The 53,976-nt window shown below is 64.7% G+C and carries 53 protein-coding genes (1 of these 53 running past the window's edge); 8 read left to right on the top strand and 45 right to left on the bottom strand.

Translation table 11 applies throughout. From position 1 onward, the window contains the following. The 8 genes from BLV07_RS28050 to BLV07_RS28015 form a co-directional block, all read right to left on the bottom strand. Positions 1–239 (bottom strand): transposase (locus BLV07_RS28050; protein ID WP_143035505.1); only part of this gene is annotated, 239 nt, incomplete at its 3' end. 187 nt (positions 240–426) lie between these two features. Then, complete coding sequence (locus BLV07_RS28045; protein ID WP_091892414.1) at positions 427–2,070, bottom strand: amidase family protein; 1,644 nt, start codon at positions 2,068–2,070, stop codon at positions 427–429. Positions 2,071–2,335: 265 nt separating this feature from the next. Beyond that, positions 2,336–3,832 (bottom strand): ABC transporter substrate-binding protein, encoded by a 1,497-nt coding sequence (locus BLV07_RS28040; RefSeq protein WP_091892412.1) that lies wholly within the window; start codon positions 3,830–3,832, stop codon positions 2,336–2,338. A gap of 54 nt (positions 3,833–3,886) precedes the next feature. Further along, complete coding sequence (locus BLV07_RS28035; protein WP_091892410.1) at positions 3,887–4,897, bottom strand: ABC transporter ATP-binding protein; 1,011 nt, start codon at positions 4,895–4,897, stop codon at positions 3,887–3,889. Continuing rightward, positions 4,894–5,907, bottom strand: coding sequence for an ABC transporter ATP-binding protein (locus tag BLV07_RS28030; protein WP_176945801.1), 1,014 nt, complete (start codon positions 5,905–5,907; stop codon positions 4,894–4,896). Before BLV07_RS28030 ends, BLV07_RS28035 begins: the two co-directional genes overlap by 4 nt. A 2-nt stretch (positions 5,908–5,909) precedes the next feature. Continuing rightward, the gene (locus BLV07_RS28025) at positions 5,910–6,797 is read right to left on the bottom strand and encodes an ABC transporter permease (protein WP_091892406.1); all 888 of its coding nucleotides are present in this window, start codon (positions 6,795–6,797) and stop codon (positions 5,910–5,912) included. Next, positions 6,794–7,744, bottom strand: coding sequence for an ABC transporter permease (locus tag BLV07_RS28020; protein WP_091892404.1), 951 nt, complete (start codon positions 7,742–7,744; stop codon positions 6,794–6,796). The genes BLV07_RS28025 and BLV07_RS28020 overlap by 4 nt, the downstream gene beginning before the upstream one ends. 84 nt (positions 7,745–7,828) lie before the next feature. Further along, positions 7,829–9,250, bottom strand: coding sequence for an amidase (locus BLV07_RS28015; protein WP_176945806.1), 1,422 nt, complete (start codon positions 9,248–9,250; stop codon positions 7,829–7,831). 126 nt (positions 9,251–9,376) lie between these two features. Here BLV07_RS28015 and BLV07_RS28010 point away from each other — a divergent pair, with 126 nt between their 5' ends. Next, positions 9,377–10,264 (top strand): LysR family transcriptional regulator, encoded by an 888-nt coding sequence (locus tag BLV07_RS28010; protein WP_091892400.1) that lies wholly within the window; start codon positions 9,377–9,379, stop codon positions 10,262–10,264. A 7-nt stretch (positions 10,265–10,271) separates the two neighbouring features. On the opposite strand, the gene BLV07_RS28005 is transcribed toward BLV07_RS28010, so the two are convergent. The 15 genes from BLV07_RS28005 to BLV07_RS27935 form a co-directional block, all read right to left on the bottom strand. Beyond that, on the bottom strand, positions 10,272–11,207 hold the full coding sequence (locus BLV07_RS28005; RefSeq protein WP_091892398.1) for a carbohydrate kinase family protein: 936 nt from the start codon (positions 11,205–11,207) through the stop codon (positions 10,272–10,274). A gap of 5 nt (positions 11,208–11,212) precedes the next feature. Next, a complete protein-coding gene (locus tag BLV07_RS28000) occupies positions 11,213–12,856 on the bottom strand; it encodes an FGGY-family carbohydrate kinase (RefSeq protein WP_091892396.1) in 1,644 nt (547 codons plus the stop codon). Positions 12,857–12,893: 37 nt separating this feature from the next. Next, positions 12,894–13,667, bottom strand: coding sequence for an SDR family NAD(P)-dependent oxidoreductase (locus BLV07_RS27995; RefSeq protein WP_091892394.1), 774 nt, complete (start codon positions 13,665–13,667; stop codon positions 12,894–12,896). 31 nt (positions 13,668–13,698) lie between these two features. Next, on the bottom strand, positions 13,699–14,706 hold the full coding sequence (locus BLV07_RS27990; protein WP_091892392.1) for an ABC transporter ATP-binding protein: 1,008 nt from the start codon (positions 14,704–14,706) through the stop codon (positions 13,699–13,701). Positions 14,707–14,721: 15 nt separating this feature from the next. Next, entirely contained in the window at positions 14,722–15,552 is an 831-nt protein-coding gene (locus tag BLV07_RS27985; protein ID WP_091892390.1) for a carbohydrate ABC transporter permease, read from the bottom strand. A 1-nt stretch (position 15,553) separates the two neighbouring features. Next, on the bottom strand, positions 15,554–16,426 hold the full coding sequence (locus BLV07_RS27980; protein ID WP_091892388.1) for a carbohydrate ABC transporter permease: 873 nt from the start codon (positions 16,424–16,426) through the stop codon (positions 15,554–15,556). 90 nt (positions 16,427–16,516) lie between these two features. Beyond that, entirely contained in the window at positions 16,517–17,830 is a 1,314-nt protein-coding gene (locus BLV07_RS27975; RefSeq protein ID WP_091892386.1) for an ABC transporter substrate-binding protein, read from the bottom strand. A 325-nt stretch (positions 17,831–18,155) separates the two neighbouring features. Further along, positions 18,156–19,106 (bottom strand): sugar-binding transcriptional regulator, encoded by a 951-nt coding sequence (locus tag BLV07_RS27970; protein WP_091892384.1) that lies wholly within the window; start codon positions 19,104–19,106, stop codon positions 18,156–18,158. Between the two features lie 7 nt (positions 19,107–19,113). Continuing rightward, the gene (locus BLV07_RS27965; RefSeq protein WP_091892382.1) at positions 19,114–19,779 is read right to left on the bottom strand and encodes an HAD family hydrolase; all 666 of its coding nucleotides are present in this window, start codon (positions 19,777–19,779) and stop codon (positions 19,114–19,116) included. 75 nt (positions 19,780–19,854) lie between these two features. After that, a complete protein-coding gene (locus tag BLV07_RS27960; protein ID WP_091892380.1) occupies positions 19,855–21,771 on the bottom strand; it encodes a nitric oxide reductase activation protein NorD in 1,917 nt (638 codons plus the stop codon). Between the two features lie 10 nt (positions 21,772–21,781). Further along, complete coding sequence (locus BLV07_RS27955; protein WP_091892378.1) at positions 21,782–22,591, bottom strand: CbbQ/NirQ/NorQ/GpvN family protein; 810 nt, start codon at positions 22,589–22,591, stop codon at positions 21,782–21,784. A 62-nt stretch (positions 22,592–22,653) separates the two neighbouring features. Then, positions 22,654–24,000: a cbb3-type cytochrome c oxidase subunit I gene (locus BLV07_RS27950; protein WP_091892376.1), complete on the bottom strand. Its 1,347-nt coding sequence runs from the start codon at positions 23,998–24,000 to the stop codon at positions 22,654–22,656. A gap of 41 nt (positions 24,001–24,041) precedes the next feature. After that, complete coding sequence (locus BLV07_RS27945) at positions 24,042–24,494, bottom strand: c-type cytochrome (RefSeq protein WP_091892374.1); 453 nt, start codon at positions 24,492–24,494, stop codon at positions 24,042–24,044. A 115-nt stretch (positions 24,495–24,609) separates the two neighbouring features. Then, the gene (locus tag BLV07_RS27940; RefSeq protein ID WP_176945805.1) at positions 24,610–24,870 is read right to left on the bottom strand and encodes a cytochrome C oxidase subunit IV family protein; all 261 of its coding nucleotides are present in this window, start codon (positions 24,868–24,870) and stop codon (positions 24,610–24,612) included. Further along, positions 24,870–25,448 carry a cytochrome c oxidase subunit 3 family protein gene (locus BLV07_RS27935; RefSeq protein WP_091892369.1) on the bottom strand — a complete coding sequence of 193 codons (579 nt, stop codon included), beginning with the start codon at positions 25,446–25,448 and terminating at the stop codon, positions 24,870–24,872. Before BLV07_RS27935 ends, BLV07_RS27940 begins: the two co-directional genes overlap by 1 nt. A gap of 171 nt (positions 25,449–25,619) precedes the next feature. Between BLV07_RS27935 and BLV07_RS47785 the strand changes: the two genes are divergently transcribed. Both BLV07_RS47785 and BLV07_RS27925 read left to right on the top strand, forming a co-directional pair. Further along, on the top strand, positions 25,620–25,775 hold the full coding sequence (locus tag BLV07_RS47785) for a hypothetical protein (protein ID WP_091892367.1): 156 nt from the start codon (positions 25,620–25,622) through the stop codon (positions 25,773–25,775). Between the two features lie 145 nt (positions 25,776–25,920). Continuing rightward, positions 25,921–26,346 (top strand): cupin domain-containing protein, encoded by a 426-nt coding sequence (locus BLV07_RS27925; protein ID WP_091892363.1) that lies wholly within the window; start codon positions 25,921–25,923, stop codon positions 26,344–26,346. A gap of 157 nt (positions 26,347–26,503) precedes the next feature. Here BLV07_RS27925 and mmsB read toward each other — a convergent pair whose 3' ends face one another. From mmsB to BLV07_RS27845, 16 genes are all read right to left on the bottom strand, one after another. Continuing rightward, positions 26,504–27,694 (bottom strand): multiple monosaccharide ABC transporter permease, encoded by a 1,191-nt coding sequence (gene mmsB / locus BLV07_RS27920; RefSeq protein ID WP_091892361.1) that lies wholly within the window; start codon positions 27,692–27,694, stop codon positions 26,504–26,506. Beyond that, positions 27,691–29,268 carry a multiple monosaccharide ABC transporter ATP-binding protein gene (gene mmsA, locus BLV07_RS27915; RefSeq protein ID WP_091892359.1) on the bottom strand — a complete coding sequence of 526 codons (1,578 nt, stop codon included), beginning with the start codon at positions 29,266–29,268 and terminating at the stop codon, positions 27,691–27,693. The genes mmsB and mmsA overlap by 4 nt, the downstream gene beginning before the upstream one ends. Positions 29,269–29,444: 176 nt before the next feature. Continuing rightward, positions 29,445–30,515 (bottom strand): multiple monosaccharide ABC transporter substrate-binding protein, encoded by a 1,071-nt coding sequence (gene chvE / locus BLV07_RS27910; protein ID WP_091892357.1) that lies wholly within the window; start codon positions 30,513–30,515, stop codon positions 29,445–29,447. A gap of 71 nt (positions 30,516–30,586) precedes the next feature. Continuing rightward, positions 30,587–31,465 carry an SMP-30/gluconolactonase/LRE family protein gene (locus BLV07_RS27905; RefSeq protein WP_176945804.1) on the bottom strand — a complete coding sequence of 293 codons (879 nt, stop codon included), beginning with the start codon at positions 31,463–31,465 and terminating at the stop codon, positions 30,587–30,589. Beyond that, the gene (locus BLV07_RS27900) at positions 31,465–32,541 is read right to left on the bottom strand and encodes an aldose epimerase family protein (RefSeq protein ID WP_091892352.1); all 1,077 of its coding nucleotides are present in this window, start codon (positions 32,539–32,541) and stop codon (positions 31,465–31,467) included. Before BLV07_RS27900 ends, BLV07_RS27905 begins: the two co-directional genes overlap by 1 nt. Positions 32,542–32,543: 2 nt before the next feature. Continuing rightward, a complete protein-coding gene (locus tag BLV07_RS27895; protein WP_091892350.1) occupies positions 32,544–33,470 on the bottom strand; it encodes a Gfo/Idh/MocA family protein in 927 nt (308 codons plus the stop codon). Next, the gene (locus BLV07_RS27890; protein WP_091892349.1) at positions 33,467–34,243 is read right to left on the bottom strand and encodes a FadR/GntR family transcriptional regulator; all 777 of its coding nucleotides are present in this window, start codon (positions 34,241–34,243) and stop codon (positions 33,467–33,469) included. The genes BLV07_RS27895 and BLV07_RS27890 overlap by 4 nt, the downstream gene beginning before the upstream one ends. Further along, positions 34,240–35,220 (bottom strand): galactofuranose ABC transporter, permease protein YjfF, encoded by a 981-nt coding sequence (gene yjfF / locus BLV07_RS27885; RefSeq protein ID WP_091892347.1) that lies wholly within the window; start codon positions 35,218–35,220, stop codon positions 34,240–34,242. The genes BLV07_RS27890 and yjfF overlap by 4 nt, the downstream gene beginning before the upstream one ends. Further along, the gene (locus BLV07_RS27880) at positions 35,217–36,209 is read right to left on the bottom strand and encodes an ABC transporter permease (RefSeq protein ID WP_091892345.1); all 993 of its coding nucleotides are present in this window, start codon (positions 36,207–36,209) and stop codon (positions 35,217–35,219) included. The genes yjfF and BLV07_RS27880 overlap by 4 nt, the downstream gene beginning before the upstream one ends. Further along, on the bottom strand, positions 36,206–37,750 hold the full coding sequence (locus tag BLV07_RS27875) for a sugar ABC transporter ATP-binding protein (protein ID WP_176945800.1): 1,545 nt from the start codon (positions 37,748–37,750) through the stop codon (positions 36,206–36,208). The genes BLV07_RS27880 and BLV07_RS27875 overlap by 4 nt, the downstream gene beginning before the upstream one ends. A gap of 123 nt (positions 37,751–37,873) precedes the next feature. Further along, positions 37,874–38,839: a galactofuranose ABC transporter, galactofuranose-binding protein YtfQ gene (gene ytfQ, locus BLV07_RS27870; RefSeq protein ID WP_091892341.1), complete on the bottom strand. Its 966-nt coding sequence runs from the start codon at positions 38,837–38,839 to the stop codon at positions 37,874–37,876. 550 nt (positions 38,840–39,389) lie between these two features. Next, positions 39,390–40,562: a fumarylacetoacetate hydrolase family protein gene (locus BLV07_RS27865; protein WP_091892425.1), complete on the bottom strand. Its 1,173-nt coding sequence runs from the start codon at positions 40,560–40,562 to the stop codon at positions 39,390–39,392. 99 nt (positions 40,563–40,661) lie between these two features. Next, complete coding sequence (locus tag BLV07_RS27860; RefSeq protein WP_091892339.1) at positions 40,662–41,639, bottom strand: HEAT repeat domain-containing protein; 978 nt, start codon at positions 41,637–41,639, stop codon at positions 40,662–40,664. Positions 41,640–41,641: 2 nt separating this feature from the next. After that, positions 41,642–41,875 carry a 4Fe-4S dicluster domain-containing protein gene (locus tag BLV07_RS27855; RefSeq protein ID WP_007593252.1) on the bottom strand — a complete coding sequence of 78 codons (234 nt, stop codon included), beginning with the start codon at positions 41,873–41,875 and terminating at the stop codon, positions 41,642–41,644. Positions 41,876–41,907: 32 nt separating this feature from the next. After that, complete coding sequence (locus BLV07_RS27850; RefSeq protein ID WP_091892337.1) at positions 41,908–43,650, bottom strand: fumarate reductase/succinate dehydrogenase flavoprotein subunit; 1,743 nt, start codon at positions 43,648–43,650, stop codon at positions 41,908–41,910. Positions 43,651–43,752: 102 nt separating this feature from the next. Further along, entirely contained in the window at positions 43,753–44,526 is a 774-nt protein-coding gene (locus BLV07_RS27845; RefSeq protein WP_091892335.1) for a ferredoxin--NADP reductase, read from the bottom strand. A gap of 216 nt (positions 44,527–44,742) precedes the next feature. On the opposite strand from BLV07_RS27845, the gene BLV07_RS27840 reads away from it, so the two are divergent. The 5 genes from BLV07_RS27840 (at position 44,743) to BLV07_RS27820 (ending at position 49,404) form a co-directional block, all read left to right on the top strand. Continuing rightward, positions 44,743–45,039 (top strand): gamma-butyrobetaine hydroxylase-like domain-containing protein, encoded by a 297-nt coding sequence (locus BLV07_RS27840; RefSeq protein ID WP_176945803.1) that lies wholly within the window; start codon positions 44,743–44,745, stop codon positions 45,037–45,039. Positions 45,040–45,250: 211 nt separating this feature from the next. Continuing rightward, the gene (locus BLV07_RS27835; protein ID WP_091892334.1) at positions 45,251–46,027 is read left to right on the top strand and encodes a Crp/Fnr family transcriptional regulator; all 777 of its coding nucleotides are present in this window, start codon (positions 45,251–45,253) and stop codon (positions 46,025–46,027) included. Positions 46,028–46,208: 181 nt separating this feature from the next. Continuing rightward, positions 46,209–47,630, top strand: a complete 1,422-nt coding sequence (locus tag BLV07_RS27830; RefSeq protein WP_176945799.1) for an ABC transporter substrate-binding protein — start codon at positions 46,209–46,211, stop codon at positions 47,628–47,630. Beyond that, positions 47,627–48,535, top strand: a complete 909-nt coding sequence (locus BLV07_RS27825) for an ABC transporter permease (protein WP_091892329.1) — start codon at positions 47,627–47,629, stop codon at positions 48,533–48,535. The genes BLV07_RS27830 and BLV07_RS27825 overlap by 4 nt, the downstream gene beginning before the upstream one ends. After that, positions 48,532–49,404, top strand: coding sequence for an ABC transporter ATP-binding protein (locus tag BLV07_RS27820; protein ID WP_176945797.1), 873 nt, complete (start codon positions 48,532–48,534; stop codon positions 49,402–49,404). The genes BLV07_RS27825 and BLV07_RS27820 overlap by 4 nt, the downstream gene beginning before the upstream one ends. Positions 49,405–49,572: 168 nt before the next feature. Here BLV07_RS27820 and BLV07_RS27815 read toward each other — a convergent pair whose 3' ends face one another. The 6 genes from BLV07_RS27815 to BLV07_RS27790 form a co-directional block, all read right to left on the bottom strand. Next, positions 49,573–50,631 carry a YeiH family protein gene (locus BLV07_RS27815; protein ID WP_091892326.1) on the bottom strand — a complete coding sequence of 353 codons (1,059 nt, stop codon included), beginning with the start codon at positions 50,629–50,631 and terminating at the stop codon, positions 49,573–49,575. A gap of 111 nt (positions 50,632–50,742) precedes the next feature. Next, positions 50,743–50,961, bottom strand: a complete 219-nt coding sequence (locus BLV07_RS27810; protein ID WP_091892324.1) for a hypothetical protein — start codon at positions 50,959–50,961, stop codon at positions 50,743–50,745. Positions 50,962–51,128: 167 nt separating this feature from the next. After that, entirely contained in the window at positions 51,129–51,842 is a 714-nt protein-coding gene (locus tag BLV07_RS27805; RefSeq protein ID WP_091892322.1) for an ABC transporter ATP-binding protein, read from the bottom strand. After that, positions 51,839–52,594 (bottom strand): ABC transporter ATP-binding protein, encoded by a 756-nt coding sequence (locus BLV07_RS27800; protein ID WP_091892320.1) that lies wholly within the window; start codon positions 52,592–52,594, stop codon positions 51,839–51,841. The genes BLV07_RS27805 and BLV07_RS27800 overlap by 4 nt, the downstream gene beginning before the upstream one ends. Before the next feature lie 2 nt (positions 52,595–52,596). Further along, complete coding sequence (locus BLV07_RS27795; RefSeq protein ID WP_091892318.1) at positions 52,597–53,616, bottom strand: branched-chain amino acid ABC transporter permease; 1,020 nt, start codon at positions 53,614–53,616, stop codon at positions 52,597–52,599. After that, positions 53,613–53,976: the 3' end of a branched-chain amino acid ABC transporter permease gene (locus BLV07_RS27790; RefSeq protein WP_091892316.1), read on the bottom strand. It continues 539 nt past the right edge of the window; 364 of the gene's 903 nt are visible here — the last part of the coding sequence; its start codon lies beyond the right edge, outside the window; its stop codon occupies positions 53,613–53,615. Before BLV07_RS27790 ends, BLV07_RS27795 begins: the two co-directional genes overlap by 4 nt.

Raw genomic sequence — 53,976 nt, 5'->3', positions numbered from 1 at the left:
CTGGATTGCACCCGATTGAGATAACCGTAAATGTAAAGCTTCAGAAGGACTGCCGGATGATAGGAGGGCCGGCCCGTCTCCTTGGCGATCACACGCTCAAACCCCATTCCATGCAGATCGAGCGCCTCGACGAACACGTCGATCACATGGACCGCGTTGTCTTCGCTTACCCAATCCTCCAAACATTCCGGCAAGAGCGTCAGCTGGGATCTGTCCGCACCTTCAACGAAGCGTCCCATCCGTATCCCCCATCAGGAAACGGAGGAATCGTAGCTGACTCGTGGCTTTTCACACAGCCAGGGTCACAAGATGACCTTCCGCGGGCGGGACCGCGTGTCCGCATTGTCTGCAAAAGCAGACATCCGATTTTGTCAGTGCATGCCGTCCGGAGCACCTGCGCGCTAACAAGCGCGCAAGGAATGAAGTCTAAAGCGCACTCAACCCTGGCGGCGGCTTGCGCATGTTGGAGGCCTGCTCATAGGCGTAGGCCAGACGCAGCAGCTTGTGCTCGCTCCAGGCACGGCCTGCCAGGGTGACGCCGAGCGGATAGTCGGGCGTGTCCTTGCCGTCGGTCGTCCCCGAGATGAAGCCTCCGGGCACCATGACGCTGGGATAGCCTGCCCTAGCGGCGATCGCGGCGCCTCCGCTGCCGGGGAACAGCACGGCATCGAGCTTGTGCTGGTTCATGTAGGCATCCATGCCGCGGGTCCTGGCGCTGAGCAGGTCCATGGCAAGTGCCGACTTGTACTCGCGTTCGCGTAAGTCGCCTCTGGTGAGGTCGGCGGCGAGGAACAGGTCTTGGCCGAAACGCAGCGCCTTGCCTGCATTCGCTTCGTTAAAGGCCACGATGTCGGTGATGGTCTTGATGGCGGTATTGGTCACCCAATCCCTCAGGTAGAGGTTGAGATCTCGCTTCAGTTCGTAGAGGAAGACGATCCGCTGCGTGACTGGATTGCCCTTGTTAGGGCTCAGCGGATTGCGGTTGAGCACGGCCATGATCGTACCTGGTCCGCTCATCCAGCCGGCCGTCGGCATGCTGGCGCGCACGATCACGGCGCCGAGATCCTCCAGCAGCTTGATCGCCTCCGCCATCACCTTCGCCCCTTTGGGTGGCAGCTTGCCGTAGAAGGGATCGTTCAGCGGGTCGGCGGGGTCGCTCGGCACGCCGATACGCGCGCCCTTCATCGCATCCTGCGTGAGGTCGGCGGTGTAATCGGCTGGCCGCCGTTGCAGCTCTGTCGCCGCATCGCGCGGGTCGTTCGCCGCCAGCACGTTAAGGAGCAGCGCCGCATCGCGTATCGTGCGCGTCATCGGCCCTGCGGTGTCCAGGCTATGCGCGATCGGCACGATGCCGGCACGGCTGATCAGCCCGACCGTCGGCTTCACGGTGACGAGGCCATTCTGGCTGGCGGGAAACAGCAGCGAGCCCGAGGTCTCGGTGCCGATCGAAGCCGCACACAGCCCGGCCGCCACGGCGACTGCCGAACCCGAGCTCGATCCCCCCGGGGACACGACCGGGATGCCGCGATCGTCCACCAGCGCGGGCGCGTAAGGATTCTTCACCTGCCCGCCCAGCGATGAATAGCCCGCGGGCATGTCGATCGCGAGCATGTTGGAAAACTCGGTCAGGTTCGCCTTGCCCAGGATCACCGCGCCCGCGTCCCGCAGCAGCTTGACGATTGTGGCATCGTCCCGGGCACGCGCGCCTTCCAGCGCCAGCGAGCCCGCCGTCGTCGGCTGTTCGTCGCCGGTCGCAATGTTGTCCTTCACCAGGATCGGGATGCCAGCCAGCGGCCGCTTGGCCGATGGCTTGGTGCCGTCGAGCTTGCCCGCGATCGCGAGCGCATCGGGATTGAGCGCGCGCACGGCGTTGAGCGCGGGCCCGTTGCGGTCGTAGGCCTCGATGCGCGCGAGGTAAACCTTGGTCAGCGCCGTCGCAGTGACCTGCTCACTGGCCAAGGCCTGAGCGATATCGCTCAGCGGTGCATTGTCGAGCTTCAGAGGGATCGGCGCCTCGGCGCCAGAGGCAGCCGCGGCGATGCCAGCATCGCGGCAGGATGGCTTGTTCATGGCGTGCCTCGCCTGACGGCGCGTCCCGAACCATGAGGCCGCGATGATGGCATAATGCCGGTGTTTTGCCCGACGGGTCAATGTCTCAGCGCATCGCGTCGACCTTTGAGCCGCGCAAGGCGTAAACCATTGAAATGACTACCCCTGGCTACTGTGCATGGGGTTGTTTTTCAGGTTTTTGTTTTGGACCTGCCAAACGATTGGCCTCTCCCCGATGGGGAGAGGCCAAAAATTGAAGCGACAGGCTCGACTTGATCGAGCGATCCTACTCCCAGGCCCAGGTCGAGAAATCGTTCTCGTATTGCGGCACGTCCTTCCAGACACCCTTCAGCTTCTTGTTGGTGATGGTGATCAGCTGGGGCTGGTAGAGGTAGGCGGAGACGGCGTCGGTGGCCAGCATGCGCTGGGCGTCGCCGAGCAGTTTTGCGCGACCAGCCTCGTCGGGTGTCGCGACGATCTGCTTGTAGAGCGCGTTGAACTTCTCGTTGTTGTAGCCGAGGTAGTAGTCCGGCTCGGTGATCTTGACGAGATCGAACGGCTCGACATGGCTGACGATGGTGAGGTCGAAATTATGCGGACCGTTGCCGGCGAACACCTGCGACAGCCACTGCGCCCATTCGACGTTCTCGATCTTGGCGACGATGCCGACCTTGGCGAGCTGGGCTGCGACGATCTCGCCGCCCTGCCGCGCATAGGATGGCGGCGGCAGCTTGAGCGACAATTCGAGCGGCGTGGTGACGCCGGCCTCGCTGAGCAGCTTCTTGGCCTTCTCGGGATCGTAGGGGTTGATACCGGTGGTGTCGACATAGCCGAGCGCGCCCGGCACGTAGAAGCTGCCGATCGGCGTACCGAAGCCATCGACGGCACCGTCGATCATCGCCTTGCGGTCGATCGCAGCGAGGATGGCGCGGCGAACGCGGACGTCATCGAGCGGCTTCTTGCGGTGGTTGATCGCGACGATGGTCTTGGCCCTGGAGCCGCCGACCAGCACCGTGAAACGCGGGTCGGCCTTGAACTGGGCGATGGTGCGCTGGGCCGAGACGCGTGGGAACGCATCGACGTCGCCCGAGAGCAGCGCGGCGGTCTGCGCCGCCGGATCGGAGATGAAGCGGATCGTCACCTTCGACAGCTTGACCGCAGCGGCGTTGCGGTAGTCGACCCATTTGGTCAGGGTGATCGAGGAGCCTTTGGCCCAGCCCCCTAACTGATAGGGCCCGGTGCCGACCGGCTGCGTGACATTGGTGGCCGCACTCTTCGGCTCGACGATCGAGCCGCTCGCCTGTCCCAGCAGGAATGGCAGGTTCGGCTCCGAATTCTTCAAGGTGATGACGACCGTCTCGGCGTCGGGCGCAGCAACGGATTCGAAGCTCTGATACAGGCTCTTGTCCTTGTTGGTGCTGGTGGGCACCGCGTTGCGCTCGAACGAGAACTTCACCGCGGCCGAATTGAACGGCTCGCCGTTGTGGAATTTGACGCCCTTGCGCAGCTTGAACGTATAGGTCTTCAGGTCGGGCGAAGCGGTCCAGCTCTCGGCCAGCAGGGGCGAGGTGGTGCCATCCTCGTTGATCTTGGTCAGGGTCTCGTAGATGTTGTAGAGCGTGACCTCGGCGATCGCAGCGGCGGCGGCATTGGTGGGATCGAGCCCCGGCGGCTCCAGCGCCATCGCCATGACGACGCTGTCCTTCTTGCTCTGCGCCAGCACCGGCAGCGGCGCAGCGACGAGCGCGGCGGCAAAGGCGACGATCGATAGTTTCCTCAACATGCGTAACTCCCCGGCCATCTCTGTTTCCAGCCTACGCCAATCCTGCCCCGGACACTAACCTTCCATGGCCGCCCGCGGCAACGCCATCACGGCTTCGGCCTTGTGGCAGGCGGCAAGGTGCCCCTCGCCCACCTTGCGTAGCTCAGGCGCCACCTCGCGGCAATGCTGGTCGGCAAGCGGGCAGCGCGCCACATAGGGGCATCCGGCCGCGGCCGCCGCTTGCGAGGCGATCGCCTGGGCTCCGCGCCGCCGCCGGCCGCCGCCGGCGCGCGCCCGCGGCACGGCATCGAGCAGCGCCCGCGTGTAGGGATGGGCGCAGCGCTCGAACAGATCCTCCGGCCGCCCCTGCTCGACGATCCGGCCGAGATACATCACCGCGACCTCGTCGCAGAGATAGTCGACGACGGCGAGGTCATGGCTGATCAGGATGTAGCTGAGGCCGAACTGCTCCTGGAGGTCCTGCATCAGGTTCAGCACCTGCGCCTGCACGGAGACGTCGAGCGCGGAGACCGGCTCGTCCGCCACGATGAGCTTCGGCTGCGTGATCAGCGCACGCGCAATCGCGATGCGCTGGCGCTGGCCGCCGGAGAATTCGTGCGGATATTTCTCCATGTCCGCATCGCGCAAGCCGACCTGGCGCAGCACCGCGGCGACGCGTTCGCGGAATTTGGTGCGATCTGCCTCCTCCAGCACGGTGAGCGGCTCGGCGACGATGCGGGCGATGGTCTGGCGCGGATCGAGCGAGCCGTAAGGGTCCTGGAACACCATCTGGAAATCACGCCTGGCACGGCGCAGTTCGTCGGCAGAGATGCGGTTGAGATCGCGGCCGAGCAGCGCGACCTGGCCCGAGGTGGGCCGCTCCAATGCCATCACCAGCCGTGCGAAGGTCGACTTGCCCGATCCGGACTCGCCGACCACACCGAGGCTCTTGCCGGCGGCGACCCGCACGTTCACGCCATTGAGCGCGCGCACCTGCCCCGGCGGCCGGAACAGGCTTTCACGCGGCAGCGTGTAACGCTGCACCAGATCCTTCACGTCGAGAAGCGGCTCGGCTGCGGTGGTCATGCGGTCAGCGCTCCGACGCGTTCAGCCATCGACACGTCCGTCCTGATGCAGCGCACGAAATGGCCGGGTCCGACGTCCACCATCGGCGGCAGCGCGGCGCGACACCGATCGATCACCAGCGGACACCGATCGGAGAAGGTGCAGCCGGACGGCAGATCGGCGAGCTCCGGCACCGTGCCCGAGATCGTCTTCAGCCGCGTCCCCTTGCGCGCACCGAGCTTCGGCCGGGCGCGGAACAGGCCCTGCGTATAGGGATGCCCCATGCGCCGGAACACCTCGTCGGTCGGCCCGCTCTCGACGACGGTGCCGCCATACATCACCATCATGCGCTGCACGTTCTCGGCGATGACACCGAGATCGTGCGAGATCAGGATCATCGACATGCCGCGCTCCTCGACGAGATCGGCGATGAGGTCGAGGATCTGGCCCTGGATGGTGACGTCGAGCGCGGTGGTCGGCTCGTCCGCGATCAACAGGTCCGGCTCGCAGGCGAGTGCCATGGCGATGGTGATGCGCTGGCGCTGGCCGCCGGAGAACTGGTGCGGATAGGCGTCAACGCGCCGTGCGGGATCCGGCAGCCCGACGCGGTCGAGCAAGGCGATCGTCTCGCGGCGCGCCTGCGACGCCGAGTATCTCTTGTGACGCCGCAGCGGCTCGGCGACCTGATGGCCGATCGTGTGCATCGGATTGAGCGCGGTCATCGGCTCCTGGAAGATCATGCTGATGCGGTTGCCGCGCAGGCGGCAATAATCGGCATCCGAAAGCCCGACGAGCTCGTTGCCATCCAGCTTGATGCTGCCACTGACGACCGCGCTGTCAGGCAGCAGCCCCATCAGGGAGAGTGCCGTGACCGACTTGCCGCAGCCGGATTCCCCGACGAGCCCGAGCGTCTCGCCGCGCTTGAGGGCAAAGCTGACGCCACGCACGGCCTGCGCCGGCCCGCGGCTGGTGTTGAGGCGCACGCCGAGATTGGCGACATCGATCAGCGGCATGGTTGCGGGATCAGCCATCGTCACCGCTCCCGCGCCAGTCTGGGATCGAGCAGGTCGCGCAGTCCGTCGCCAAGCAGGTTGAGACCGAGCACCGCGATGGCGATCGCAGCGCCCGGATAGACCGCGAGCATCGGCGACTGGAACAGCAGCGTCTGCGCATCGTTCAGCATGCGGCCCCATGACGGCTGCGGCGGCTGCGTGCCGAGGCCGAGATAGGATAAAGCGGCTTCGGCGAGAATGGCGAGCGCGAACTGGATGGTGACCTGCACGATCAGGATCGACAAGATGTTGGGCAGGACGTGCTCGATGGTGATGCGGAAGCGCCCCTTGCCCGCGGCGCGCGCGGCCAGCACGAATTCGCGCGCCCAGATCGCGTTGGCCGAACCGCGGGTCAGCCGCGTCAGTGTCGGAATCTGGAAGATCCCGATCGCGACGATCGAGGTCACCATGCCCGGCCCGACCACCGCGGCGAGCATGATCGCAGAGAGCACGGCCGGAAAGGCGAAGCTGAAATCGGCGAAGCGCATGATGATCTCTTCGGTCCAGCCGCGCCTGGCCGAGGCGATCAAGCCGAGGCAGACGCCGAAACTGAGACCGATGCTCACCGCGATGATGCCGACCATGATGGTCGAACGCGCGCCGGCGAGCAGCAGCGAGACGATGTCGCGGCCGAAGGAATCGGTGCCGAGCCAGTGCGCCGAAGACGGCGGCCGGAGTTTCGAAGCGATGTCGATCTCATAGGGCGACCACGGCGTCCACACCAGCGACAGCAGCGCCGAGGCCAGCACCAGCAGGCTCAGTGCACCGCCGAGCACGAAGCTGCGATGGCGCAGTGCGCGGCGCCAAAACGTCCGGGCCGGCAGCGGCCGCGTTGCAACCGGCGCGTCAATGGTCAGGGGCGCGCTCACAGGTCGTGCACCTTGATACGGGGATCGATGAAGGCATAGAGCACATCGACCACGAAATTGACGACGACGACCATGGCCGCGAGCAGCATCACGCAGTTGCGCACCACGATCAGGTCGCGGTTGGCGATCGACTGGAAGATCAGGCGGCCGAGGCCCGGCAGGTAGAACACGTTCTCGATCACGATGGTGCCGGCGAGCAGATTGGCGAATTGCAGCCCCATCACGGTCATCACGGGGATCATGGCGTTGCGCAGCACGTGGCGCCACAGCACCTCGCGCTTGCCGAGCCCTATCGCACGTGCCGTGCGGACGAAGTCCTCACGCAGCACCTCGAGCACGGCCGAGCGGGTGACCCGCGCGAGGATCGCGGCCTGTACCACCGCAAGCGAGATCGCCGGCAGCAGCAGCGACTTGATGCCGGGCCAGACGCCATCGTCCCAGCCGGCAAAGCCGCCCGCCGAGAGCCATTGCAGCCGCACCGAGAACAACAGCACCAGAAGGATTGCGAACCAGAAGTTCGGCAGCGCGATGCCCACCTGCGTCAGCGACATCACGCCGACGTCGCCGAGCTTGTTGTGGTTGGCGGCGGTGTAGATGCCGGCGGAGAGCGCCAGCGTCACCGTGACTGTCATGGCCATGATCGCGAGCGGAATGGTCAGCACCAGCCGCTCCGCGATCAGGCTCGCGACCGGCGTGCCGTAGACATAGGAGTTGCCGAGATCGCCGACGAGGAGGCCTTTGATCCATTGCAGATAGCGAACCGCCAGCGGCTGGTCGAGCCCGAGCTTGACGGTGAGCGCGCGGACGGCGTCCGGCGAGGCATCGGCGCCCATCAGCATCTGCGCGGCGTTGCCGGGCAGCGCGTCGAGCACCAGGAAGATGATCAGCGAGGCGCCGACCAGCGTCGCCAGCAAGGTCAACAGACGTCGGAGGACAAAGACGCTCATGCGTGCTCAGCTTCAGGGCTCACCCGCGGCACGATCAACATGTCTGGCCGCCGGAGGCAAGCTCTTTGCTGCATGCCCATCTCCTCAGGCCGGCCAGCGGGACAGAAGGTCGCTTGAAGCCTCGAACAGCGCGCTCACGCGCAGCAATTCGGCGTCGCCGCGGAAGCGGCCGACGAGCTGAAGCCCGATCGGCAGGCCGTCGCGGCCGAAACCGCAGGGCAGGCTGACGGCGGGATGCCCGGTCATGTTGAACGGCATGGTCCAGGGGAACCAATGCGGCCGGACGCTGTCGAAACGCTTACCGTCGATCTCGATGGTGCCAAACAGGTCCTGGTCGATCGGCAGCGCGGTGCGCGTCAGGGTCGGCATCGCCAGCAGGTGCCCGCGCGCAAGCAACGATTGCACCCGGCGGAACAGCGCGGTGCGCGCGAACATCGCCTCCTGATAGTCGACGCCGCTGACCTCGGTTGCGAGCGCAAGCTGCTTGAGCAAGGCCTCGCTCAGCTCGTCCTTGTGCTCGGCCGCGAGCTTTGCAAAGCGCGTGCGCCAGACCGTGTGGTTGATGGCGCGCCAGATCGGCTCGATGTCGAAGCCGTCGCCGGAGAACTCTTCGAGCTCGGCACCGAGCTCCGCCAGCCGATCAAGGCTCGCCTTGAAGCTGGCCGCGACGTCCGACGACACCGGGCGCCCGGGCGGGGAAGCACAGAACAGGATCTTCTGCCCGCGCAGATCGCCGCGCGGGGCGGCGGTGCCGATGAAATCAGGCACCGGGACGCCGATCGACCAGGGATCGCAAGCATCCTCACCGGCCATCGCCTGCATCATCAACGCGGTGTCGGCGACGGTACGGGTGGTGGGCGTGACATAGGTTTGGTTGCCGAACACGTCCAGCGCCTGGCTGTGCGGGACGACGCCGTTGCTCTGCTTCAGCCCGACCACGCCATTGCAGGCGGCCGGAATCCGCGTCGAGCCGCCGCCGTCGGTCGCGATCGCGAGCGGCGCAATACCGCTCGCCACCGCCACCGCCGCGCCGCCGCTGGAGCCGCCGGAGGAACGGCGCGCGTCCCACGCATTGCGGGTGCGGCCGAACAAGGGCGAGTCCGTCAGGCACTTGCTGCCGAATTCCGGCGTCGTGGTCTTGCCGATCAGGATCGCGCCCTCGCTGCGCAGCCGCGCAACGGCGACGGCATCCTCGTTCGGCACATTGTCCTTGTAGGGAACGGCGCCGAAGGTGGTCTTCACACCCTTGGTATTGACGATGTCCTTGACGCTGACGGGGATGCCGTGCAGCAGGCCGAGGGGCTCGCCGGCCATCACCTTGCGCTCGGCTTCGCGCGCAGCTGCGATCGCCTCATCACCGCACAGCGTGATGAAGCAGTTCAATGCGGGCTGAAGCGCCTCGGCGCGCGCAAGAACCGCGCGGACGATCTCGACCGGCGAAATCCGCTTTTCGGCGACGAGGCCGCGCAGCTCGGTTGCGGACAAGAGACAAGGATCGCCGTTCATCGTCACGTTGCGCTCCGAAGCGGGGGCCGCCGTTGGCCCAAAGACATTGACAGCGAGAATGACAGTTTTGTTAACTCGCCGTCCAATACGATTTTTGTCGCCAACCCATACGCTTTCGGTATGCCAATGGATCTTCGCCGGCTCCGCTATTTCGTCGCCGTCGCCGAGGCACGCAGCATCGGCAAGGCGGCTGAGCGGCTCCGGATGGCGCAGCCGCCGCTCTCGGTCCAGATCCGCAAGCTCGAGGCCGAGATTGGCGCACCGCTGTTCCGCCGCGGCACCCGCGGCATGGACCTGACCGAGGCGGGTCAGGCGCTGCTGGCGCGCGCCAGCGAAGCGCTCGCCCTTGCGGCCGACGGGGCCGAAGCCGCGCGCGCGGTTGCTTCGGGACGGCGCGGGCGGCTGTCGGTGGGCTACATGTTCGTGTTGGCGAATGCGATGCTGCCGCGGCTCATCCCCGAGCTGCGCCGCGCAGTTCCCGGCGTCGACCTCGGCTTCGCCGAGCTCAGCGCCTCGACGCGGGAGGCCCGCGTGCTCGACCGCAGCGTCACGGTCGCGCTATGCATGCCGGCAATCAATCATCCTGAGATCCAGGTCGCACGGATCGGTGCGCAGCCCTTCATGCTGGCCATGCCGATCCGCTCGCCACTCGCCCGTCTGAGCTCCGTGCCAATGGCCCGTCTGCAGGGCCGTCCGCTGATCGCGCTCCCGCATCCGGACCATGGGCCCGCCTCCTCTGCCGTTGTCCCCTTGTTGCGTCGGCACCAAGTCGTGATGCCGATCACCAGCCGGGTGGAGACGGTGCATTCGGCGATGAGCCTGGTTCTGGCCGGCGAAGGTCTCGCCATCCTGCCGGCCTGCGCGCAGCTCGGCGCGCCACGTGGCATCGTGTTCAGACCACTGCGTGACGTCACCGACTCCCTCGACATCGCAGTCTGTTGGCGGCGGGATTCCCAGAGTCCGCTGATCGGAACCTTCCTCAAATGCGCCGAGAAGGCTGTCGCGCGGATGTGAGGCCGCGCTACAAGCTCCAACTCACCTCAAAGCTCCAGGGCGGATCGGCGCCCGGACGGGTGCAAGTGAGGCCGGCGCAATTGGCGGCGAAGGACAGCGCGCGGCGGAGCTCGTCGGCCCTGATGTCCTTTAGGGTTTGCCGGGCAATGCGACCCTGCTTGTGCAAGGCGAACAGCAGCGCAGCCTGAAAGCTGTCGCCGGCCCCGATCGTGTCGGCCACCTCGACCTTGGGCGCGGCGACCTCGATCTGTCCTGCGCCCGCGTGCCAGGCGACCGCGCCGTCGTTGCCGCGGGTGATGACGACGAGGCTCGTACCCTGCCCCAGCAGCGCGCTCGCGCGTTGTTGATATGGCTCGTCCCCGAAAAGATAGGCGAAGTCGACGTCGGACATCTTGATGAGATCGGCGCTGGCAGCGAAGCCAGCCATGCGCGCGAGATAGGCCGGCTTGTCCTTGACCAGATTGGGGCGGCAGTTCGGATCGAAGGAGATGGTCGATGACGCCCGCGCGTCCGCGATCAGGGCCTTCGTCTCGGCCGCGCCCTGGTCGTTGACCAGCGTGGTCGAACCGACATGAAGGGCTTCGACCTTATCGAACGGAATCGATCCGCGCCGATAGCTCCAATTCCGCGTCGCAGTCCCGGCATCATAGAACGCATAATGCGACTCGCCCGCGACGATGCGGACAAAGGCGAGCGTGGTCTGGTGATCGCTGCGGGTGGCGAAACTGAGCTCCACATGCGAGGCCGCGGCGTGATCGGCAATCATCCGTCCGAACAGGTCGGTCGAGATGCCGCCGACGAAGCCGGTGGGTGCGCCCAGCCGGGCCATGCCGATCGCGACGTTGAGGCAGGAGCCGCCAACCGCCGGCATCACCGCCTCGCGCCCGTCCGCGTTCCGCGTCGGCACGAAATCGATCAGCGCATCGCCGCAGGCAATCAGCATGTCTTTCAGCCTCTCGCGATGTCGCGCATCGCCGCGCGGCTGGCGCGATCGACCTCGCGCAGCAGCTTGTAGACCTCGCGCTTGCGGGCATGAAACGCCGCCATGTCGGGCGCGGTCGGCTCGCTCTTGCGTCCCAGCGCCGACATCTTTGCCATGGTCTCGCTGATCGAGGCATAGGCGCCGCCGGCCACCGCGCCGAGCATCGCGGCGCCCAGCAGCACCGGCTCCTTCGTCTGCGGCAGCGCGACCGTGAGACCGGTGGTGTCGGCCATGATCTGCCGCACCAGCGGGCTGCGGCTGGCGCCGCCGCCCATGATCATGATGCTGGAGCGCACGCCGTGCGCGGCAAAGGCCTCGATCACCTCGGCAAGGCCATAGGCGAGACCGCACAAGCCGGCGACGAACAGCCGCTCCATCGAACCGAGGTCGGTGTCGAGATCGAGGCCCGCGATCACCGCGCGCGTGTCAGGATCGGCGTGAGGCGAGCGGTTGCCGATGAATTCAGGCAGCACATGCACGTCACGGGCGAGCAGCGCGGCGCGGCTGGCATCGCCTGCGCGCGCGATGATGCGGCGCTCGAGGAAGTCGATGAGGTCGAGGCCGTCGCTGCGCGCCGCCGCGCTGGCCTCGCCGAACCCCGGATACGATTTGAGGAGGTGATCGATCGCCGCGCCTGCGGCCGACTGGCCGCCCTCGTTGAGCCAGAAGTCCGGCACCATGCCGGAGTAATAAGGCCCCCACACGCCGGGCACGAAGCAAGGTTCCTTCGTGGTCGCCATGATGCAGGCCGAAGTCCCCATGATATAGGCGAGACGATCGCACGCGTCGGTCGCCCCGCCCGAGCCGTCGCGGCCGCCGATCGCGCCGATGCCACCGGCGTGGGCATCGATCAGCGACGCGCCGACCGGTATGCCCGGCGGCAGACCGAGATCAGCCGCAGCAGTCGGGGCAAGACCTGCACCGAGCCGCGTGCCGGGGGCGACGATCTCGGTGCCGATGCGGGCATATGTCTCGGCCACGAAATCTGACAGGCCAATGCGCTTGAAGAACGGCGCGCTCCAGCCGCCGTCATGCGCGAGGTAGTTCCACTTGCAGGTGACCGTGCAAGTCGAGCGCTGGAGCGAGCCGGTCGCGCGCCAGGTCAGGTAATCGGCCAGATCGAAGAAGTGACCAGCGGCGTCGAAACTCGCGCGAAGATGCCGCTTCAGCCACAGCAGCTTAGGCATCTCCATCTCGGGCGAGATCGAACCGCCGACATAACGCAGCACGGCATCCTCGGTCTCGTTGATCAGCCGCGCCTCGGCAGTGGCGCGATGGTCCATCCAGACGATGACGTTGCGCTGCTTGTCGCCGGAGCCGCTGACCGTGAGTGGCTCGCCTTGCCTATCGAGGACGACCAGCGAACAGGTGGCGTCGAAGCCGATACCGCCGACGCTGTCGGGCGTGATGCCAGCTTCCGTCATCGCCGCGCGTATCGATGTCGCGCAGGCGTCCCAGATGTCCTGGGACGACTGCTCGACGATATCGCCGGCCTCGTGCCAGATCCGGATCGGGTGCCGCGCCATCGCGAGCAGCGTGCCCGCCTCATCAAATACCCCTGCCCGCGTGCTCGTGGTCCCTACATCGACGCCGATATACGCTCGCGGCATTGTCGCTCCCGGTCGCTTCGTCAGTCTTGACGCAAGCCTACCAGCAAGTGTAGCCGCCATCTACCAGCACGATGCTGCCGGTCATCAGGCTTGCGGCCTCGGACGAGAGGAACAGCACGACGGAGGCGATCTCTTCGACCTGCCCCATCCGGGCCATCGGGGTTCCACCGATCCAGGCGTCGTACATTTTCGGGTTGCTCTTCACGAAGGCGTTCAGCGGCGTCTCGATATAGGTCGGCGCCACCGCGTTGACGCGGATGCCGCGCGCGCCCCATTCGGCGGCGAGCGACTTGGTGAGGTGGTGCACGCCGGCCTTGGAGGCGTTGTAGAAGCACTGCTCCTGCGGCTTGTTGACGATGAAGCCGGACATCGAGCCGACATTGACGATGGCACCGCTCTTGGCCTTCAGCATATGCTTGCCGAACTCGCGGCAGCACCAGAAGGTGCCGTTGAGATTGACGTCGATGACGTTGAGCCAGTGCTCGTCGGTCACGGTCTCCGCCGGCGTCTCGCTGCGCGCGATACCGGCATTGTTGACGAGGATATCGACACGGCCGTGGCGGGCGACGAGGTCGTTCGCGACGTCCGCCACACGCTTGGTATCGGTGACGTCCATGATCGCGGTCTCGATGTCGTAGCCCTTGGCCTTCAGGCTGGCCTTTGCGCTGTCGGCGACCTTGCTGTCGCGATCACCGATGACGACCTTGGCGCCGGCCTCAGCCAGCGCCTCGGCGCAGGCGAGCCCAATGCCCTGCCCGCCGCCGGTGATGAACGCGGTCTTGCCGTTCAGCTTGAATTTTTCCAGGTACATGGTGGTCTTTCCGTTTTCTTGCCGTTTCTTGTCAGCCTCGAAGCGCGTTGCCGCCCTGGTCGAAGCGATGGATGCGCGCAGGGTCCGGCACCAGCGACACGCGATCGCCGGCGTGCAGGCTCAATTCGCCGATGTAGCGCGCCGTCAGCATGCCGAGCGGGCCGGCATCGACATAAAGAAAGGTGTCGCTACCGAGATGCTCGGCCACCGCGATCGTGCCCTGCCAGCCACCGGCACCGTCGCGCTCGATCTTGAGGTGCTCCGGCCGCACACCGATCGTCACGGCCCCCTTCTGCAAGGCCGGCTCGCCGGTGACGAAATTCATCTTGGGCGAGCCGATGAAGCCGGCGACGAAGAGATTGGCCGGCCGCTCGTAGAGATCCAGTGGCGAGCCATATTGCTCGATCTTGCCGCCGTTGAGCACGACGATCTTGTCGGCCATGGTCATCGCCTCGACCTGGTCGTGGGTGACGTAGATCGCAGTGGTGCCGAGCTGCTTCTGCAGCCGCGTCACCTCGATGCGCATCTGCACGCGCAGCGCCGCGTCGAGATTGGACAAGGGCTCGTCGAACAGGAACGCCTTGGGCTCGCGCACGATGGCCCGCCCGATCGCGACGCGCTGGCGCTGGCCGCCGGAGAGCTCGCGCGGCTTGCGGTCGAGATAGGGCGTGAGGTTGAGCGTCGCGGCCGCCGCCTCGACCTTGCGGTTGATCTCGTCCTTGGCAAGGCCCGCCATCTTCAAGCCGAAGCCGATATTGCCGCGCACGCTCATATGCGGATAGAGCGCGTAGGACTGGAACACCATCGAAAGCCCGCGCTTGGCCGGCGGCGTGTCGACCACGTTCTTGCCGTCGATCAGGATCTTGCCGCCGGAGACGTCCTCGAGCCCGGCGATCAGCCGCAGCAGCGTGGTCTTGCCGCAGCCGGAGGGACCGACGAATACGACGAAGGAGCCGTCGGCGATGTCCAAATCGGCGCCCTTGATGATGTGCACGGGACCGAAGGATTTCTGCACGTCCTGAAGTGTGATCTGACCCATGATCCGGCAGCCCCTCTACTTCACCGCGCCGAAAGTGAGCCCGCGCACGAGCTGCTTCTGGCTGAACCAACCGAGGACGAGAATGGGCGCGATCGCCAGCGTCGAGGCCGCCGACAGCTTTGCCCAGAACAACCCTTCCGGGCTCGAATAGGAAGCGATGAACGTGGTGAGTGGCGCGGCGTTCGAGGTCGACAGGTTGAGCGTCCAGAACGCCTCGTTCCAGGCCAGGATCAGGTTGAGCAGCAAGGTCGAGGCGAGCCCCGGGATCGCCATCGGCGTCAGCACGTAGACGAGCTCGTGGCCTATTGTGGCGCCGTCCATGCGTGCGGCCTCCAGGATATCGCGCGGGATCTCCTTGAAATAGGTGAACAGCATCCAGATCACGATCGGCAAATTGCCGAGGCACAGGATGAAGACGAGGCCGATGCGGGAATCGAGCAGGCCGAAGAACTTGTAGATCAGGTAGATCGGCACCAACACACCGACCGGCGGCATCATCTTGGTCGAGAGCATCCAGAGCAGGATGTCCTTGGTGCGCTTGGTCGGCGAGAACGCCATCGACCAGGCCGCGGGAATGGCGATCAGGAGCGCAATCAGCGTCGAGCCGCCGGCGATGATGATCGAGTTCATCGCGTGGTGGAAATAGTCGCTGCGCTCCTGCACCGTCGCGTAGTTTTCCGTGGTCCAATGGAAGAACAGGAAGGATGGCGGCACGGCGAAGGCCTCGAGCTCGGTCTTGAAGCTCGCCAGCACCATCCACAGGATCGGGAAGAAGATCAGAAATCCGAACAGCCAGGCCGCTGCCGTCGATATCGCCACCCGCCGCGTCGTCGCCATCCGTGCCATGTCAGGCCTCCAAATTGCGGCCGACGATGCGGACCAGGAAGAAGGCGACGATATTGGCGATCACCACCGCAACGAGGCCGCCCGCAGAGGCGCTGCCAACGTCGAACTGGATCAGCGCCTGCGAATAAATCAGGAAGGCGATGTTGGTGGTCTGCAAGCCCGGCCCGCCGCCGGTGGTGACAAAGATCTCGGCAAACACGGTGAGCAGGAAGATGGTCTCGATCAGGATCACCACCGTGATGGGGCGCGCGAGGTGCGGCAGGGTGATGTAGATGAAGGTCGAGACGGCGCTGGCGCCATCCATCTCGGCGGCTTCCTTCTGCTCCTCGTCGAGCGATTGGAGCGCGGTGAGCAGGATCAGCGTCGCGAACGGCAGCCATTGCCACGTCACGATCAGGATCACCGCAAACAGCGGCATATCGTTGAACCAGTCGATCGGTGTCAGGCCGAAGAGCGAAGCGAGCCAGGCGAACAATCCCGACACCGGGTGCATCAACAGGTTCTTCCAGACCAGCGCGCTCACCGTCGGCATCACGAAGAACGGCGCGATCACCATCAGCCGGACGAAATTGCGTCCGATCACGGGCTGGTCCATCAGCAGCGCCAAGGGAATGCCGAGCAGGATGGTCAGCGCCAGCACGGAGCCGACCAGCACCAGGGTGTTCTGGAGCGAGGCAAGGAAGGCCGGATCGGTGAGGAAGTAGCGGAAGTTTTCCAGACCTACGAACGATTCCGAGCCGGGATCGAGCAGGCTGTAATGCAGCGTCGCGAAATAGATCGTCAGCGCGAGCGGGACGATCATCCAGATGAACAGCAGCCCGACGGCCGGCGTCAGGAGCGAACGCGCAAGGAACTGCGTCTGCCGGGTTGCCATCCCTGGCTTCTCCTTTCGGGAAGAAGGCGGCCATCCATCCGGGGATGGGTGGACGGCCGCCAGTTTGAGCTCAGGAGGGAGAGCTCGGGTTCACTTGATGTAGCCGGCGCGCTTCATCTCGCGCTCGGTTGAGGATTGCGCGGCGGTCAGCGCGGCATCGACCGTCATCGATCCCGCAAGGGCAGCCGAGAACTGCTGGCCCACCTGCGTGCCGATGCCCTGGAATTCGGGGATCGCGGCGTATTGTACGCCGACGTAAGGCACCGGCTTCACCGTCGGCTTGTTCGGATCGGCGGCATCGATCGAGGCCAGCGTCAGCTTGGCGAAGGGAGCGACCTTCAGATAGTCCTGGTTCTGGTAGAGCGAGGTCCGCGTACCCGGCGGCACATTGGCCCAGCCCTCCTTCGACGCCACGAGCTTGGTGTAGTCCTTGCTCGTGGCCCAGGCGATGAACTTCTCGGCCGCTTCCGTCTTCTTGGAGCCGGCGGGGATCGCGAGATTCCAGGCCCACAGCCAATTGGCGTTCTTGCCGAGCCCGGTGTTGGGTGCGAGCGCGAAGCCGACCTTGTCGGCGACCTTGGAATCCTTCGGGTTGGTGACGAAGGACGCCGCGACCGTAGCGTCGATCCACATCGCGCACTTGCCGGCGTTGAACAGCGCCAGATTCTCGTTGAAGCCGTTGGAGCTCGCGCCGGGAGGACCGGCTTCCTTCATGAGATTGACGTAGGTGGTCAGCGTCGCCTTCCATTCCGGCGTATTGAACTGCGGCTCCCACTTCTCGTCGAACCAGCGCGCGCCGTAGGAATTGGCCATGGCCGAGAGGAACGCCATGTTCTCGCCCCAGCCGGCCTTGCCGCGCAGGCAAATGCCGTAGACGCCGGCGCTCTTGTCGGTGAGCTTCTTGGCGGCGTCGATGACGAAATCCCAGGTCGGTTTCTCCGGCATCTTCAGGCCGGCCTTCTCGAACAAATCGGTGCGGTACATCACCATCGAGCTCTCGCCATAGAACGGCGCGGCGTAGAGCTTGCCGTCGACGGAGACCGCATCCTTGATCTTCGGCAAGAGGTCGGCGACGTCGTAATCGGCGCCGAGATTGGCAAGCGGCACCAGCCAGCCCTTCTTGGCCCAGATCGGCACCTCATAGGTGCCAATGGTCAGCACGTCGAATTGGCCGCCCTTGGTGGCGATGTCGGTGGTGACGCGCTGGCGCAGCACGTTCTCCTCCAGCGTCACCCATTTCACGGTGATATCGGGGTTCTTCTTGGTGAACTCACCCGTCAGCCCCTGCATGCGGATCATGTCGCCATTGTTGACGGTGGCGATGGTCAGGGTCGTTTCGGCCATCGCGGGGATGGCCAACAGCAGGCAAGACGCGCCGCAGACGGCGCCCAGGACGTGTTTCACGGTGACCTCCCTAGAATCGCGCTTTTGAGCATATGCCCACGCGTTGGGCGTATGTTCAGCTCAAGGACGACGGTTGTCAAGCAGGCGCGCGAGCATTCAGGCAACTTATGAGTGCTGCGGTGCGGGAGGCTTTGTAATGTCGCGCACAGGGGTGGCGGCGTTCTCCACCTCTCCCGCTTGCGGGAGAGGTCGCATCGCATCGAAAGATGCGATGCGGGTGAGGGTTTTCTCCTCTTGGGGAGTCTTGCCAGTCGAGAGACCCTCTCCCCAGCCCTCTCCCGCAAGCGGGAGAGGGAGTCGACTCGCGCTGCCGCGCGACCGCGCCCTACCGCTCCAAGATCGCCCTTGCCGTCGCCTCGTCCGTGATCAGGCCATTGATCAACCGCCCGTTCAGTGCCGCCGCGATCGCCGGCACCTTGGCGGCGCCGACTGCGGCGCCGATCGTCGTGGTGTTGGCCGGGACTTCCGGCGGGATGCTGGTGAGGCGCTTGTTGGTGCCGGATTTGAGCAGGCGGCCCTTGGAATCATAGGCCCAGCCGGTGATCTCGCCGATGGCACCTAACCGCATCATCTCGAACAGTTCGTCGCGCGTGACGAAGCCATCGACATGCACCTGTGCCTTCTGGTCCATCTGGCCGATGCCGACGAGGCGAAGGTCCGCCTTGGCCGCGACCGCCTTCACCTTGGCGATCGGCTCGATGCGGACCATCTTGTTGCGCTCGTCCTCCGACGACATCAGGAACGGCAAGGGCATCGGATAGTGCCGCGCGCCGGTGCGGTCGGCGAGCCGGCCGACGGTGTCGTAGAAGCTCGCCGAGCCGTCGGCGGAGATGTTGCCGACCAGCGAGACGATCTGGTGGTTGGGCCGATCGATCGGCGTGACGCGCTCGACCGCGGCGCGTACCGCGCGGCCCGTACCGAGCGCGACGATGACCGGCGTCTCCGAGCGCAGCGTGGAATCGAGCAGGTTGGCGCAACGTTCGGCGATGCCTGCGGTGGCCTGCGGTGCGGCAGGGTCGGCCGGCACCACCTCGCAATGAACGAGATCGAAGCGCTGCTTCAGCCGCGCCGCCAGCTCCATGCAGGCGGCGATGGGATGCTCGAGCCGGAAGGTGATCAGCCGCTCGGCGAGGCACAGCGAGACCAGCCGCTGCGCCGACGCGCGCGAGACCTGGAGCATCTTTGCGATCTCGTCCTGGGTATGACCGGCAATGAAATAGAGCCAGCCCGCGCGCGCGGCGTCGTCGAGCCTTGATTTCTCGTTCTCGGCGGCCATGCGGGCCTTACGCCCCCTTCCAGAAATCGCTCATGCGCCCGAAGACCCGATCGGCCCCGGCGTCCGACAATATAGCGTGCCCGTCCCGGCTGCTGTAATGGCCTCCACCGACAAATCCCCAGACGGTCATGCCGGCCGCCTTGCCCGCCTGCACGCCGCTGACGCTGTCCTCGATCACCAATGTGCGCGTGGGCGGTATGCGCATCTTCTCGGCCGCATGGAGGAAAAGGTCGGGCGCCGGCTTGCCGTGCCTGACCATCTGCGCCGTGTAGATGCGGTTGTCGAACAGCGGCCTGAGGCCGGTGACCTCGAGCGAGAGCGATACGCGGTCGATATCGCTCGACGAGGCCACGCAGAACGGCACCGTCAAGTCCGACACCACCGCCCCCACCCCGGGGATCGGTTCGAGCGAGGCGGCAAATGTCTCGAGCACGCGCGACTTCAAGCGCGGCAGGAAGCCGTCCGGCACGATTTGCCCGAGATCGCGATAATGCTGCTCGATCGCGTTGGTGCTGCGCCCGAGAAAGAGCTCGAGCGCCTGCCCCTCACTGAGCGCGAAGCCGAATTCGGCCAGCACTTCGGACAGGCAGCGGCAGCTCAACAGCTCGCTGTCGACGAGCACGCCGTCGCAGTCGAAGATGATCAGATCGGGTTTCGGCCGGTCCTGGTTCATACGGCCATTCGATCATATACCCATCGTATGAGCAATAGCTCAGCCGGGGCAAGCCTCGGTGGCACTTCCTGTGCCTCAATGCGCCACCTGCCGGTAGATCGCCGGCAGCGCCGCCGGCAAACGCTTGATGTTGCCGACGATGGCGTAGCCGCCGCGGCCGAACAGGGCCGGGAAATAGGATTGCGCGGTCGCGTCCACGGTCACGCCGAATGCGGCGATGCCGAGCCGGCGCGCCTCCTGCACGGATTTCCGGGTGTCCTCGACCGCGAACCGGCCTTCGTAGTGATCGACGTCGTTCGGCTTGCCGTCGGTAAGGACGAGCAGCAGCTTCTTGCGCTGCGGCTGGCGCGCGAGTTCGGCCGCGGCGTGGCGCACCGCGGCGCCGATCCGCGTGTAATAGCCGGGCTTGAGCGCGCCGATGCGGCGCTCCACCGCCGCGCTCATCGGCTCGCCGAAGGCCTTGACCGTCTCCAGCCGCACCCATGAGCGCCGGCGCGAGGTGAAGGTCAGGATGCTGTGGTGGTCGCCGCAAGCCGATAGCCCGTGCGCGAGCACAAGCAGCGCCTCCTTTTCGACATCGAGCACGCGATAACCGTCGACCCAGGCGTCGGTGGAGAGCGAGACGTCGACCAGCAGCGTGACAGCGAGATCGTGCCCCTGCGAGCGCATTGCGACGTGGATGCGATCGAGACCACTGCTGCTGCCGGCGCGAAGGTCGCAGCGCGCGCGCACGAGCGCGTCGAGATCGAGGTCGTGGCCGTCGGCCTGGGCGCGCATCAATTCGTGACGCGGACGCAAGACTTCGAAGCGGCGACGCACCTGGCGGATGTGGCGGCGGATGGTGTCATCCGCCGTCCAGCTCTCACCTTGTTCGGACGCCGCAGCCGCGAGTACGCGGCAATGATCCGGCAGATAGGAGCCGCTGCGATAGTCCCATTCGGGATAGCTCAGGTCCGCGTTCAGGCTCGACGTATCGAGGGCTCCCGGCGGCAGGTCGAGATCGAATTTGAGCCGGCTCGCGGGCTTGCCGCTGCGGCGGCTGAGCGTGATCTCCTCGAGATCGTCGGCCGCCTTCTGCGCATCCTCGTCCTCGCTGTCATCGGCGGGACGATCGACATTGACCATCTCGGCCATGGCGAGGATCTTCTCGAAGCGGTTGAGCACGAAGGGATCGCGACGATCGGCATTGTCCTCGCGCTCGCGCACAGCAAACCGTCTGCGATCGTCCGACGGCGCAGGTGCCGCGCCCGGCGCGCACTCGTCCTCGCCGGCATGCGCGGGCGAGAGCTCGCGGGTCCAGCAATCGCCCCAGAGTGGGCACGGCAGGATCGAACGATAGCCTGGCGGCGCCTTGTCCGGGAGCGGGCCCGTCCCCATCATCGCTGGCCACAGCTGGCCTGCGGGCGCCTTTCCGGTTCCAAGCAAGGCCAGGACGATCTGTTCCACCTCCCGCTCGACGCGCGGCAGAGGGCGCTGAGGCCGGGCCTCGGCGGTGGCCACAGCGAGCTGCGCATAATCGGCGGCAAGCCCCGGGAATTGCGTGAGCACCCAGACCGCCGTCTCGCTGGCGCGACGCAGCACCAGGAGATCGCGCCTGAGCGGATCCGTCTCCGCGATCGCTTCGACCGGCGCAGCCGCGAACCATGCCGCAAGCCAGCGATAGAACGATGCATTCAGCGCACGGTCAGAAAAGATCGCGATGCGGTCGGGAAGGAAGATGGTCGCAGCGTCGCGGCCCGGCTGCTCGAGGCGCTCGTCGCCGAGGCCGATGCGCTGCCGCCAACCGAGCCGGTGGGCGGACTTTCGGGCCCCTGCGCTCGCGATCTGCACCCCGGTCTCGCCGCCGAGCGCGCGGAACATCACCGCGAGCCGGCCTTTCATCTCCGTCAGCGTGACAGCCTGATCCTCGTGAACCGGATAGCTCGCGGTGCCACCGACCATTCTGTGCCAGGCGCGGCCGACCGTCTCCTCCAGTTCGAGGAAGTCGAGCATGGCAGTGGCCTCACCCGATCACGGCGCGCGCGACGTCGAGCAGCGCCGCCTTGACGTCGGCATCGTCGGTGAGCGGCTCGATCATGCCGGCGAGCACCGCATCGGCAGTCGGCGTGCCCGAGGCAATCAGCGTCGCGCAGTAGACGACGAGCCGGGTCGAGACGCCCTCCTCCAGGTCGTGGCCCCTAAGCGCGCGCAGCCGACCAGCCAGCCCGACAAGCGGCCGCACGCGCTCCGGCGACAGTCCGCTTTCGGCGGACACGACGGCGATCTCCCGCTCGGGCGGCAGGAAGCCGAATTCGATGGCAATGAAGCGCTGCCGCGTCGACGGCTTCAACGCTTTCAGCAGCGTCTGGTATCCGGGATTGTAGGAGACGACGAGCATGAAGCTGCTCGGCGCCGCGATCTCCTCGCCGGTGCGCTCCAGCGGCAGGATACGGCGGTCGTCGGTGAGCGGATGCAGCACGACGGTGACGTCCTTGCGCGCTTCCACGACCTCGTCGAGATAGCAGATGCCGCCCTCGCGCACCGCGCGGGTCAGCGGACCGTCAGTCCACACGGTGTCGCCGCCCCTCAACAGATAACGACCGGTGAGATCTGCGGCGGTGAGATCGTCGTGGCAGGCGACGGTGTGCAGCGGCAATCCGAGCCGCGCCGCCATGTGCGCGACGAAGCGCGTCTTGCCGCAGCCGGTCGGTCCCTTCAGCAGCACCGGAAGCTGATGCCGCCAGGCGTGCTCGAACAGCGCGCATTCGTTGCCGCTTGCGACATAGGCCGGCAGCGCGGGCGCCGAGGTCACGGTGTGAAGAGCGGGTTTCATGATGTCTCTCCGGACTTTCCAGGAAGCAGGCGGCCGCGGCGAACCGCGGCCGCCATTTGCATTTACTCGGCCGGCTGCAGCGCGCCGGGGATGACCGGTTGCCTGGCGCGGCCCGGCACCAGCACGGCCCACACGAACATCAGCGCGGAGATCGCCACGAATACGCCGGAGCCGAGCCGGACCCAGTAGAACATCGCGAGCTGGTCCTGCACGTCCATATAGCCCTGGCCGAGCACGCGCTGGAGATGGACCTGGACCACGCCGGCAAAAGTCAGCGCGAAGGTCATCACCATCATAGCGGTGCACATGATCCAGAAGCTCGCCATGGAGAGCCACTGGTTGTAAGGCGCACGTCCCCTGATCTGCGGGATGGCGTAGGCCATCACCGACAGGTTCAGCATCACATAGGCACCGAAGAAGGCGAGATGGCCGTGTGCGGCGGTGACCTGGGTGCCATGCGTGTAGTAGTTCACCGAGGACAGCGTGTGCAGGAAGCCCCAGACGCCGGCTCCGAGGAACGCCATCACCGAGCAGCCGACCGACCACAGCAGAGCTGCGCGGTTCGGATGCTTGCGACCGGCCTTCCACGTCATCTGCACTGTGAAGATCACCATGGTGAAGAAGGAGGCGACCTCCAGCGTGGAGAACAGCGAGCCGATCCACTGCCAATAGCCGGGCGCGCCGATCCAGTAGAAGTGGTGGCCGGTGCCGAGGATGCCGGAGAACAGCGCCAGCCCAATGATGACGTAGAGCCACTTCTCGACCACCTCGCGGTCGATGCCGTTGAGCTTGATCATTAGATAGGCCAGCACGGAGGCCATGATCAGCTCCCAGACGCCTTCGACCCAGAGATGGACGACGTACCACCAGTACATCTTGTCGACCGCCAGATTGATTGGATTGTAGAAGGCGAACAGGAAGAAGATCGCAACGCCCCACAGGCCGAACAAGAGGATGTTCGTGACCGTGGTCTTGCGGCCCTTGAGCGCCGTCATCGTCACGTTGAACAGGAACATCAGACAGACGACGACGATGCCGACCTTGATGATGAAGGGCTGCTCGAGGAACTCGCGGCCCTCGTGGTAGTGGAAGAGATAGCCGACCACGGCCACACCTGCCGCGCCAAAAAACATCCAGAACTGGATTTTTGCCAGCAGCGGGCTGTAGAGCTCGGTCTCGGTCTCTTCCGGAAGCAGGAAGTAGGTCGCGCCCATGAAGCCGATCAACGACCACACGATCAGCGCGTTGGTGTGGATCATCCTGACGATGTTGAATGGCAAGAGGGTCGACAGCGTGTTGGGCAGGACGTAGATCGTCCCCGCGAGGAGGCCGAACAGGACCTGCGCGAGGAACAGAGTCAGCGCGCCGTAGAAATACAGCATCGCGACTTTCTGGGTCTGATATTTCATCTCAGGCTCTCTGTGTTTTAGGGATTCACGAGGCGATACGCTCAGCCGGCCTTGTTCGGCGGCCATTCCTGGCGCTTGATCGTAGAGGTCCATTGCAGGAAGTCGGCGAGATCGTTGAGCTCCTGGTCGGTGAGGTTGAACTGCGGCATCTGCCGCCGGCCCGGCGCGCCCGAAGGCTGCGCCTGCATCCAGGCCTTCAGCGTCTCGCGCGCACCCGCCGGGTCCTCGTTGCCGCCCCAGCGATCCCAGACGTTACCGACTTCGGGAGCGAAATAGGCGCCCTCGCCGAGCAGGGTGTGGCAGTTGATGCAGGAGTTCTTCTCCCAGACATGCTTGCCGCGGGCGACCGACGACGTCAGTGTCGTCGCATCCGTCGAGGTCGTGGCCATGTAGTAATGGCTGTGCGCCGTCAGCCCTATGAAGATGGCGAAGAAAAAGGCCGAGCCGCCGTAGAAGACGTTTCGAGCGGCCGACTTGGTCAGGCGTTCAGCCATTGCCAATCCTTTCCGTTTGATTCCTGCGAAGAAGCGATGCGGTGATTTATTGCCGAACGACGCGGATCACTCTTTGACGAAGCGCAAGGAGCGCGACGATCCGCGAGGCGCCGCGTCAGATCAGGGTGACGACAGCGGATGCGAGCCAGGCGAACAGCACCACGACGAGGACCCAGGCGCTCACGAGGCCGCGCCAGAGCGCCGGCACAGCCCGAAGATCGAGGAAATCGAGCACGATACGACGGCCCTTGACGGCCGCGAACGCCAGCAGCAGGGCATTTCCGAGCAGCGGATGCGCCACAAATGATGGGACCAGAATGGTCGCGAGCGCGAGACCGATCAGCGCGATCCAGGTGATGTCGAGACGATCCGGAATCACTGCTGCACCAGATAGATGATCGGGAATATGACGATCCACAGCAGATCGACCATGTGCCAGAAGGCGGTTCCCGTTTCCACCCCCGAGGCTTCGGCACTCCGGGAAACTACGGCCAGGATCACGATGCCGAGGCCGACATGCAGGAGATGAAAGCCGGTGAGGAGAAAGTAGAGGGTGAAGAACGGGCTGGTCTCCAAACCGTTTCCCTGACCGATCTCGCCGGCATATTCGAACAGTTTGACCGCGATGAAGAGAGCGCCAAGCGCCATGGCGCCGAAGAGCCAGCCGCGTGCCGCCGGCCTGCGGCCCGTACGGGCGGCAGCCGTGCCGCGGGCTGCGGCCCATCCGCTGGTCACAAGAACGACGGTGTTGATCCCGGCGAGATGCGCATCGAGGGTGGCCTGACCGGCCGCGAAGATCGCGGGATGAATCGCACGGGCGACGATGAAGGCGCCGAGGAACAGGCCGAAGGCGGCAAGCTCGCTGAAGATCAGCACCCAGATCATGGGATCGCCGGGGAGATCTTCGAGGATTCCCCAGCCGGTTTCTTGTTGCTCGCAGTCCGTCGCCGACATCTGATTTCCAAACCAAGACGTCCAGCCACTACCTCGACGGCGCTGTTCCGACTTTGACGCCGGACAAAGAAGCGGCAGGCCATAGGGTGTTTGCGCTACCGCAACATCCCGGCGGCCCTTCCGCCATAGGGTGGATCAACCCGGCGGTTCCACAAGACGGCAAACGACCAGATGAGCGATGCACAAATCGGCCTGATGACCGCGACCCCCATTATCATCGCGTTTGCCATCGCGCTCCGGCGAATGGGCGTGCTGTCGACCGTGGCGACCGTGTCAGCGGTAAGCCTCTCCGTCGCGATCGCGGCGGTGCTGTTCACGACGCAGTAGTGGCAGGCGCCTCAGCGCGCCGTTGCGGCACTGCACAGCAAGGGGCGCCTGCTGCAGCTGGGTCCCGGGCAGTTTCGATTCCTCCGTCTTGGCTTCCTTGCGTCGTGCGCTAATATTGCGCTCCACACGACTGGATGAGTTCGCCATGCCTGAGATCATCAACCTTGGCGCGCTGCAGCTGACGTTCCTACAGAGCAAGGATGACACCGCCGGCGGCCTCGATCTGTTCGAGATGACGCTACAGCCGAACGCCCGCATGCCGATTCCCCATTATCACGATGGCTGGGACGAAACGATCTACGGACTAAGCGGCATCTCGACCTGGCGGATCGACGCAAAGGACATCGACGTGGCGCCGGGCGAAAGCCTCTTCATTAAGCGCGGCGTGGTGCACGGTTTCATCAACCGTTCGCCCCGACCGGCGACCTGCCTGTGCATCCTCAGCCCCGGTGTACTCGGCCCACAATACTTCAAGGAGATGGCGGCCCTGCTATTGGCCGGCAAGCCTGATCCGGCCAAAATGAAGGAAACGATGCTGCGCTACGGGCTGGTTCCGGTGATGCAATCCTGAGGATGAGTGCAGCGCGAGCGGTCGAGTCAGGTGGCCAAAGCGTTCGCTATAGCTCAAAGGGCGATGGCGAAGGCGCGCTCACCGCCTTCGTCGTAGTCGTTGAAAAGGGTGGGCACCGCGCAAGAGCGCTTCTGCCCACCCTGCGGAGTCAGCGAAACTATCGCCGCTGATTATACACGTCGATGCAGACCGCACCGAGCAGCACCAGGCCCTTGATGACCTGCTGGTAGTCGATACCGATGCCGAGGATCGACATGCCGTTGTTCATCACGCCCATGATCATGGCGCCGACCACGGCACCGCCGACGCGCCCCACCCCGCCATAGGCCGAAGCGCCGCCGATGAAGCAGGCGGCGATGACGTCGAGCTCGAAGCCGAGACCGGCCTTCGGGGTCGCGGTGTTGAGGCGCGCGGCGAAGACGAGGCCAGCGAGCGCGGCGAGCACGCCCATGTTGACGAAGGTAAGGAAGGTCAGCCGCTCGGTCTTGATGCCCGATAGGCTTGCCGCCTTGGCGTTGCCGCCGACGGCATAGATCTGCCGGCCGATCACGGTGCGCCGGGTGACGAAGCCGTAGAGCGCGATCAACGCCGTCATGATGACCAGCACGTTCGGCAGGCCGCGATGCGAGGCGATCAGATAGGTGAAATAGAGCACGGCGCAGGCCAAGAGAACGCTCTTGCCCAGGAAGAACGCATAAGGCTCGACCTCGATGCCGTGCAATTGCTCGCGCGAGCGGCCCTTGGCGCTGGCATAGACCAGTCCGAGCGCGAGCACGGCACCGATCAGCATGGAGGTCGGATGCAGCGTGCCGGCCTCGGGCAGCAGTTCAGGAATGAACCCGGACGACAATTTCTGGAAGGTCGCCGGGAACGGCCCGAGCGACTGACCCTGCAACACCGCGAGCGCGAGGCCCTTGAACACCAGCATGCCCGCCAAGGTGACGATGAAGGACGGGATCTTGAAATAGGCCACCCAATAGCCTTGCGCGGCGCCGATGGCGGCGCCGACCAAGAGGCAGGCGATGAACGCGAGTGTGAAGTCGATCTTGTAGGTCACCATGAGCACGGCGGCCACCGCGCCGATGAAGCCCGCGACCGAACCGACCGAAAGATCGATATGACCGGTGACGATCACCAGCAGCATGCCCAGCGCCATGACGACGATGTAGCTGTTCTGCAGCACCAGATTGGTCAGGTTGAGTGGCTGCAGCAGCGTGCCGCCAGTGACGACCTGGAAGAACAGCATGATCGCGACCAACGACATCAACATGCCGTAATTGCGCAAATTGTTCTTGATGAAGCTGCCGTGCCGGCGCTCCTCGGGCAGCGACACCGTCTTGTCGGTCATGGCTGCGTTCCTCCCATCTCGACGGCCGCGGGCGCGGCGTTCCCAATTTTTCTTTCGTTGCGCATGATGGCGCGCATGATCTTTTCCTGCGTCGCCTCGGATCCCCTGAACTCCCCGACAAAGGCGCCGTCATTCATCACACAGATGCGGTCGCAGATGCCGAGCAACTCGGGCATTTCCGAGGAGATCACCACGACGCCGCGGCCGGCTTCCGCCAGCTCGTTGATGATACAGTAAATCTCGTACTTGGCACCGACGTCGATGCCCCGCGTCGGCTCGTCCAGGATCAGCACCTTCGGATCGGTCATCAGCCATTTCGACAGCACCACTTTCTGCTGGTTGCCGCCGGAGAGCTGTCCCGTCTCCTGGTAGACGTCGGAGCAGCGGATCCGCATCCGGTTGCGATAGTCGCTAGCGACCTTCAGCTCGGCAATGTCGTCGATCACACGGCCGGGCGCGACCTGGTCAAGGCTCGCCAGCGTGATGTTCTTGCGGACGTCGTCGGCGAGAATGAGGCCGAGCTGCTTGCGATCCTCGGTGACATAGGCAAGGCCGGCGTCGATCGCGGCCGCGACGCTCGGCAGCATCATCTCCTTGCCCTCGAGCCGGAGACTGCCGCTGATGGTGGTGCCCCAGGAGCGGCCGAACAGGCTCATGGCGAATTCAGTGCGGCCGGCCCCCATCAGGCCGGCGATGCCCACGACCTCGCCGCGCTTGACACTGAAATTGACGTTCTTGATCACCTGCCGTTCGGGATGAATCGGGTGATAGACCGACCAGTTCTCGACGGTGAGCACGGCTTCGCCGATCTTCGCGCTGCGCTCCGGGAAGCGGTGAGCAAGATCGCGGTTGACCATGCTGCGGATGATGCGGTCCTCCTGGATCGCTTCGGCATGGCAATCGATGCTGTCGACTGTGCGGCCGTCGCGCAGCACGGTGATGTGGTCGGCGACCTTGGCGACCTCGTTCAGCTTGTGCGAGATCAGGATCGAGCCGATGCCCTGCTCGCGGAACGCCATAAGGCGTTCGAGCAGCGCGGCGCTGTCGGCCTCATTGAGGCTCGCGGTCGGCTCGTCCAGGATCAGCATCCGCACCCGCTTGGAGAGCGCCTTGGCGATCTCGACCAGCTGCTGCTTGCCGACGCCGAGATCGGTGATCAGCGTATCCGGCGATTCTCTCAAGCCAACCTGCGCGAGCAGGTCCCGCGTGCGCCGGTAGACCTCGTCGCGATCGATCACCCCTAACTTCGACGGCGGATGCGACAGGAAGATGTTCTCCGCGATCGACATCAGCGGAATCAGCGCCAGCTCCTGATGGATGATGATGATGCCGAGCGCCTCGGAATCGTTGATGTCACGGAAGCGTCGCTCCTCGCCTTCGAAGACGATGGTGCCTTCGTAACTGCCGTGCGGATAGACCCCGCTTAGCACTTTCATCAGCGTCGACTTGCCGGCGCCGTTCTCGCCGACGAGCGCGTGGATCTGCCCGGCGTGAACCGAGAAATTGACATCGCGCAGCGCCTGCACACCGGCAAAGCTCTTGCTGACGTTGCGCATCTCCAGCATGGCGGTCATGGCTTTGGTGTCCCTTGCGTTACTTCGCCTCTCCCCGCGTGCGGGGAGAGGCCGGAATTCGAGCGCAGCTTGAATTCCGGGTGAGGGGGAGTCTCCGCGAGGGCAACTCTCACCGCCCCCGTGGAGAGCCCCCTAACCCTCTCCCCGCACGCGGGGAGAGGGGAAAGAGAGAGTCCTTACTGGAACTGCGACTTCTTGTAGTAGCCGCTGTCGACCAGCACCTTCTCCCAATTGTCCTTGTAGACCACCACCGGCTTGAGCAGATAGGACGGCACGGTTTTGACGCCGTTCTCGTAGGTCTTGGTGTCGTTGACGGTGACCTGCTTGCCGGCGAGCGCCGCGTCGACCATGTCCGCCGTGACCTTGGCGAGATCGCGGGTGTCCTTGAAGATGGTCGAATACTGGTCGCCGCGCAGCATCGCCTTGATCGAGGGGACCTCGGCGTCCTGGCCGGAGATGATCGGCATCGGCTGATCGGCGCTGCCGTAGCCGACACCCTTCAGCGAGGAGATGATGCCGATCGAGATGCCGTCATAGGGCGACAGCACGGCATTGATCTTCTTGTTGCCGTAATAGGCGCTGAGCAGGTTGTCCATGCGGGCCTGCGCGGTGGCGCCATCCCAACGCAGCGTTGCCACCTTGTCCATGCCCATCTGGCCGGAGACGACGACGAGCTTGCCGCTGTCGATGTAGGGCTTCAGCACGCTCATCGCGCCGTTGTAGAAGAAGTAGGCGTTGTTGTCGTCGGGCGAGCCGCCGAACAGCTCGATGTTGAAGGGTCCCTTGCCTTCCTTGAGGCCGAGCCCCTGCTCGATCGACTGCGCCTGGAGCACGCCGACCTGGAAATTGTCGAACGTCGCGTAGTAGTCGACGTTCGGCGTGCCGCGGATCAGGCGGTCATAGGCGATCACGGTGATGCCCTTGGCCTTGGCCTGCTTGAGCACGTCGGACAGCGTGGTGCCGTCGATCGCCGCGATCACCAGCGCCTTCGCGCCCTTGGTCACCATGTTCTCGACCTGCGAGAGCTGGTTCGGAATGTCGTCCTCGGCATATTGCAGATCGGTGTTGTAGCCGCGCTCCTTCAGCACCTTGACCATGTTGTTGCCGTCGTCGATCCAGCGCGCCGAGGATTTGGTCGGCATGGCGATGCCGACTGTCGCCTTCTGCGCGGAGGCGGTGACGCCTGTGGCCATCGTGGCAGCGCCGGCCAGCGCCAGTGCGAGGAACGTCGTCTTCAGTTTCAGCATATTTCACTCCCTTTGGGTGTCAGACTGTTTCTTCGTGTCGTCGAGAACGTGGGTGGGCTGCTTCGGATCTCCTATGCGAGCTTGACGTCGGGCTCCGCACGACCGCGCGCGGATGCATCCAGCAGAAAGGTGTGGCCTGCTTGCGGATCAGCGGCGCGCGCCGCCGCGTTCATGTCCTGCCAGGCGGAGGTGACGAGGAGACGCGACAGATCGGGGCCAACGAAAGCTGGGCAGCTCGCCTGCTTCGCAGGAACGCTCAATGAGCGCAGGCGCTCGCCCTGCGGAGAGTAGACATCGATGCGGCTCGCGCCCCAGCAGGCGTTCCAGATCTGCCCGTCGGCGTCGCACACCGAGCCGTCGAAACCGCCGATGCCGGTGTGGCGCAGCAGCACCTCCGGCTCGCCGCGCGGCAGGCCAGTCGCCGGATTGAGCGGCACCGTGTAGAGCACGGCGCGCGCACTATCGGCGAAATAGCCGATCGCACCGTCCGGCGAGAAGCAGATCGAGTTGGGAATGCTGATGCGGGGGAACAGCAGCGAGATCTTGCCGCGATGGAACGCGTAGATCGCGCCCGCCCCTGCTTCCGCCTTGCGTCCCATGGTGCCGATCCAGAACGTGCCGGACTGATGCACGCGCGCGTCGTTCGAACGCGTGGCGGGATTGTCGGCTTCGAGCGGACAGAACAGCGTCATCGCGCCGTCGGCAGGCTTGCGGATGTAAAGGCCATCTTCCGCGACGATCAACTGACGCTCGGCATCGATGCGTCCGAGCGCGCTCGCCATCCGGCCGAGCGCATGGATGCGGACCTCACCGCCGCCGAGCTGCGCCTCGAATAGCAGCCCTTCGCGGATGTCGAACCACCAGGCGGTGTCGGTGGTCGCATCATAGGTCGGTCCCTCGCCGAGATGGCAGGGATGGTCCGAGAGCACAGACGTCGGCACCTCTTCCATCATGTCGTCCTCACCGAAAAGCGATAGACCGTGTGATGGCGATAGACCTCGCCGGGTGAGAGCCGCGGGCTCGGGAAATCCGGCCGGTTCGGCGCGTCGGGCCAGATGTGGGGTTCCAGGCACATCGCATCCGACTGCCGGATGAGCTTGCCGCCCTTCCCGGAGATCGTGCCATCGAGATAATTGCCGGAATAGACCTGAAGTCCGGGCTGATCGGTGAACAGCTCCATGATGCGCCCCGAGCGCGGCGCCTCCAGCCGGGCCGCGAAAGCAAGCTTGCCATCACGCGCGAGGCAGTAGGTGTGATCGTAGCCCCTGCCGCTCTGCAACTGCTGATCGCTCTCGCGGATGCGCGCACCGACGGGCCGTGCTTCGCGGAAGTCGAACGGTGTGCCGGCAACGTGACGCGGCGGCTCCGGCAGCGGAATGGCGGTGGGATCGATCGCGAGGAAATACTCGGCAGCGACCGTCAGTCTATGATCTAGGATGGGGGTACCCGACGTCGCACCTTCCAGATTGAAGAAGCTATGATTGGTGAGGTTGACGATCGTTGGCCGGTCCGTGCGGGCTTCCATGGTGAGCGACAGCTCAGTCGGTCCCGTGATGCGATAGGTCAGACGCACATCGAGCCGGCCGGGGTAATATTCTTCGCCATGCGGGCTGAAATAGGTGAGCATCACGGCGGGCTCGGCGCCCTCGTCGATCTCCGCAACGTCCCAGAGTTTCCGATCGAAGCCATCGAGGCCGCCGTGCAGCGCATTCGGACCGTTGTTGACGGGAAGCTGCACCGTCTCGCCGTCGAGCGAAAACTGTCCCTTGGCGATGCGGTTGGCATAACGGCCGACGGTGGCGCCGAAGAACTTTCGCTCAGCGAGATAGCCCGCGAAGGCATCGTGGCCGAGCACGACATCGTCGTAGCCGCCCTTCGCGTCCGGCGCGATCAGCGCCTGGATCACCGCGCCATGGGTGATGATCCGCGCTTCGAAGCCGCCCGCTCCGCGCAGCACGATGCGCTCGACGTTGCGGCCATCCGGCAGCGTTCCGAAAACGTCTCTTGTTATTTTCGAGCCAGCCATTGTCAGTCCACAAATGGTTCGACGATCGTCCGCTTGCCGAGCAGGAAAGCATCGGCGACGAGACGCAACGGCGTCAGATCGACGTCGCTCGCGCCGGTTGCAGCGAGATCGACGAAGCGCCGGTACAACTCCCGATATTCCTCATCAGGCGCCTCGGCAACAGTCTTGCCGTCGATCGCCATGCGCCTGCCGCCGCCGGACAGCGTCAACCGGCCCTGATCGGTTTCCACGAGGATATCCCAGCTCTGCGGCCCGGTCTGACGGAAGTCGAATTCGGCGGTGACAGGCAGGCCGCCGATGTCGGTCAGCGTCAGGTTCGCGGCGATCGGCGCCTGGCAGTTGGCGGGAAAGGCCAGCTCGGCCGCGGTGACGAACACCGGCTGCGGCAGGATTTTGGTCAGGATCGACAGCGCGTTGATGCCGGGATCGAATACGCCAAGCCCGCCCGGTTCCCAGATCCAGCCTTGCCCGGGATGCCAGACGCGGACGTCTTCCTTCCAGCTGATGTGCACGGAGGTGATGCGGCGTTCGGCGAGCCATTGCCGCGCCGGCTCGACCGCGGGCGCGTAGCGCGAATGCCAGGTCGCAAACAGCGTCCGCTTCGCACCCGCCGCCATCGCGATCAGCGGATCGAGTTCGGCAACGCCGGTGCCGGGCGGCTTCTCCAGCATGACATGCTTGCCGGCGGCGAGCGCAGCGGCCGCCTGGGCGCGGCGCACCTGCGGCGGCGTGCAGAGCGACACCGCGTCGATCGGCGGCCCCTTCTCCAGCAATTCCTCGATGGTGGCGAAATGCGGCAGCCCCGGCAGCGAAGCGTTGCGACTGGCGACAGCCACGAGCGTCGCACCCGGTGTCGCCGCGATCGCACTAAGGTGCTGGTCGCGCGCGATCTTGCCGAAGCCGACGATGGCGATGCGAAGTTCAGTCAAGATCTCTCTCCGGATTTCGCAGATGACAGCGGCTCGGCCGGCGCGGTTTCGATCACCGCGTCCTCGTGGCGGCGCATGCCGTTGTGAATGACGTAGACCATGGCCTCCGACGCGGCGTCGACATCGCCCGCCGCAATGGCATCGACGATCTTCTGATGCCAGAGCAGCACGGTGTCGCGGTCCTCCGACTCGACCGGGGCGCTCAGCAGGAACGAGGCGCGGAGCGCAGCCTCGATGACATGCCCGATCGAGCGCATGAACAGATTGCCGGAGGCACGCGCCACCCCAACATGGAGCGCGAGGTCGGCATCGGCAAAGCCGACGGAGTCGGACGCTTCAAGCCGCATGCGATCCATGCAGCGACGGAGCTCAGCGACGTCCTCGTCGGACCGGTGCATAGCTGCGAGCGCGGCGGCGCGCGGCTCGACGGCCAGACGGATCTCAGCGAGGTCGTTGAGGAAACGCTTGTCGATGCCGGCGTCCAGATGCCAGGCCAGCACGTCGGCGTCGAACATGTTCCAGGCGCCGCGCTCGCGTACGACGGTACCGACCCGCGCCTTGGTGGTGAGCAGCCCCTTGGCGACCAGGGTCTTCACACTCTCCCTGAGCACCGGCCGCGACACGCCGAACATCGCGATCATCTCGGCATCACCGGGCAGCCGCGTCCCCTCCGCATAGCGGCCGGCGATGATGTCGACGCCGATCGAGCGGGCCACCTCCGCATGGTTGGAGTGGGCCCGTCGCGTCGGGATGACGACGATGCGCGAGGTCATGAGATTGCTCCTGCACTCTTCCTCACCGGCCGTCGTGCAAGCGCGACCAGCCCCTGCTGCAAGGCGATGAAGGCGAACAGCAGCACGCCGGTCGCGATCTTAGTCCACCAGCTCGACAGCGTGCCATCGAAATTGATGTAGGTCTGGATCAGGCCCTGAATCAGCACGCCGAGGAAGGTGCCGATCACCGATCCCTGCCCGCCGGTGAGCAGCGTGCCGCCGATCACGACGGCCGCGATGGTGTCGAGCTCGACGCCGACCGCGGAGAGCGAATAGCCCGCGCTGGTGTAGAAGGAGAAGACAATGCCGGCGATGCCCGCCAGCAGGCTCGACAGCATGTAGATCTTCACCGTCATCTTGCCGACTGCAACGCCCATCAGGCTCGCGGTCGCCCGGCTGCCGCCGAGCGCATAGACATTGGCGCCGAACCGGGTGAGATGCAGCAGCAGGGCGCCGCCGATCACGATCACCAGCATGATGATCGCGATCGCCGTCAGCCGTCCGCCGCCGGGCATCCGCAGCGCGAAGTCCGACACGGTGGAGTAGACCGGCGCGGTGATCGGCACCGATTCCGTCGAGAGCAGGAAGCTCGCACCGCGTGCCAGGAACATGCCGGCGAGCGTGACGATGAAGGGCGGCAGGTCGAAGACATGGATCACGGCGCCCATTGTAGCCCCGAACCCAGCCGAGAGCACCAGGATGGCGGCGAAAGCGACCAGCGGCGGCACGCCCCAGCGCTCGATGGCCAGCGCCACGAACACAGTGGTGAAACCGATCACCGAACCGACCGAGAGATCGATGCCGCCGGAGATGATGACGAAGGTCATGCCGATCGCGACGATGCCGAGGAAAGCGTTGTCGGTGAGGAGATTGCCGACCACGCGGGTCGAGGCAATGTTGGGGAATTGCATCGCGCAGAGCGCAAAGCCGGCGACGAGCACGATGGCCGTGATGAGGACGGGCGGCAGGCCTTTCATGCTTTGGACCTCCGCGCCCGCGCGGCGATTCCGGCAATGCCGGCGAATTTCGGCGATTGCAGCAACAGCACGGCGAGCACCACCACCGCCTTGACCAGCAAATTGAACTCCGGCGGATAGCCGGACAAGAGGATCCCGGTGTTCATGGTCTGGATGATCAGCGCGCCGAGCACGGCGAGCAACAGGCTGAAGCGGCCGCCGAACAGCGAGGTGCCGCCGATCACCACCGCAAGGATGGCGTCGAGCTCGAGCCAGAGGCCGGCATTGTTGGCATCCGCGCCCATGATGTCGGCGGCTGCGATCACGCCGGCGAGCGCGGCGCAGACGCCGCACCAGACATAGACCGACAGGATCATGGCGCGCGTGCCGACGCCGGCGAGCTCGCTTGCCCGCGCATTGCCGCCGGTCGCCTCGATCAGCAGCCCCAGCGCCGAGCCGCGCACCACAGCGCCGGTGAGGATCAGCATGCCCAAGGCGATCGCGACCGGCACCGGCAGGCCGAGCACAGCGCCATTGCCGAGCCAGACCAGATCCGGCGAAGAGAAGGTCACGATACGACCCTCGGTGATCAGCTGGGCGATGCCGCGTCCGGCCACCATCAGGATCAGCGTCGCCACAATCGGCTGCATGCCGAGCACGGCAACAAGGAAGCCGTTCCAGAGCCCACAGACGAGTCCGGCACCGAGCGCAGCCCCCAGCACGATCGGCAGACCGTGGCTGTCGGCGAGGCTCGCCGCGATCGCGCCGGAGATCGCCATGACGGCGCCGACCGACAGGTCGATGCCGCGCGTGGCAATTACCAGCACCATGCCGAGCGAGAGCAGCGCCACCGGCGTGCCACGGTTGAGCACGTCGATCAGGCTGCCGAACAGCCGGCCGTCCTGGAGACGCAGGTCGAAGAATTGCGGCGACACCACGCGATCGACCGCCAGGATGACGACCAGCGCAAGGATCTGGGCAAGGCCGCGGCGCGGCAACAGCGCTGTCATGCCCGGCCCTCATGCGCAACGCTGGCGCCGTCGGCGGCGATGGCCGCGAGGATGTTGCCGACATCGATCGCCTCGCCCGCGAGTTCCTCGACATGGGCGCGGTCGCGCAACACGACGACGCGATCGGAATAGGTCACGATCTCATCCAGCTCCGAGGAGATCACGAGCAGCGCTAGGCCGTCGTCGCAGAGCTCGCGGATCAGGCGGATGATCTCGGCATGCGCGCCGACATCGATGCCGCGGGTCGGCTCGTCCAACACCAGCAGGCGCGGCGACGTCGCGAGCCAGCGCGCCAGCAGCACTTTCTGCTGGTTGCCGCCGGACAACAGGCCGACCGGACGTTCGGGATCTGCCGGCCGGATGTCGAGCATCTTGACGTAGCGGCGCGCGATCTCGTCCTGCTCGCGGCGCGACAGCGGCCGATGCAGCCCGCGCTTGGCCTGGAGCGCGAGCACGATGTTCTCACGCACGCTGAGTTCGGCGACGATGCCGTCGGTCTTGCGTTCCTCCGGGCAATAGCCAAAACCATGACGGACGCCGTCGCGCGGCGACTGGAGCCGCGCGGGTGCGCCCTCCACCCTCGCCTGCCCGCGATCGGCGCGTTCGGCGCCGAACACCAGCCGCGCCGTCTCGGTCCGGCCCGAGCCGAGCAGGCCGGCCAGACCGACGACCTCGCCATGGCGCAGCTCGAGATTGAACGGCGCGACATAACCGGCCTTGCCGTAACCCTCGAAGCTCGCGCAGATCTCGCGCGCCTTGTGTTCGGTGGCAGAAGCCCGCGCGCTGGTGGTCTCGGCCAGCTCGCGGCCAAGCATCATCCGGATCAATTCCAGCCGCGGCAGCGAAGCCGTCTCGCGCTCCCCGACCAGGCGGCCGTTGCGCAAGACCGTGATGCGGTCGGAGATCTCGTAGACCTGGTCCAGGAAGTGACTGACGAAGACGATGCCGATGCCACGCTTTGCGAGCTGGCGCATGATGCCGAAGAGGATCTCGACTTCGTGACGGTCGAGGCTCGCGGTCGGCTCGTCCAGGATCAGCACCCGTGCGGAGAGATCGACGGCCCGCGCGATCGCGGTGACGTGTTGCACGGCGACAGAATAGCTGCCGAGCGGCGCGGCGACATCGATGTCGAGGCCGAAGTCCGCGAGCAAGGCCTTGGCGCGGCGACGCATCTCGCCTTCGCGGACGATGCCGAAACGCATCGGCTGGCGGTCGAGAAACAGGTTCTGTGCCACCGAGAGGTTCGGCAGCAGATTGACTTCCTGGTAGACGGTGGCAATGCCGGCCTGAAGCGCGGCCTTGGCCGAGCGCGGCGCGATTGCCTCGCCACTGATCCTGACGATTCCGGCATCGCGCGGGAACACGCCGGTGACCGCCTTGATCAGCGTGGACTTGCCGGCGCCGTTCTCGCCGAGCAGCGCATGGATCTCGCCGGCGCGAAGCGTGAAGTCGACCTCCTGCAACGCACGCACAGCACCGAAGCTTTTGCTGATCCCGCGCACCTCCAGAAGGGCCGGAGCAGGATCGGGGCTGTTCTCCATGACAACGTCACTCCCGCCAGTGCCCGCTGATGATGCGGTCACCCAGCCTATTCGTTCGCACAGCGATTTCGAAGGGGGTATCACCGGACCACCGAAACATGGCGGTCCGGCGCAGCGCCCGCCTCAGTAACCGAGGCCCTTCTTGCTGTCGTAGATCTTCTGCGGATCGTCGGCAGCGGTATAGAGCTTGGACTCGGTCTGGATCCACTTCGGCGGAACCGTACCCTTGCCCTTGAATGCCGCAATCGCATCAAGCGCCGGGCCGGCCATGTTCGGCGTCAGCTCGACGGTCGCATTGGCTTCGCCGGCGGCCATCGCCTTGAAGATATCGGGGACCGCATCGATGGAGACGGTGAGGATCTCCTTGCCTGGCTTGAGGCCGGCTTCCTTCATCGCCTGGATCGCGCCGACCATCATGTCGTCGTTGTGGGCGTAGACCGCGCAGATCGACTTGCCGCCGCCTTCGGCCTTGATGAAGCTCTCCATCACCTCCTTGCCCTTGGCGCGAGTGAAGTCGCCGGTCTGGCTGCGCACCACCTTCAGGTTCGCATGCTTGGCGATGGCGGTGTCGAAACCCTTCTTGCGGTTGGCCGCCACGCTGGCGCCGACCGTGCCCTGCAATTCGACGATGTTGCAGGCCTTAGCCCCGACGGTCTTGGCCAGCCAGTCGCCGGCGACCTCGCCTTCGTGCACACTGTCGGAGGTGACAGCGGTGAGATAGAGCTCCTTGCCGGAGGGATCGATGTCGCGGTCGAGCAGCACGACCGGGATCTTGGCCTCCTTGGCTTCCTTCAGCACCGAATCCCAGCCGGTCGAGACGACTGGCGCAAGGAAGATCGCATCGACATTCTGCGCGATGAAGGAGCGGATCGCCTTGATCTGGTTCTCCTGCTTCTGCTGCGCGTCGGCGATCTTGAGATTGACCTTTCGCTTGGTGGCTTCCTGCTTGGAGACCGAGGTCTCGGCCGCGCGCCAGCCGGATTCCGATCCGATCTGCGAGAAGCCGATGGTGAGCTCGGCGGCATTCGCCGGCAGGGCAAGCAGCAACGCGGCCGTGGCGCTGGCCGCAAAGAGGGCTTTGAAGGTCATCAGGCGTGTCTCCCAAGATGTTTATCCGGGGCGCCGATGGTAGCATGGCACCCACAGGCCGGCCTTCGAGGCGGCGGGAGGCACTATTTCACGGAAGGATGGTTCCGTATAGTCATATTATTTGACTATTTAGTGGAAATGAGCGGCGGAACCGGCTGGCCGCATAGATGACACGCACAGCGCGATTTTGTTCCGGGGATACAACGCGGAGATGAAGGAGAAATTGTGGGCAGCGGCAGTGCGCTCCCTTGCCCCGTTCTTACGGGGCCGAGACGAGCTTCGCTCGCGCTGAGAGGGTTGGGGTGAGGGGTGTCTCCGCGAAAACAATGAGAGACGGACTCACAACCTCTCCTCCCGTCATTGCGAGCGCAGCGAAGCAATCCAGAATCCCTCCACGGAAAGACTCTGGATTGCTTCGCTGCGCTCGCAATGACGATGTGGCGAGAGCTGTACGTATATCGACCTAATCGACTCGTGGTGAGTCCCCCTCACCCGGAATTTGCTCTCGCAAATTCCGGCCTCTCCCCGCAAGCGGGGAGAGGCGAAAAAATCAAATCAGCTTCCGCTGCGCGAGATTCTTCATCAGTGCGCCGATGCCGAAGGTCCACGGCTCGCACTCGTCGCTGGTGCGCATGCGGTTGACGAGCTTGCCGAGCTGGGGCGCGGCGATCGTGACGATGTCGTCGCGCTTATGGGTGAACCCTTGCCCCGGCGCATCGCGGTCCTCGACGGGCGCGAACATCGTGCCGAGGAACAGCACGAAACCATCGGGATATTGATGCACCTTGCCGATGGTCTGCGCGACGAGGTCGGTCGGATCGCGGCTGATCTTGCTGATCGAGGAATGGCCGTTGAGGACGAAACCGTCCGCGCCTTTCACAGTGAGGCTGATGTCGAGCCTGCGCGCATCATCCAGCGAGAACGTATCGTCGAACAGGCGCAGCAGCGGCCCGATGGAGGACGACGCGTTGTTGTCCTTGGCCTTCGACAGCAGCAGCGCCGAGCGGCCCTCGAAATCACGCAGGTTCACGTCGTTGCCAAGCGCGCCCCCGACGATCTTGCCGCGGCTGGAGACGAACAGCACGAGTTCGGGCTCAGGATTGTTCCAGGTCGATTTCGGATGCAGGCCGGCATCCATGCCGGTGCCGACCGACGACAATGTCGGCGCCTTGGTGAAGACCTCGGCATCGGGACCGATGCCGACCTCGAGATACTGGCTCCAGGCGTTCTGGTCGATTAGCACCTGCTTCAGATGCATCGCCTGGTCCGAGCCGGGCTTGAGCTTCGACAGATCGTCGCCGATCAGCCGCGTCACTTCTTTGCGGATCGCTTCCGCCGAGGCAGGGTTGCCCTTGGCGCGCTCCTCGATCACGCGCTCCAGCATCGAGATCGCGAAGGTGACGCCGGCTGCCTTCAGCGTCTGGAGATCGACGGGTGCAAGCAGCCACGGCTTCTGACGATCGCGCCCATCGGGTACCGTGTTGGCGACGATGGCCTCGAGATCGCCGATGCGCTCGCCCTTGGTCGAGCTAAGCGCCCTGGCCGGATCGTCCTCCTCGCAGAGTGCGCTGATGGTGGGGAATTTCGCCGTGACGTCGAAGACGCCGTCGCCCCGCACGGCGACGACGGCGGGCCCATTCACCTGCGGCAGCCAGACGCGGCCGGCCAGCGTTCCCCGCGTGCCGTCCTCGGGGAGAAGGTCTTTAACCGTCAATGTCGTCATGGCCGCGTCCTCGCTGTTTTTCGGACCGGCCACGTCATCGGCGGCCGGTCCCTTGGCGAAGACCAATAAACGTCTGGCGAGGGAAGTCCAGAGCGGCGGCTATGCCCCCGCCCGCGCCTTCCGCGCCGCAATCTGCTGAAGTGCCCAGCGTGCGTTCTTGCGAACATCGGGATCGGGATCATCGGCGATCACGGCCAAGAATGCTTCGCCGTCGGGATGGGCGATCTCGCCGAGCGCTGCGGCGGCCTCCTTGCGCAGATTGGCCTGGTCGTGATTGACGCAATTGCCGATCGGACGCACCGCGCGTTCGATCTTCATCTTGCCGAGGCTGCGGATCGCCTTCAGCCGCACCTGCCAGAACTCGTCGGCAAGGCAGGCGACGAGCTGGTCGGCGGCGAGCGAACCGTTGACGTTGAGGCCCAGCGTTTCCGCAGCCATCTCCCGCACCATCCAGTCCGCGTCCTTCAACGCACGCGTGATCGTCTCCGCGGCAGGCTTCATCTGCGAGAATGCAAGTGCGCTCACGGCGGCGCGGCGCACATGGGCGTCGGGATCGTTGATCAGCGCCGTCAGCGCGGGGATGGATTCTTCCAGCTTCAGGAAGCCGATCACGCCGATCGCCTGCACGCGCACGGCGGCATCGGAATCCTGTAATGCTTCCAGCGCCGGCTTCAGCGTGTCCTTGCGACGCAGCTCCTTGAGCGCGCGCAGTGCGCCCATGCGGACGAAGGCGTGGGGATGCCTCACCAGCGGCAGGATGACATCGGCGCAAGCGGGATCCTTGAATTCGGCCATGCCGTCGGCCGCGGCGCCCGCGACGATTCTCTCGGGGTCGACCAGCAGCTTCACCAGCGCGCTCGCGGCTTCCGGCCCGTCGAACTCGCCGAGCGCCATCGCGACCTGCTGGCGCACGCCTGCGTCGGGATCGGCCACCATGTTGGCGAGATGAGCGACCGCGGCGGGATCGCCGGAATGGCCGAGCGCGATGATGGCGACGCGGCGCTCGGCGGGATCGGCCACCTGGAGCCGCTCATCAGCGTCGTCGAGATCGTCATAGGACTCGAACGGGCTCGACATGACTACCTCAACAAATACGGAATGTTGACGGTGACGGCGCCGGTCGGGCAATCCGCCTCGCAGGGCATGCAGTACCAGCACTCGTCATAGGCCATGTAGGCTTTGTTGGTCATGTCGCTGATGCGCAGCACGTCGAGCGGGCAGACGTCGACGCACACGGTGCAGCCCTTGTCGGCGATGCATTTGGCGTCGTCGACGACCACCGGAACCGATGTCTGATAGGAAGCGAGAGGCATCGTTATCTCCTGTTGCTTGCTGTGACGAGGGCTCAGGCTGTGGCCCGGATGCGCTGCTTGTCGTAAAGGTCCTTCTCGTCGTCCGCGATCGGGACGACATAGGGTTCCACCGCCCGCTTCTCGCTGGTCATCTTGCCGTTCCGCTTGGACAGCAGCGTGTGGCAGAACCAGTTCTCATTGTCCTTCTCCGGAAAATCCGTGCGCCAGTGATAGAGGCCCCAGCGGCTCTCCTCGCGGTAGAGCGAGGCGTGCGCGGCCATGTCGGCGCAGTCCATGATCGATTGCACCTCGAGCGCGCGGAGCAGCTCGTGCGCATTGCGCGCAATCATGCGCTCCTGCATGTCTTCCCTCGCCTCGGCGAGACGGCGCATGCCGAGCTCGTATTTGCGCGTAACCTTCGGCGGCTGGAGATAATCGTTGACGAGGCGGCGCGTCTTGTACTCGATCTGGTTCGGCGGAATGCCGTCCTCGCGCTTCGTCGGTGCCATCACGCGGTCGCGCTCCATCGCGACGTCCGCGGCATCGAACTCCGCGAAGTCGTGGCTGTCGGCGAACTCCATGGCGTCGATGCCGGCGACCGAACCGTTGGTGAAGGCGCCCAGCATGTAGTTGTGCGGAACGCTCGCCATGTCGCCGGCGGCGTAGAGGCCTGGCACGGTGGTGCGCGCATTGTCGTCGACGAACACGCCCGAAGCGCTGTGACCGGAGCAGAAGCCGATCTCGGAAATGTGCATCTCGATCGACTCGCTGCGGTAGTCGACCCCGCGCCCCTGCTGGAACAGGCCGCGCGTCGGGCGCTCGACCTTGTGCAGCGTCGACTCGATCTCGGAAATGGTGTCGGGGTGGAGGTGCTTGAGCTGGAGGAACACCGGCCCCTTGCCGGACAAGAGCTCGTTGTAGAATTCCAGCATCATCTGGCCGGACCAATAGTCGCATTCGATGAAGCGCGCGCCTTCGTTATTCGCGGTGTAAGCGCCGAAGGGGCCCGCGACATAGGCGCAGGCCGGACCGTTGTAGTCCTTGATCAGCGGGTTGATCTGGAAGCATTCGAGGTTCGCGAGCGCGGCGCCGGCGTGATAGGCCATGGCATAGCCGTCGCCGGAATTGGCGGCGTTCTCGTAGGTGCCAAACATGTAACCGGAGGTCGGCAGGCCAAGGCGACCGGCAGCACCCATGCACAGGATCACCGCCTTGGCCTTGATCACCAGCATCTCGGCGGTGCGGGTGTTGACACTGATCGCACCGGCAATGCGGCCGTCGGCGGATTTCAAGAGCCGCGTCGCCATGAAGCGGTTGGAGATCAGGATGCGGGCGCGGCGGAGCTGGCGGTACAGCGCCTTCTTCACGGTCTCGCCGTTCGGCATCGGCAGCACATAGGTGCCGATGTGGTGCACCTTCTTGACGGCGTAATCGCCGTTCTCGTTCTTCAGAAAGCGGATGCCGAAACTGTCGAGCTCTTCGATGACCTTGTAGCAGTTCTGCGCGTATTTATAGACCGCTTTCTGGTCGACTATGCCGTCATTGGCGATGGTGATTTCCTTGGTGTACTGCTCGGGCGTCGCGTAACCGGGGATGACGGCATTGTTCAGCCCGTCCATGCCCATCGAGATCGCGCCGGAGCGCTTGACGTTGGCCTTTTCGAGCAGGACGACATTGGCCTTCGGGTTTTTCAGCTTCGCCTTCAGCGCCGCCATCGGGCCGGCCGTGCCGCCGCCGATCACCAGCACATCGCAGGAAACCTCCGAAAGTCCGTCGACGATCTGATCTAGTGCCATCGCTTGCTCCTGGTTCGCCGATTGTCGGCGCCTTTGCGTCAGATTTGTTCAGGTGACGTCCCGGCGATAGCAATTAGTTGTCGACGGGGTGCGATTTGCGCTTCAGCGCTCGACAAAGGCCTTTTCGATCACGAAATGGCCGGGCTGGCTGTGATTGCCCTCGACGAAGCCGCGCGCCGAGAACATCGCGTGGAGTTCCTCCAGCATCGCCGGGCTGCCGCAGAGCATGATGCGGTCGGTCTGGATATCGAGGCCTGGTAACCCGATGTCGTCGAACAGTTGGTTCGATGCGATCAGATCGGTGATGCGGCCGCGATTCCTGAACGGCTCGCGGGTCACGGTCGGGTAATAGACGAGCTTGTCGCGGATCAGCGGTCCGAAAAATTCGTGATTGCGCAGGCCTTCGACGACGTGCTCGCCATAGGCCAGTTCCGAAACCTGGCGGCAGCCATGGGCGAGCACGATGGTCTCGTAGTTCTCGTAGACGTCGGGGTCCTTGATGAGGCTTGCGAACGGCGCGAGCCCCGTGCCAGTCGAAAGCAGCAAGAGGCGTTTTCCCGGAATGAGGTTGCCGGTGATCAGCGTGCCCGTCGCCTTGCGACCGACCAGAATGATGTCGCCTTCCCTGATCTTCTGGAGACGCGACGTCAGCGGGCCGTCGTGCACCTTGATCGAGAAGAATTCGAGCGCCTCCTCGTGATTGGCGCTCGCCATGCTGTAGGCCCGCATCAAGGGCTTGCCTTCGACCTCGAGGCCGATCATCGCGAATTGGCCGTTCTGAAAACGGAAGCCGGGATCGCGCGTCGCAGTGAAGCTGAACAGAGACTCGGTCCAGTGCCTGACCGACAAAACCGTTTCCTTCTGAAATCCGCTCATCCGCCGTCTCTCCTTGGCTCGATTGCGCACAAGGTTTCGGAGAGCGGGGAATACGGCAACGCGGAAGTGAAATTCCCGGTCGATTAGTTTCACATTTCGGGGACGACGCTTGAAGTGCAGGCATCGAAGATCGGCGGCCCGCGCCTGCGCCGGCAATTAGTTGCTATCGCAGCGGCGCTGCGGAACGTAGAGCAGGGTCGGAGATACGTCATGACCATGACCTTGGTTGCACCGACCGTGGCCGACTATGAAGCAAGCGCCGATCTCGCCTCGCTCCTCGTCCGCACCACGCAGGATGAGGCGATCAGCCTGCCCGCGGAAACGCTCCGCCTCTCCTGCAAATGCGCCCACTGCACCCGCGCCCGGTTCGACGGCCGCTTCCCTAAAACATTTCCGGGCATTGCGATCACCGAGATCGGCGATCTCGGCTACGGGCTGAATATCTCGTTTTCGGATGGACATAACCGGGGGATCTACCCGAAGCCTTATTTGCTGAGCTTGGCGGGGCGTTAAGCCGACGCAGTCTGGAGATAGGCGGGACAGCGGCCACAAACTCCGCTGTCATTCCCCGCGAAGGCGGGGAATCCAGTACGCCGCGGTCTCTCCGTAACTCATTGCTGTCTCTGGAATACTGGGTCGCCCGGCCAAGCCGGGCGACGACAGCCGAGTAAATCTGGCACGGACATTGCTCCTCTTTAGAACGATTTGAACGTTCCGGAGGCAGATGATGTTGCAGGCGGCCAATGCGGTTCGTGGGGCTGCTCCCCCGGCAGTCCGGCCTGCCGGCAGCTCCTCGCTGCTGCTCACCGAAAACCAGCAATGGATCGGCGGCCCGCCGCCGCTGATGGACAAGCTGTCGCCGCGCGAGCGTGAGCTGGTCTTGAAACAAGGCCGCCGAAAAGTGCTCAACCGCGGCCAGACGCTGTTCAGCCAGGGCGGCAAGCATGACGGCATCTGGCTGATCGAGAGCGGCCGCATTCGCGTGTTCTACACCTCCCCGCTCGGGCGCGAGATCACGCTGGCCTACTGGCATGTCGGCAATTTCGTCGGCGGCCCCGAAGTGTTCGAGGGCACCGTTCACCAATGGTCCGGTGTCGCATCCAGCAATTGCAGCGTCGTGCACCTGCCCGGAAAGGAGCTGCGATCCCTTGCCGTGGAGATCCCCAACCTCGCGATCGGCCTGATCGAGGGCCTGACCTTCAAGGGCAAATGCTATTCGGCATTGGCCCAGATGCTGGGAACGCGCTCTATCACGCAGCGGCTCGCACACCTGCTGCTGCACCTCGTCGAGCTCTATGGCGTCGAGGATGCCGATGGCCGGGTGATTGCGGCCGCCTTCACCCATGCCGACATCGCGCACATGGTCGGCGCCACAAGGCAATGGGTCACGATCAGCCTGAAGCGGATGCAGGAAAAGGGAATCGTGCTGACTAAGCGCTCGCAGATCGTGGTCTGCCGGCCCGACGTGTTGGAGGAAATGCGCGGACACGCGTCCGACTGAATGAGCTTGCGACCAGAGCCGGTGCACAGGCAAGCGGCTTTATAGTGCAGGACTGCCCAAGGAGTATGCAATCAGTTTTTCCCGGCAACTAATCGACTGCGGCGGTCATTCCGGATTTGCCCTGTCCGGGCCCTCACCCAATCATGGCAACCACAGCACATCCAACCGAATGAGGATGAGAATGGTCCGCCATCTTCCCACGCTCTCGATCGCGATGTCGATGACGTCGCTGGCGCTTTTGCTCGCGCAGCCGGCCTCGGCGGAAACCGTCACGCTCGGCATCGGAACGCAGGATACCACGACCAATACGGTGACCGCCGGCGTCGTCATCCGGCAGCTGCATCTCCTCGAAAAATACCTGCCGAAGGACGGCAAATACGCCAACATCAAATTCGAGCTGGAGTGGCAGAATTTCACGTCCGGCCCACCCGTCACGAACGCGATGATGGCGAACAAGCTCCAGATCGGCATGATGGGCGACTATCCGCTGATCGTGAACGGCTTCACCTTCGAGAGCAATCCCGAGAGCAAGAGCCGCCTGATCGGCATCGCTGCCTACAGCCTGTCAGGCTCCGGCAACGGCATCGTCGTTCACAAGGACTCGCCTTACTACGATCTCGCCGATCTCAAGGGCAAGCTCGTCAGCGTTCCCTTCGGCTCGGCTGCGCACGGCATGGTGCTGAAGGCGATGCAGGACCGTGGCTATCCCGCTGACTTCTTCCAGCTGGTCAGTCAGAGCCCCGAAGTCGGCTCGACCAATCTCCAGGAGAAGAAGATCGACGCGCATGCCGACTTCGTTCCGTTCGCCGAGTTGCTGCCCTTCCGCGGCTTCGCGCGAAAGATTTTTGACGGCGTCGAGACCAATCTGCCGACCTTCCACGGCATCGTCGTCCGCACCGATTTCGCGGAGAAATATCCGGAAGTCGTCGTCGCCTACTTCAAGGCGGTGATCGCCGCCAACCAGTGGCTGCGCGACGATCCCAAGCTCGCCGCCGAAAAGATCCAGGAATGGACCGGCATCAGCAAGGAAGTCGTCTACATCTTCCTCGGCCCGAGCGGCAACATGACCACCGATCCAACGATCAAGCCGGCGCTGATCGATGCCGCCACCGCCGACGTCAAGGTGCTGCAAAACCTCGGTCGCATGAAGGAGTTCGATCCGAAGAAGTGGGTCGACGACAGCTACATCCGCAAGGCCTACGCCGAGATGAAGCTCGACTATGACGCGCAACTTGCGAGCACCAAGAACTACGAGATTTCCGGCGAAGATTCTTTCTGCAAGAAGCCGATCGCCGATCCGCGCAAGGCCGGCGAGGTCTGGGTGGATGATGCCGGCATCATGCCCTTCTCGTCCGCAGCCTGCACCCTCGGCGCCTATGCCGACTACAAGGCCAAGGGCAAGAAGATCAACGTCGCCTATGTCTTCGACACCACGCGCGGCATCAAGCTGTTCGCCGACCAGGCTTTCTTCGCGGTCGGCAATGGCGACGTGGCGCCGTTCCTGCTCAAGAAGGATGCCGAAGCCTACGCCGCCAAGATCAGCGGCAAGGTGCTCGGCTTCGATGACGCGGTGAAGGCGGCGGTCGGCGGAGGCAAGACGTGAGCAGTCCCGCCCTCCGCAGACATTCCGAGGACAGCATGCCGGCAACAGCCATTGCAGAGACGGCTGCCGTGTCCGCCGTCACTCCGCCCGCAACACCCCCTTCGTTCGGCACGCTCGCGCGGCGCTGGTACCGGCTGAATCAGGGCCGGCTTCGCGCAACCGCGATCGGCGTGATTTCGCTGCTCGCCTTCCTGCTGGTCTGGCACCTGCTCACGACCTATCGCGTGGTGTTCTTCGTACGTTTCACCAACGTGCCATCGCCGCTCGCGGTCTATGCGAGCTTCACCAAGGCGATCCACGATCCCAAATTCCTGCTGCACATCCTGCTCAGTTGCCGGCGCATCTTCATCGGCTTCTCGCTCGCGGCGATCGTGGGCGTGCCGCTCGGCCTGATCATGGGTCGTTTCAAGCTGGTGCATGAGGTGATCTTCCCGGTCGCCGAAGTGCTGCGCCCGATACCGGCGATCGCCTGGGTGCCGATGGCAATCATGCTGTGGCCGACCAACGAGCAGAGCATCGTCTACATCACCTTCCTCGGCTCGTTCTTCCCGATCCTCGTCAATACGCTGCACGGCATGTCGCTGGTCGATCCCGTGCTGGTGCGCGCCGCGCAATGTCTCGGTGCACGCGAGCGCTCGATCTTCCGCGAAGTATATTTTCCGGCTTCGCTGCCGCATATCTTCACCGGCCTCACCGTCGGCATGGGTGTCGCCTGGGTGTCGCTGATCGCTGCCGAGATGATCTCGGGGCAATACGGCATCGGCTACTTCACCTGGGAGGCCTATTCGCTGGTCCAGTATGCCGACATCGCGCTCGGCATGATCGCGATCGGCGTTCTCGGCCTTGGATCGAGCCTGCTCATCAGAGGCGCGGGGCAATTGGTGATGCCGTGGAGGTCGACATGAGCGAGGTGCTTGCGAGCGCGCCGAAGGGCCATATCGAGGTCAAGAACTTCTCCCTCGCCTACGAGACCATCGAGGGAGCGGTGCAGGCCGTGACCGACACGCAGATCCATGTGAAGCCCGGCGAGTTCGTCTCGATCGTCGGGCCCTCCGGATGCGGAAAGTCGACCCTGCTCAATGCGGTCGCCGGTTTCCTCAAACCCACCACCGGAATCGTCACCGTCGACGGCGAGCCGGTGAACGGCCCCAGCGCCGAGCGCGGCATGGTGTTCCAGCAATATTCGCTGTTTCCCTGGAAGACGGTGCGGGAAAATGTCGAGTTCGGCCTGAAGATGCGCGGCATGCCGCGCTCGCAGCGCGAGCGTGCGGCACGTACGCTGCTCGGACTCGCGGGGTTGGAGGCGTTCGAGAAGCACTATCCGGAAAAGCTGTCCGGCGGCATGAAGCAGCGCGTCGGCATCGTCCGCGCGCTCGCCACGGGGCCGAAAGTGCTGCTGCTCGACGAGCCCTTCGGCGCGCTTGATGCGCAGACGCGCGTCATCATGCAGCAGATACTCACCAACATGTGGCAGCGGCTGAAGATCTCGGTGCTGTTCGTCACTCACGACATAGACGAGGCGATCTTCCTCTCCGACCGCGTCTACTGCATGACAGCGCGCCCCGGCTCGATCAAGGCGGAGATTCCGATCCCGCTGGAGCGGCCGCGGCAGCAATCGATGATGATGTCGTCGGAGTTTCTGGCCCTGCGCCGCGGGCTGATGTCGCTGATCCGCGAGGAAAGCCTCAAGGCAATGGGCGGCGAGATCAACGACATGGGCATGCAGGGCTTGAACATCGAGCTGCACGGCCACTCGCTGGCGGATGTGATTTAGGCGCAGCGAGCGCGCTCGGTCTCGTAGGGTGGGCAAAGCGACTTGTCCGCCGTAGCTCGTAGAGCGAAGGCGGAAGCGTGCCCACCATCTTACTTAGTTGCACGCCGAACCGAGTGGTGGGCACGGCGCTTTCGCGCCTTTGCCCACCCTACGGCAGTTTTGCTCTAATTATTTGAACCAATGCACCAGCGCGATGCTGATGCCGAGCAGCAGCATTAGCGACAGCGTCACGGCTGCAGTCACCCTGCCCCCGACATTCGCCAGCACGCGCACGTCGACGCCGAGGCCGAGGGCGGCCATGGAGACCACGGTGAGAAAGCCGGTGATCTTCGTCACTGGCCCGACCACCGTGGCCGGCACGATCTCCAGGGAGCGCAGGGTCGCGAGCGCGAGGAAGCCGAGGATGAACCACGGCACGAGGCGAAAGAAGCCGACATTGGTCTTCTTGGCATCGCTGTGCCAGCGCGAGGCAACCAGCGAGAGGCCGACGACGACCGGCCCGAGCATCAATACGCGCATCAATTTCACGAGGGTGCCGATCTGCGTGGAGACCAGTCCGGCCGGTACCGTCGCCGCCAGCACCTGGGGCACCGCATAGACGGTCAGGCCGGCGAGAATGCCGTATTGCGTCGCCGACAACTGCAACAGTGGAATCAACAGCGGCAGGCCCAGCACCATCATCACGCCGAGGATCGCGGTGAAGGAAATCGAGGATGCGATCTCGTCGTTGTTGGCGCCGATGATCGGCGCTACGGCCGCAATCGCGGAATTGCCGCAGATCGAGTTGCCGCAGGCGATCAGGATCGACAAACGCGTCGACAGACCGAGCATGCGGCTGAGGCCGAAGGAGACGCAGAGGGCGATCACGACGACGGCCGCGATCGACGCGAGGAGCGCGATGCCCGAGGCGGCAATGGCGGCGAAACTGATGGAGGCCCCCAACAGCATGACCGCGACTTCGAGGAGCTGTTTGGCGCTGAAGGCGATGCCCGCCTGCCAACGCGGCGCGGGCTTCCAGAAGCTGCGCAAGGCCATCCCGAGCAGGATGGCCATCACCAGCGCCTCGACATAGGGATGCTCGAACACGCCGAGTTCCGCGCGCTCGAGCAGGGCCGAGACACCGGCGACTAGAACGCAGAGGAGAATGCCGGGAATCAGTGCCGCAATACGGCTCGCGGCGGTAGCTGGCTTGGTATCGGCCGGGCTGGATGCTTGATTCTGCGACACAAATCTCTCCCAGAGGAGAAGGATTTATACGCAGCGGACTTCCGTAGGGAAATAAGTTTTCGACATATCAGGCCCGAAGGAAGTTCTATCCTCAGCCCGGAATAATCCGCCTTAGAAGATCAGGCTCTTGGCCAGCGAAGCGACGCGGCTGAAGCCGTCATAAATTCCGGGCTCGAAGAAGGCGGCGCGGGCAAGCACGATACCCGCAACCAGCGACCAGAACAGGCCGGTGCCGGCCCGCAGCAGGAGCTTTGACGTACGCGAGCGCGGCTGGGTGTCCGTCGCGGACACCAATTGCTCGCCGAAGGGTTCAAATCCGGTACGTTCCATGGCTCTGGCCAACCCATCAAATTTCTGATGGGAATGTCGTCTTTTCGGCCCCAAACGGCAATGGAAGCGATTGGCGTTTTTGCCCTCCCGAGGGAAAACTCCTTCCGTCTGGCAACCTCAGGACAATGGTTTTCTTCTTCGGCCTATTTGGACACCGGCGGCCCGGCTTACAGGGCCAGATACCTGCGCCGGATCGCCTCATTGGCCTTCAGCTCGTCGATTCCGGCGGCATAGACGATCTGGCCCTTGTCGATGACGGTGGCGTGGCTCGCCAGCCCCAGGCAGAAATGCATGTTCTGCTCAGCGATCAGCACCGTCGATCCGAGCTGGCGGAGTTGCCGCAATAGCTCCCCGATCCGCTGCACGATGATCGGCGCGAGGCCCTCGCTCGGCTCGTCGAGCAGCAGGAGAGCCGGATTGCCCATCAGCGTGCGCGCGATCGCGAGCATCTGCTGCTCACCGCCCGAGAGGCGCCCGGCGATACGATGGCGCAGCGGCTCCAGAAGCGGGAAGACCTCGTAGATGCGCTTGACCGGCCACTCGTCCTGGCCGTCCGGTCCCTTCTTCTTCCCGATGACGAGATTGTCCTCGACCGTGTGCTCCGGAAAAATCTGACGATCCTCCGGCACGAAGCCGAGGCCGGCGCGCGCGATGGTGTGCGGCTTCAGGCCCGAGATCACCGCGCCGCGCAGGCTGACCCTGCCCCGCCGCGGCGGCGCCAGCCCCATGATCGCCTTCATGGTCGTCGATTTGCCGGCGCCATTGCGGCCCAGGAGCGCCATGGTCTCGCCCTGCCGCACCGACAGGCCGACGCCGAACAGGATCTGGCTGGTGCCATAGTAGACATCGAGATCGGCGACTTCGATGACGGCTGCGCTCATGCCGCAGCTCCCGCATGTTCGGTGCCGAGATAGGCGTCGATCACGGCGCTGTTGTTGCGGATCTCGTCCGGCGTGCCAATTGCCAGGATGCGACCGTAGCAAAGCACCACGATTTTTGGGGCGATCTTGAACACGATGTCCATGTCGTGCTCGATGAAAACAACCGTGATCTTCTGCGTCTCCCAGAGCTCGCGCACCTTGTCGATCATGCGCCAGCGTTCTTCCGGGCCCATGCCGGCGGTGGGTTCGTCCAGCAGCAGCACCTTGGGTTCGAGCACCAGCGCCAGCGCGATATCGAGCAGCTTCTGATCGCCATGCGACAGGGCCGCGGCGGTACGATGACGTTTGCCGGCGAGCCCTAGCAGCTCCATCACGTGCTCGGCGCGTTCGCGCGCCTCCGGCAGCGGAAAGCGCTTGTGCAGCACCGCCGAGGTGCGCTGATCAGCGCTGACGGCGGCAAGCATGGTCTCCTGCACCGTGAGCGACTTGAAGATGCTGGCCACTTGGAAGGCGCGGCCGATGCCATGGCGCACGATCTCGGGCGGCGAGCGGCCGGCGAGATCGACACCGTCGAGCAGCACCTGGCCGGAATCCGGCCTCAAGGCACCGGTGATCAGGTTGAAGAACGTGCTCTTGCCGGCGCCGTTCGGGCCGATGACCGCGGTGAGCGAGCCATCGGGGAAGTCGAGCGAGACATCGTTGGTCGCCTTCACGCCGCCAAAGGATTTTGCGAGGTTGCGGATCTCAAGCATCGCTAGTGCCCCTCGCCTGCATCGCGCCGCTGCGCAAACCATTCGGCGACGAAATCCAAGAGGCCCTTGCGCAGGCCCAGCGCGAAGAACAGGATGACCACACCGAGCACGATGCCGTGATACTCGGTGAAGCGCGTGACGGTGTCGTTGAGCAAGAGCAGCAGCACGGTGCCGACCATCGGCCCCAGGAATGTCGAGACGCCGCCGAGCATGTTAATAAAAATGCCCTCGCCCGAGATGGTCCAATAGGCGAATTCCGGATAGGCGCCGGAGACGAACAGTGCCATCACCATGCCTCCCATTGACGCGAACAGAGCCGCCAGCACGAAGACGGTCAGCTTGGCACGCCAGACGTCGATGCCGAGGAAGCTCGCACGCGCGGCGTTGTCGCGGATCATGCGCAGCGTATAGCCGAACGGTGATTGCGCGATCTGGCGCATCGCGAGCAGACCAAGGATCAGCAGCGCGCAGCTCGCGATATAGAGATGGACTTGGTTGGCAAGGTCGATCCCGAGAAACACGGGGCGCGGAATGCCGCCGCGCAGACCCTGGTCGCCGCCGGTGAAGGAGGCCCAGGACAAAATGGTCGAGTGGATCAGCATCTGGAAGGCGAGCGTCACGAAGGCGAAGTAAATCTCCTTCAGTCGCACGCAGATCGCGCCGATGATCGCGGCAACCATTGCGGTGATCGCCAGCGTCGCGACGAAGGCGACGGGAATCGGCACGCCGAGCTTCTGCATGATCAAGCCGAAGCTATACGCGCCAAGGCCGAAGAACATGCCATGACCGAACGATGTCAGGCCGGTGTAGCCGACCAGCAAATTCAGCGACGTCGCAAACAGGCCGTAGGCCGAGCAGCGGATGACGAAGTCGAGCAGCGCCTTGCTGCCGGTAAAGAGCGGCAGGCTCGCCAGCACGATGAAGGCGATCAGCGCGATCAGGACGTCACGGTAGCGTTGGACCGCCGCGCCGCTGCGCACTGGCGCAAGCGTTTCGGCGCGTCCGGCCTCCAGCTCGGTCATGCCGCCTCCTTGCCGAACAGGCCGGTAGGCTTGGAGACCAGCACGATCACCATGAAGAGGTACATCAAGCCTTCCGTAAACAAGGGAAAGCCGAGCGAGCCGAACGAGCGGATCAGGCCGAGCAGCAGCGCGCCGATCAGCGCGCCCAGGATCGAGCCCATGCCACCGATCACGGTGACGATGAAGGATTCGATCAGCACCGAAAATCCCATCCCCGGCGTCAGCGACCGCACCGGCGCGGCCAGCGCGCCGGCAAGGCCCGCCAGCATGCCGCCGAGCGCGAACACGCCGCCATAGATCAGGCCGGTGTTGATGCCGAGCGCGGACACCATGCCAGGGTTATGTGCGGCGGCGCGGATC

Source organism: Bradyrhizobium sp. Rc2d, from assembly GCF_900099855.1.
Lineage (GTDB): Bacteria > Pseudomonadota > Alphaproteobacteria > Rhizobiales > Xanthobacteraceae > Bradyrhizobium.
The sequence above is the reverse complement of the archived record's forward strand: the minus strand, read 5'-3'. Positions and strand labels throughout refer to the sequence as shown.

Excerpts from the sequence above, each read along its gene's own strand:
- BLV07_RS28045 (WP_091892414.1), bottom strand. The coding sequence starts at position 2,070 with ATGAACAAGCCATCCTGCCGCGATGCTGGCATCGCCGCGGCTGCCTCT.
- BLV07_RS28040 (WP_091892412.1), bottom strand. The coding sequence starts at position 3,832 with ATGTTGAGGAAACTATCGATCGTCGCCTTTGCCGCCGCGCTCGTCGCT.
- BLV07_RS28035 (WP_091892410.1), bottom strand. The coding sequence starts at position 4,897 with ATGACCACCGCAGCCGAGCCGCTTCTCGACGTGAAGGATCTGGTGCAG.
- BLV07_RS28030 (WP_176945801.1), bottom strand. The coding sequence starts at position 5,907 with ATGGCTGATCCCGCAACCATGCCGCTGATCGATGTCGCCAATCTCGGC.
- BLV07_RS28020 (WP_091892404.1), bottom strand. The coding sequence starts at position 7,744 with ATGAGCGTCTTTGTCCTCCGACGTCTGTTGACCTTGCTGGCGACGCTG.
- BLV07_RS28015 (WP_176945806.1), bottom strand. The coding sequence starts at position 9,250 with ATGAACGGCGATCCTTGTCTCTTGTCCGCAACCGAGCTGCGCGGCCTC.
- BLV07_RS28010 (WP_091892400.1), top strand. The coding sequence starts at position 9,377 with ATGGATCTTCGCCGGCTCCGCTATTTCGTCGCCGTCGCCGAGGCACGC.
- BLV07_RS28005 (WP_091892398.1), bottom strand. The coding sequence starts at position 11,207 with ATGCTGATTGCCTGCGGCGATGCGCTGATCGATTTCGTGCCGACGCGG.
- BLV07_RS28000 (WP_091892396.1), bottom strand. The coding sequence starts at position 12,856 with ATGCCGCGAGCGTATATCGGCGTCGATGTAGGGACCACGAGCACGCGG.
- BLV07_RS27995 (WP_091892394.1), bottom strand. The coding sequence starts at position 13,667 with ATGTACCTGGAAAAATTCAAGCTGAACGGCAAGACCGCGTTCATCACC.
- BLV07_RS27990 (WP_091892392.1), bottom strand. The coding sequence starts at position 14,706 with ATGGGTCAGATCACACTTCAGGACGTGCAGAAATCCTTCGGTCCCGTG.
- BLV07_RS27985 (WP_091892390.1), bottom strand. The coding sequence starts at position 15,552 with ATGGCACGGATGGCGACGACGCGGCGGGTGGCGATATCGACGGCAGCG.
- BLV07_RS27980 (WP_091892388.1), bottom strand. The coding sequence starts at position 16,426 with ATGGCAACCCGGCAGACGCAGTTCCTTGCGCGTTCGCTCCTGACGCCG.
- BLV07_RS27970 (WP_091892384.1), bottom strand. The coding sequence starts at position 19,106 with ATGGCCGCCGAGAACGAGAAATCAAGGCTCGACGACGCCGCGCGCGCG.
- BLV07_RS27965 (WP_091892382.1), bottom strand. The coding sequence starts at position 19,779 with ATGAACCAGGACCGGCCGAAACCCGATCTGATCATCTTCGACTGCGAC.
- BLV07_RS27960 (WP_091892380.1), bottom strand. The coding sequence starts at position 21,771 with ATGCTCGACTTCCTCGAACTGGAGGAGACGGTCGGCCGCGCCTGGCAC.
- BLV07_RS27955 (WP_091892378.1), bottom strand. The coding sequence starts at position 22,591 with ATGAAACCCGCTCTTCACACCGTGACCTCGGCGCCCGCGCTGCCGGCC.
- BLV07_RS27950 (WP_091892376.1), bottom strand. The coding sequence starts at position 24,000 with ATGAAATATCAGACCCAGAAAGTCGCGATGCTGTATTTCTACGGCGCG.
- BLV07_RS27945 (WP_091892374.1), bottom strand. The coding sequence starts at position 24,494 with ATGGCTGAACGCCTGACCAAGTCGGCCGCTCGAAACGTCTTCTACGGC.
- BLV07_RS27935 (WP_091892369.1), bottom strand. The coding sequence starts at position 25,448 with ATGTCGGCGACGGACTGCGAGCAACAAGAAACCGGCTGGGGAATCCTC.
- BLV07_RS47785 (WP_091892367.1), top strand. The coding sequence starts at position 25,620 with ATGAGCGATGCACAAATCGGCCTGATGACCGCGACCCCCATTATCATC.
- BLV07_RS27925 (WP_091892363.1), top strand. The coding sequence starts at position 25,921 with ATGCCTGAGATCATCAACCTTGGCGCGCTGCAGCTGACGTTCCTACAG.
- mmsB (WP_091892361.1), bottom strand. The coding sequence starts at position 27,694 with ATGACCGACAAGACGGTGTCGCTGCCCGAGGAGCGCCGGCACGGCAGC.
- mmsA (WP_091892359.1), bottom strand. The coding sequence starts at position 29,268 with ATGACCGCCATGCTGGAGATGCGCAACGTCAGCAAGAGCTTTGCCGGT.
- chvE (WP_091892357.1), bottom strand. The coding sequence starts at position 30,515 with ATGCTGAAACTGAAGACGACGTTCCTCGCACTGGCGCTGGCCGGCGCT.
- BLV07_RS27905 (WP_176945804.1), bottom strand. The coding sequence starts at position 31,465 with ATGGAAGAGGTGCCGACGTCTGTGCTCTCGGACCATCCCTGCCATCTC.
- BLV07_RS27900 (WP_091892352.1), bottom strand. The coding sequence starts at position 32,541 with ATGGCTGGCTCGAAAATAACAAGAGACGTTTTCGGAACGCTGCCGGAT.
- BLV07_RS27890 (WP_091892349.1), bottom strand. The coding sequence starts at position 34,243 with ATGACCTCGCGCATCGTCGTCATCCCGACGCGACGGGCCCACTCCAAC.
- yjfF (WP_091892347.1), bottom strand. The coding sequence starts at position 35,220 with ATGAAAGGCCTGCCGCCCGTCCTCATCACGGCCATCGTGCTCGTCGCC.
- BLV07_RS27880 (WP_091892345.1), bottom strand. The coding sequence starts at position 36,209 with ATGACAGCGCTGTTGCCGCGCCGCGGCCTTGCCCAGATCCTTGCGCTG.
- BLV07_RS27875 (WP_176945800.1), bottom strand. The coding sequence starts at position 37,750 with ATGGAGAACAGCCCCGATCCTGCTCCGGCCCTTCTGGAGGTGCGCGGG.
- ytfQ (WP_091892341.1), bottom strand. The coding sequence starts at position 38,839 with ATGACCTTCAAAGCCCTCTTTGCGGCCAGCGCCACGGCCGCGTTGCTG.
- BLV07_RS27865 (WP_091892425.1), bottom strand. The coding sequence starts at position 40,562 with ATGACGACATTGACGGTTAAAGACCTTCTCCCCGAGGACGGCACGCGG.
- BLV07_RS27860 (WP_091892339.1), bottom strand. The coding sequence starts at position 41,639 with ATGTCGAGCCCGTTCGAGTCCTATGACGATCTCGACGACGCTGATGAG.
- BLV07_RS27855 (WP_007593252.1), bottom strand. The coding sequence starts at position 41,875 with ATGCCTCTCGCTTCCTATCAGACATCGGTTCCGGTGGTCGTCGACGAC.
- BLV07_RS27850 (WP_091892337.1), bottom strand. The coding sequence starts at position 43,650 with ATGGCACTAGATCAGATCGTCGACGGACTTTCGGAGGTTTCCTGCGAT.
- BLV07_RS27845 (WP_091892335.1), bottom strand. The coding sequence starts at position 44,526 with ATGAGCGGATTTCAGAAGGAAACGGTTTTGTCGGTCAGGCACTGGACC.
- BLV07_RS27840 (WP_176945803.1), top strand. The coding sequence starts at position 44,743 with ATGACCTTGGTTGCACCGACCGTGGCCGACTATGAAGCAAGCGCCGAT.
- BLV07_RS27835 (WP_091892334.1), top strand. The coding sequence starts at position 45,251 with ATGATGTTGCAGGCGGCCAATGCGGTTCGTGGGGCTGCTCCCCCGGCA.
- BLV07_RS27830 (WP_176945799.1), top strand. The coding sequence starts at position 46,209 with ATGGTCCGCCATCTTCCCACGCTCTCGATCGCGATGTCGATGACGTCG.
- BLV07_RS27820 (WP_176945797.1), top strand. The coding sequence starts at position 48,532 with ATGAGCGAGGTGCTTGCGAGCGCGCCGAAGGGCCATATCGAGGTCAAG.
- BLV07_RS27810 (WP_091892324.1), bottom strand. The coding sequence starts at position 50,961 with ATGGAACGTACCGGATTTGAACCCTTCGGCGAGCAATTGGTGTCCGCG.
- BLV07_RS27805 (WP_091892322.1), bottom strand. The coding sequence starts at position 51,842 with ATGAGCGCAGCCGTCATCGAAGTCGCCGATCTCGATGTCTACTATGGC.
- BLV07_RS27800 (WP_091892320.1), bottom strand. The coding sequence starts at position 52,594 with ATGCTTGAGATCCGCAACCTCGCAAAATCCTTTGGCGGCGTGAAGGCG.
- BLV07_RS27795 (WP_091892318.1), bottom strand. The coding sequence starts at position 53,616 with ATGACCGAGCTGGAGGCCGGACGCGCCGAAACGCTTGCGCCAGTGCGC.